53 protein-coding genes are annotated in these 55,974 nt (G+C 73.6%); 11 read left to right on the top strand and 42 right to left on the bottom strand.

Going from position 1 to position 55,974, the window contains the following annotated elements:
• Positions 1-610 precede the first annotated feature (610 nt).
• The 12 genes from MUU72_RS29085 to MUU72_RS29030 form a co-directional block, all read right to left on the bottom strand.
• Positions 611-919: a DUF2469 domain-containing protein gene (locus MUU72_RS29085; RefSeq protein ID WP_003980220.1), complete on the bottom strand. Its 309-nt coding sequence runs from the start codon at positions 917-919 to the stop codon at positions 611-613.
• 38 nt (positions 920-957) lie between these two features.
• The gene (locus MUU72_RS29080) at positions 958-1,482 is read right to left on the bottom strand and encodes an NUDIX hydrolase (RefSeq protein ID WP_248016397.1); all 525 of its coding nucleotides are present in this window, start codon (positions 1,480-1,482) and stop codon (positions 958-960) included.
• Between the two features lie 148 nt (positions 1,483-1,630).
• Positions 1,631-2,380, bottom strand: a complete 750-nt coding sequence (gene lepB, locus MUU72_RS29075; RefSeq protein ID WP_372503270.1) for a signal peptidase I — start codon at positions 2,378-2,380, stop codon at positions 1,631-1,633.
• Positions 2,381-2,434: 54 nt separating this feature from the next.
• The gene (lepB, locus tag MUU72_RS29070) at positions 2,435-3,382 is read right to left on the bottom strand and encodes a signal peptidase I (RefSeq protein WP_248016395.1); all 948 of its coding nucleotides are present in this window, start codon (positions 3,380-3,382) and stop codon (positions 2,435-2,437) included.
• The gene (gene lepB / locus MUU72_RS29065; protein ID WP_248016390.1) at positions 3,324-4,391 is read right to left on the bottom strand and encodes a signal peptidase I; all 1,068 of its coding nucleotides are present in this window, start codon (positions 4,389-4,391) and stop codon (positions 3,324-3,326) included. Before lepB (MUU72_RS29065) ends, lepB (MUU72_RS29070) begins: the two co-directional genes overlap by 59 nt.
• Complete coding sequence (gene lepB / locus MUU72_RS29060; RefSeq protein ID WP_248016389.1) at positions 4,384-5,148, bottom strand: signal peptidase I; 765 nt, start codon at positions 5,146-5,148, stop codon at positions 4,384-4,386. Before lepB (MUU72_RS29060) ends, lepB (MUU72_RS29065) begins: the two co-directional genes overlap by 8 nt.
• A gap of 96 nt (positions 5,149-5,244) precedes the next feature.
• Entirely contained in the window at positions 5,245-5,592 is a 348-nt protein-coding gene (gene rplS / locus MUU72_RS29055) for a 50S ribosomal protein L19 (RefSeq protein WP_248016388.1), read from the bottom strand.
• A 139-nt stretch (positions 5,593-5,731) separates the two neighbouring features.
• Positions 5,732-6,541, bottom strand: a complete 810-nt coding sequence (trmD, locus tag MUU72_RS29050; RefSeq protein WP_248016387.1) for a tRNA (guanosine(37)-N1)-methyltransferase TrmD — start codon at positions 6,539-6,541, stop codon at positions 5,732-5,734.
• Positions 6,541-7,086: a ribosome maturation factor RimM gene (rimM, locus tag MUU72_RS29045; protein WP_248016386.1), complete on the bottom strand. Its 546-nt coding sequence runs from the start codon at positions 7,084-7,086 to the stop codon at positions 6,541-6,543. The genes trmD and rimM overlap by 1 nt, the downstream gene beginning before the upstream one ends.
• An 80-nt stretch (positions 7,087-7,166) precedes the next feature.
• Positions 7,167-7,406 carry an RNA-binding protein gene (locus MUU72_RS29040; protein WP_003980229.1) on the bottom strand — a complete coding sequence of 80 codons (240 nt, stop codon included), beginning with the start codon at positions 7,404-7,406 and terminating at the stop codon, positions 7,167-7,169.
• Between the two features lie 2 nt (positions 7,407-7,408).
• A complete protein-coding gene (gene rpsP, locus MUU72_RS29035; protein ID WP_248016385.1) occupies positions 7,409-7,849 on the bottom strand; it encodes a 30S ribosomal protein S16 in 441 nt (146 codons plus the stop codon).
• A 155-nt stretch (positions 7,850-8,004) separates the two neighbouring features.
• Positions 8,005-8,595 carry a hypothetical protein gene (locus tag MUU72_RS29030; RefSeq protein WP_066978746.1) on the bottom strand — a complete coding sequence of 197 codons (591 nt, stop codon included), beginning with the start codon at positions 8,593-8,595 and terminating at the stop codon, positions 8,005-8,007.
• Between the two features lie 558 nt (positions 8,596-9,153).
• Here MUU72_RS29030 and MUU72_RS29025 point away from each other — a divergent pair.
• On the top strand, positions 9,154-10,011 hold the full coding sequence (locus MUU72_RS29025) for a methyltransferase domain-containing protein (protein WP_248016384.1): 858 nt from the start codon (positions 9,154-9,156) through the stop codon (positions 10,009-10,011).
• 107 nt (positions 10,012-10,118) lie between these two features.
• Here the strand turns inward: MUU72_RS29025 and ffh are convergent, their stop codons facing one another.
• The 5 genes from ffh to nsdA all read right to left on the bottom strand — a co-directional run bounded on the left by ffh (position 10,119) and on the right by nsdA (position 17,695).
• Positions 10,119-11,666, bottom strand: coding sequence for a signal recognition particle protein (gene ffh / locus MUU72_RS29020; RefSeq protein WP_248016383.1), 1,548 nt, complete (start codon positions 11,664-11,666; stop codon positions 10,119-10,121).
• A gap of 87 nt (positions 11,667-11,753) precedes the next feature.
• Complete coding sequence (locus MUU72_RS29015) at positions 11,754-14,267, bottom strand: [protein-PII] uridylyltransferase (RefSeq protein ID WP_248016382.1); 2,514 nt, start codon at positions 14,265-14,267, stop codon at positions 11,754-11,756.
• 58 nt (positions 14,268-14,325) lie between these two features.
• The gene (locus tag MUU72_RS29010) at positions 14,326-14,664 is read right to left on the bottom strand and encodes a P-II family nitrogen regulator (RefSeq protein ID WP_248016381.1); all 339 of its coding nucleotides are present in this window, start codon (positions 14,662-14,664) and stop codon (positions 14,326-14,328) included.
• The gene (locus MUU72_RS29005; RefSeq protein ID WP_248016380.1) at positions 14,661-16,010 is read right to left on the bottom strand and encodes an ammonium transporter; all 1,350 of its coding nucleotides are present in this window, start codon (positions 16,008-16,010) and stop codon (positions 14,661-14,663) included. Before MUU72_RS29005 ends, MUU72_RS29010 begins: the two co-directional genes overlap by 4 nt.
• A gap of 191 nt (positions 16,011-16,201) precedes the next feature.
• Positions 16,202-17,695, bottom strand: a complete 1,494-nt coding sequence (gene nsdA / locus MUU72_RS29000; protein ID WP_248016379.1) for a transcriptional repressor NsdA — start codon at positions 17,693-17,695, stop codon at positions 16,202-16,204.
• A 480-nt stretch (positions 17,696-18,175) separates the two neighbouring features.
• Here nsdA and MUU72_RS28995 point away from each other — a divergent pair, with 480 nt between their 5' ends.
• Positions 18,176-18,886 carry a bifunctional DNA primase/polymerase gene (locus tag MUU72_RS28995; protein WP_248016378.1) on the top strand — a complete coding sequence of 237 codons (711 nt, stop codon included), beginning with the start codon at positions 18,176-18,178 and terminating at the stop codon, positions 18,884-18,886.
• Positions 18,887-19,024: 138 nt separating this feature from the next.
• Here the strand turns inward: MUU72_RS28995 and ftsY are convergent, their stop codons facing one another.
• Together ftsY and MUU72_RS28985 are read right to left on the bottom strand one after the other, a co-directional pair.
• Complete coding sequence (gene ftsY, locus MUU72_RS28990; RefSeq protein WP_248016377.1) at positions 19,025-20,260, bottom strand: signal recognition particle-docking protein FtsY; 1,236 nt, start codon at positions 20,258-20,260, stop codon at positions 19,025-19,027.
• Between the two features lie 111 nt (positions 20,261-20,371).
• The gene (locus MUU72_RS28985; RefSeq protein ID WP_248016376.1) at positions 20,372-20,614 is read right to left on the bottom strand and encodes a hypothetical protein; all 243 of its coding nucleotides are present in this window, start codon (positions 20,612-20,614) and stop codon (positions 20,372-20,374) included.
• A gap of 411 nt (positions 20,615-21,025) precedes the next feature.
• Between MUU72_RS28985 and MUU72_RS28980 the strand changes: the two genes are divergently transcribed.
• The 3 genes from MUU72_RS28980 (at position 21,026) to MUU72_RS28970 (ending at position 25,456) form a co-directional block, all read left to right on the top strand.
• On the top strand, positions 21,026-22,519 hold the full coding sequence (locus MUU72_RS28980) for a purine-cytosine permease family protein (RefSeq protein ID WP_248016375.1): 1,494 nt from the start codon (positions 21,026-21,028) through the stop codon (positions 22,517-22,519).
• Positions 22,520-22,610: 91 nt separating this feature from the next.
• A complete protein-coding gene (locus MUU72_RS28975; RefSeq protein WP_248016374.1) occupies positions 22,611-23,615 on the top strand; it encodes an LLM class flavin-dependent oxidoreductase in 1,005 nt (334 codons plus the stop codon).
• A gap of 71 nt (positions 23,616-23,686) precedes the next feature.
• Positions 23,687-25,456, top strand: coding sequence for an ankyrin repeat domain-containing protein (locus MUU72_RS28970; protein ID WP_248016373.1), 1,770 nt, complete (start codon positions 23,687-23,689; stop codon positions 25,454-25,456).
• 185 nt (positions 25,457-25,641) lie between these two features.
• Here the strand turns inward: MUU72_RS28970 and MUU72_RS28965 are convergent, their stop codons facing one another.
• The 4 genes from MUU72_RS28965 to MUU72_RS28950 all read right to left on the bottom strand — a co-directional run bounded on the left by MUU72_RS28965 (position 25,642) and on the right by MUU72_RS28950 (position 32,362).
• Positions 25,642-27,060, bottom strand: coding sequence for a sugar porter family MFS transporter (locus tag MUU72_RS28965; protein ID WP_248016372.1), 1,419 nt, complete (start codon positions 27,058-27,060; stop codon positions 25,642-25,644).
• 268 nt (positions 27,061-27,328) lie between these two features.
• Positions 27,329-31,093 carry an AAA family ATPase gene (locus tag MUU72_RS28960; RefSeq protein ID WP_248016371.1) on the bottom strand — a complete coding sequence of 1,255 codons (3,765 nt, stop codon included), beginning with the start codon at positions 31,091-31,093 and terminating at the stop codon, positions 27,329-27,331.
• 402 nt (positions 31,094-31,495) lie between these two features.
• Positions 31,496-31,699: a hypothetical protein gene (locus MUU72_RS28955; RefSeq protein ID WP_039632428.1), complete on the bottom strand. Its 204-nt coding sequence runs from the start codon at positions 31,697-31,699 to the stop codon at positions 31,496-31,498.
• 381 nt (positions 31,700-32,080) lie between these two features.
• Positions 32,081-32,362, bottom strand: a complete 282-nt coding sequence (locus tag MUU72_RS28950) for an acylphosphatase (RefSeq protein WP_248016370.1) — start codon at positions 32,360-32,362, stop codon at positions 32,081-32,083.
• Between the two features lie 132 nt (positions 32,363-32,494).
• On the opposite strand from MUU72_RS28950, the gene MUU72_RS28945 reads away from it, so the two are divergent.
• Entirely contained in the window at positions 32,495-33,412 is a 918-nt protein-coding gene (locus MUU72_RS28945) for a CAP domain-containing protein (protein WP_282504843.1), read from the top strand.
• A gap of 22 nt (positions 33,413-33,434) precedes the next feature.
• On the opposite strand, the gene mutM is transcribed toward MUU72_RS28945, so the two are convergent.
• The 9 genes from mutM to MUU72_RS28900 form a co-directional block, all read right to left on the bottom strand.
• Positions 33,435-34,364, bottom strand: coding sequence for a bifunctional DNA-formamidopyrimidine glycosylase/DNA-(apurinic or apyrimidinic site) lyase (gene mutM / locus MUU72_RS28940; protein WP_248016368.1), 930 nt, complete (start codon positions 34,362-34,364; stop codon positions 33,435-33,437).
• A gap of 98 nt (positions 34,365-34,462) precedes the next feature.
• Positions 34,463-35,311, bottom strand: coding sequence for a ribonuclease III (gene rnc, locus MUU72_RS28935; protein ID WP_248016367.1), 849 nt, complete (start codon positions 35,309-35,311; stop codon positions 34,463-34,465).
• A 7-nt stretch (positions 35,312-35,318) separates the two neighbouring features.
• Entirely contained in the window at positions 35,319-35,492 is a 174-nt protein-coding gene (gene rpmF / locus MUU72_RS28930; protein WP_016578620.1) for a 50S ribosomal protein L32, read from the bottom strand.
• 2 nt (positions 35,493-35,494) lie between these two features.
• On the bottom strand, positions 35,495-36,079 hold the full coding sequence (locus tag MUU72_RS28925; protein ID WP_248016366.1) for a YceD family protein: 585 nt from the start codon (positions 36,077-36,079) through the stop codon (positions 35,495-35,497).
• A gap of 203 nt (positions 36,080-36,282) precedes the next feature.
• Positions 36,283-37,383, bottom strand: a complete 1,101-nt coding sequence (locus MUU72_RS28920) for an ATP synthase subunit B family protein (RefSeq protein ID WP_248016365.1) — start codon at positions 37,381-37,383, stop codon at positions 36,283-36,285.
• A gap of 126 nt (positions 37,384-37,509) precedes the next feature.
• Positions 37,510-38,022: a pantetheine-phosphate adenylyltransferase gene (gene coaD, locus MUU72_RS28915; RefSeq protein ID WP_248016364.1), complete on the bottom strand. Its 513-nt coding sequence runs from the start codon at positions 38,020-38,022 to the stop codon at positions 37,510-37,512.
• On the bottom strand, positions 38,019-38,618 hold the full coding sequence (rsmD, locus tag MUU72_RS28910) for a 16S rRNA (guanine(966)-N(2))-methyltransferase RsmD (protein ID WP_248016363.1): 600 nt from the start codon (positions 38,616-38,618) through the stop codon (positions 38,019-38,021). Before rsmD ends, coaD begins: the two co-directional genes overlap by 4 nt.
• 145 nt (positions 38,619-38,763) lie before the next feature.
• Positions 38,764-41,757 carry a helicase-related protein gene (locus MUU72_RS28905; protein WP_248016362.1) on the bottom strand — a complete coding sequence of 998 codons (2,994 nt, stop codon included), beginning with the start codon at positions 41,755-41,757 and terminating at the stop codon, positions 38,764-38,766.
• 121 nt (positions 41,758-41,878) lie between these two features.
• A complete protein-coding gene (locus MUU72_RS28900) occupies positions 41,879-43,531 on the bottom strand; it encodes a DAK2 domain-containing protein (protein WP_248016361.1) in 1,653 nt (550 codons plus the stop codon).
• Positions 43,532-43,765: 234 nt separating this feature from the next.
• Here MUU72_RS28900 and rpmB point away from each other — a divergent pair, with 234 nt between their 5' ends.
• The gene (rpmB, locus tag MUU72_RS28895) at positions 43,766-43,951 is read left to right on the top strand and encodes a 50S ribosomal protein L28 (RefSeq protein WP_043266286.1); all 186 of its coding nucleotides are present in this window, start codon (positions 43,766-43,768) and stop codon (positions 43,949-43,951) included.
• A gap of 112 nt (positions 43,952-44,063) precedes the next feature.
• On the opposite strand, the gene thiD is transcribed toward rpmB, so the two are convergent.
• Both thiD and MUU72_RS28885 read right to left on the bottom strand, forming a co-directional pair.
• Positions 44,064-44,873, bottom strand: a complete 810-nt coding sequence (gene thiD, locus MUU72_RS28890) for a bifunctional hydroxymethylpyrimidine kinase/phosphomethylpyrimidine kinase (RefSeq protein WP_248016360.1) — start codon at positions 44,871-44,873, stop codon at positions 44,064-44,066.
• A 9-nt stretch (positions 44,874-44,882) separates the two neighbouring features.
• Positions 44,883-45,851, bottom strand: a complete 969-nt coding sequence (locus tag MUU72_RS28885; protein WP_248016359.1) for a thiamine-phosphate kinase — start codon at positions 45,849-45,851, stop codon at positions 44,883-44,885.
• 157 nt (positions 45,852-46,008) lie between these two features.
• On the opposite strand from MUU72_RS28885, the gene MUU72_RS28880 reads away from it, so the two are divergent.
• Positions 46,009-46,242, top strand: a complete 234-nt coding sequence (locus MUU72_RS28880; protein WP_248016358.1) for an Lrp/AsnC ligand binding domain-containing protein — start codon at positions 46,009-46,011, stop codon at positions 46,240-46,242.
• A 9-nt stretch (positions 46,243-46,251) separates the two neighbouring features.
• Positions 46,252-46,746, top strand: a complete 495-nt coding sequence (locus MUU72_RS28875) for a DUF3515 domain-containing protein (RefSeq protein ID WP_248016357.1) — start codon at positions 46,252-46,254, stop codon at positions 46,744-46,746.
• A gap of 620 nt (positions 46,747-47,366) precedes the next feature.
• On the opposite strand, the gene MUU72_RS28870 is transcribed toward MUU72_RS28875, so the two are convergent.
• From MUU72_RS28870 to MUU72_RS28860, 3 genes are all read right to left on the bottom strand, one after another.
• Positions 47,367-48,503, bottom strand: a complete 1,137-nt coding sequence (locus tag MUU72_RS28870) for a D-alanine--D-alanine ligase family protein (RefSeq protein WP_248016356.1) — start codon at positions 48,501-48,503, stop codon at positions 47,367-47,369.
• Between the two features lie 105 nt (positions 48,504-48,608).
• Positions 48,609-49,610, bottom strand: a complete 1,002-nt coding sequence (locus MUU72_RS28865) for an NAD(P)H-dependent glycerol-3-phosphate dehydrogenase (protein ID WP_308403887.1) — start codon at positions 49,608-49,610, stop codon at positions 48,609-48,611.
• Positions 49,607-50,473 (bottom strand): lysophospholipid acyltransferase family protein, encoded by an 867-nt coding sequence (locus tag MUU72_RS28860; protein WP_248016355.1) that lies wholly within the window; start codon positions 50,471-50,473, stop codon positions 49,607-49,609. The genes MUU72_RS28865 and MUU72_RS28860 overlap by 4 nt, the downstream gene beginning before the upstream one ends.
• 140 nt (positions 50,474-50,613) lie before the next feature.
• Between MUU72_RS28860 and cofC the strand changes: the two genes are divergently transcribed.
• Positions 50,614-51,336, top strand: a complete 723-nt coding sequence (gene cofC, locus MUU72_RS28855; protein WP_248016354.1) for a 2-phospho-L-lactate guanylyltransferase — start codon at positions 50,614-50,616, stop codon at positions 51,334-51,336.
• Here the strand turns inward: cofC and MUU72_RS28850 are convergent.
• From MUU72_RS28850 to leuC, 5 genes are all read right to left on the bottom strand, one after another.
• Complete coding sequence (locus MUU72_RS28850) at positions 51,317-51,520, bottom strand: hypothetical protein (RefSeq protein WP_248016353.1); 204 nt, start codon at positions 51,518-51,520, stop codon at positions 51,317-51,319. The genes cofC and MUU72_RS28850 overlap by 20 nt on opposite strands.
• A 104-nt stretch (positions 51,521-51,624) precedes the next feature.
• Positions 51,625-52,293: an HU family DNA-binding protein gene (locus tag MUU72_RS28845; RefSeq protein WP_248016352.1), complete on the bottom strand. Its 669-nt coding sequence runs from the start codon at positions 52,291-52,293 to the stop codon at positions 51,625-51,627.
• Positions 52,294-52,418: 125 nt separating this feature from the next.
• Positions 52,419-52,664, bottom strand: a complete 246-nt coding sequence (locus MUU72_RS28840; protein WP_248016351.1) for an SCO5555 family protein — start codon at positions 52,662-52,664, stop codon at positions 52,419-52,421.
• A gap of 136 nt (positions 52,665-52,800) precedes the next feature.
• Positions 52,801-53,394 carry a 3-isopropylmalate dehydratase small subunit gene (gene leuD, locus MUU72_RS28835; RefSeq protein ID WP_248016350.1) on the bottom strand — a complete coding sequence of 198 codons (594 nt, stop codon included), beginning with the start codon at positions 53,392-53,394 and terminating at the stop codon, positions 52,801-52,803.
• Between the two features lie 4 nt (positions 53,395-53,398).
• Positions 53,399-54,829, bottom strand: a complete 1,431-nt coding sequence (gene leuC / locus MUU72_RS28830) for a 3-isopropylmalate dehydratase large subunit (protein WP_248016349.1) — start codon at positions 54,827-54,829, stop codon at positions 53,399-53,401.
• Positions 54,830-55,003: 174 nt separating this feature from the next.
• Between leuC and ndgR the strand changes: the two genes are divergently transcribed.
• Positions 55,004-55,723: an IclR family transcriptional regulator NdgR gene (ndgR, locus tag MUU72_RS28825; protein WP_018541140.1), complete on the top strand. Its 720-nt coding sequence runs from the start codon at positions 55,004-55,006 to the stop codon at positions 55,721-55,723.
• Positions 55,724-55,974: the final 251 nt, after the last annotated feature.

The following is a 55,974-nucleotide window of genomic DNA, read 5'->3' as shown; positions in this document are numbered from 1 at the left end:
GAGGCGCTGCCCGGGGTCGGCCCGACAGGGTCGCTCCCCCGGGCCGGGCTGGCGGGGTCGCTCCCCCGGGCCCGTGCGGGAGACTCCCTCCGGTGGCCGGTCTCCCCCGCCCTTTGCTCCGCGGTCCCAGCGGGTGTGTCCGGGGCCTGCGCAGGTGGCTGTGCCGTACCGGCTGGCGTATCCGCGGTCCCTGCCGCCGGGGGTGCGGCCCCGGCATCTGTGTGCGCGGCCCTTGCGCATGTCTCCGCGGCCTGGCGTCCGCTGTGGTTCGTCGCCCGCGTGACCGGCGCCGGGTGCGCCGTCGCGCGCGTGGTGCGTGCCGCCTGCGTGGTGTGCGTCGTGTGCGTGGCGTTCATGCGGTACCACCTCCGGCACCGACTGTGACGCCTCCGCACAGAACTATTGGATCTTGGTGGATAACTCCTGGACTGTGGACAACTCCGTCACCCACAGGGCTGAAGCACCCCGCCCGCGGCGAAACGATCCCTCTCCGCCGGCCCCTCGATCCGCAGCACGCAGCCGGGTCGGTCCCGGGCGAAAGGAACCGCACCGCACCGCACCGCATCGGGCCAGGCCGGGCCGGGCCGGGCCGGGCCGTCCCAGCCCCTTCTCAGCTCCCCGGAAGGTCCAGATCGCTCTTGTTGAGCTCTTCGATGTTCACGTCCTTGAACGTCAGGACGCGCACCTGCTTGACGAACCGGGCCGGCCGGTACATGTCCCAGACCCAGGCGTCGGCCATCGAGACCTCGAAGAAGACCTCACCCTGGACCGAGTGCACCTGCATCTCGTAATCGTTGGTGAGGTAGAAGCGACGCTCGGTCTCGATCACGTATTTGAACAGTCCGACGACGTCGCGGTACTCCCGGTAGAGCTTCAGCTCCATCTCGGTCTCGTACTTTTCGAGGTCCTCGGCGCTCATGGCAGATCCCCTTCAGCCGTGCGTCCCCCTATTGTGCGTCAGACCCTCTCGGTCTCCAGGAGCACCGGCGCACTCGGGGGGCCTTCGTCGAGCAGTGTGCGCAGCAGCTCGGCGAGTCTGGTCGGATACACCGTCTCATGCGCCACCGACAGTTCCTCAGAGGTCCACCACCTCAGTCCCGAGACGCTGCGTCGCTCCAGGTCCGTGTGGCCGGTGGTGTCGGTGGCGGTCCGGTCGGTCCGAGCCAGGTAGTACCACTCGTCCTGTTCCCAGCGTCGCCCGTCGAACGGGAAGGCGCACCGGCGTTTCCACAGGACGGGGCCGAGGGTGACCTCGGTGATCCCGGTCTCCTCGGCCAGCTCGCGGAGTGCCGCCTGCTCGCGGGTCTCGGTGCCTTCCAGGCCGCCGCCGGGGGTGAACCACCAGGTCTCGGCCGGGCGGGCCGGTTCATGGCCGTGGAGCAGCAGGATCCGGTCGTCCGGGTCGAGGAGCACGACACGCGAGACCCGGCGCACCGCACCCGCCTCGCCGTCCACTCCCGACCCGCCCGGCACCTTGCTCACCCCAGCCCCCTCCGGCGTCTCGACCACACCACCCCCGGCCGTCGCCTCGGCCACCGCCGGACCGCCGGCCGCCACCGCCGGACCGCCGACACCCCCCGGCGCCCCGGCTCCCCGCTCCCGCCGCCGGGCCTCCGTTCCGCGCTCGCGTTCACCCACGTCCCCGTCCCTTCCGTCGTGCGAGCGGTCCGTATGCCGCTCCTCCCAGGATGAGCACGGCGCCGGCGACGATGGCGAGGAGGATCGGCCGGAGCGGTCCGGGCTGCGAGGTGCCGCCGGGGAGCGCGGCGAAGCTCTGCGGGCGCTGCATCATGCCGATGCTGCCGAGCGGCCAGGCGCGGGCGTCGACCCGGGCGGCGACGGCGCTGCGCGGCACCGCGCCGTGGTCGCCGTCGGTGAGGTGGACGCGGGAGTCGAGGGAGTCGTTGCGGTGGTCGCCGAGGAGGAAGAGCTGGCCGGTGGGGACGACGGCGTGGAAGCCGATGGGCGAGGCGGGGCCGTCACCCTGGAGGTAGGGCTCCTGGACCGGGGTGCCGTTGACCGTCAGCAGGCCCTTCTTCGTGCAACAGGCGACGTTGTCACCGCCGACGCCGACGACCCGTTTGACCATCGGGAGGTCGCCCCAGGCGCTGTCCTTGAAGACGACGACGTCGCCGCGGCGTATCTCGGAGCCGCCCACCTTCTCGGCCAGCACCCGGGCGCCGGCGGTGATGGTGGGCGACATGGAGTCGGTCGGCACCGTGTAGGGGCGGTAGACCAGCACGCCCCAGACGAAGCCGCCCAGGAACAGCACACAGCCGACGGCCACGGCCAGACCGGACAGCACACTGCCCGTGGTCCGGCCGCGGCCGTCCGTCATCCCGTCCGCACCGCTGTGCGTTCCGGTGCCCCTGCTGCTCATCCCAGCGCTCCCGCCCCGCGGGACGGGCCCGCGTCGAAGATCCGGGACGGCACCTTACCTGGGGTTACGCTCCCCGGTCAGCCTCCGGCGGCGCCAGATCACCAGCGGTACCGCACCGGCCAGACCCAGTGCGGCCGGAGCCGCGCCCATGGCCTTGTTGATCCCGGGCTGGTCGAAGGTGTCCGGTACGGGGAGGGTGGACCAGCGGTTGATCGGCCAGGCGATGGTGAAGGCGCGGCCGACGACCTCGTCCTCGGAGACGGTGCCGTTGCCGGGGAGGTTCTGGTGGTAGCGGGAGTCGAGGGAGTCGTCGCGGTGGTCGCCCATCACCCAGATCCGGCCCTTGGGGATGTGGATCGGGCCGAACGGGCGGTCGCCGCACGGGGTGGCACCGGGGTAGACGTAGGAGTCTTCCTTCAGGGCCTTGCCGTTGACCTTGACCGGGCCGGTGCCCTGGCATTCGACGGTGTCACCGCCGACCGCGATGACCCGCTTGATCAGGTCCTTCTCCTCGGCCGAGGGCATCAGGCCGATGAAGCTGAGGACCTTCTGGACGGGGTTGGGCTGCGGGGTGGGCGTTTCGTTGAGCCAGCCGCCCGGGTCGTGGAAGACGACGACCTCGCCGCGCTGCGGCTTGGCGCCGAACCACGGCGTCAGCTTGTCCACCAGGACCCGGTCCCCGCGCTGGAGGGTGTCCTGCATGGAGTCGGACGGGATGGAGAACGCCTGCACCAGGAACGTCTTGATCAGCAGGGCGAGGAGCAGGGCGATGCCGATGAGGATCGGCAGCTCCTTCCAGAAGGCGCGCGGCTTCTTGCCTTTGGTCACGCTGCCGCTCGCCTCCTCGTCGGCCGCTGCGTCCGACTGCTCCGGTGGACCGGTGTGCGGCCGGTCCGACTGTGCCTGTGGCTGCTGCGCGGAGTTCGCCGCCCGCGGCGCGGACTCACCGCGTCCCGCCGGCTCTTCGGGCTCTTCGGTTCCGGACCGTGCGCCGACCGCCAAGTCCCCCACATCTGCTCCTTACTCCGCGCTCTCGCCCGCCCGTCAACCGGTGCAGGCCCACCACTCCCATAACGAGCGGGAGTTCCGCAGGGGTCGGGAGTACGGTCAAACTCTCGGAGGACACCCTATGCGCTGCACCCCCCGCCGACGCTTCCGCACCCGGCGCGTCGTGCACCGTGGCGAAGGTGTCGGGCTCCTTCAGGAAGTGCCAGTGGCTGAACGGCCAGGCGATGACCACGGCCCGGCCGACGACGCTGTCCTCCGAGACCGTGCCGCGGTAGGGCTGGTCCAGGTGGTAGCGGGAGTCCGCGGAGTTGGACCGGTGGTCGCCCATCACGAAGATCCGCCCGATGGGGACGGTCACCGTGAACTTCAGCTCCGAGGGCGGGTTGCCGGGGTGCACGTACGGCTCGGTGAGCGGGGTGCCGTTGACCGTGACCCGGCCCTGCTTGTCGCAGCAGCGGACGGTGTCGCCGCCGACCGCGACCACGCGCTTGATGAGGTCCTGTTCGTCGGCGGACGGCAGCAGCCCGATGAAGGTCATGAAGTCCTTGAACGGGCCGGGGTCGCCGGTGGACTGGTTCTGCTCGCCCTTGAGCCAGCCGCCGGGGTCCTTGAAGACCACCACGTCGCCGCGGTGCGGCTTGGCGCCGAACCACGGGGTGAGCTTGTCGACCAGGACCCGGTCGCCGATCCTGATCGTCTGCTCCATGGAGCCGGACGGGATCACGAACGCCTGGACCAGGAACGTCTTCAGGACCAGCGCGATGGCCAGCGCCACCCCGATGAGGATCGGGATCTCCTTGAGGTAGGAGCGGCGCCTGCGGTTCTTGATGCGTTTGGCCTGGCGGCGGCGCTCGGCCCGGCCGCCGGCCGCCGCGCCGGGTGCGGGCGCGCCGTCGGGGCCGGGGGCTGTGCCGGTCTCGCCGTCGTGGTCCGCCCCGTCGGGCCGCGGGTCGGTTTCCGGGGCGCTCCGCTGCCCGTGCCGGGGGCGTCCGCGGTTACCCATGGGGGCCTGCCGGGGCCGGTATACGGGCGAAGGCCCCGGAGGAGCCGAGGGTGGTCCAGCGGCTCAGCGGCCAGGTGATCAGGTCGGCGCGGCCGATGACCTTGTCGACCGGGACGGTGCCGCCGCCCGGTTCGCCGAGGTGGTCGCGGGAGTCGCTGGACCGGGCGCGGTGGTCGCCCATGACCCACAGGCGGCCCGCCGGCACCACGATGTCGAAGGGGACCGCGGAGGGCGCGTCGCCCGGATGGAGATAGCCCTCGGTCACCGGCTCACCGTTCACGTCGATCCGCCCCCGTTTGTCGCAGCAGGTCACATGGTCCCCACCGACGCCGATGACGCGCTTGACGTAGTCGGTGTCGTCGGACCGGGCCAGGCCCAGCGCCGCGCCGGCCTTGCGCAGCAGTCCCGTGACGGGATTCTCCCCCTGCTCCCTGTGAACGAACGATCCGGTGCCGTCGAAGACGATGACGTCGCCGCGGTGCGGGGTGGCGCCGAAGGTGTAGGCGAGCTTGTTCACCAGGATCCGGTCGCCGACCCGCAGGGTGTTCTCCATGGAGGTGCTGGGGATCAGGAACGGCTGGGCGACGAAGGTGCTGAGGACGAAGAGGAACGCCAGGCAGAGGGCGAAGAGGGTGACCGGCCGGTAGCGGAGCTGTCCGACGAGGGCGCGGAAACGCGCGGAGCGCGACCGCCGCTCCGGACCCTCGTCGGGGTCGGGAGTGCGGTCGCGCTCCGTGAGAGTTGCGTCGGTGTCCATCGGGCCCAGAGCCTATCCGGCCGGGCCCGGACGCCTGTCGCGAGCGTGGCCTCGCGGTGCACCGGGGCGGCTCGCGCCGGCCCGGTGCGGCGCGGCTCAGCTCTCGCGCTTCTCCTTGATCTTGGCGGCCTTGCCGCGCAGCTCGCGGAGGTAGTACAGCTTGGCGCGGCGGACGTCACCGCGGGTGACGACCTCGATCTTCTCGACGATCGGGGTGTGCACCGGGAAGGTGCGCTCGACGCCGACGGAGAAGCTGACCTTGCGGACCGTGAAGGTCTCGCGGACGCCGGAACCCTGGCGGCGGATCACCACGCCCTTGAACTGCTGCACACGGGAGCGGTTGCCCTCGATGACGCGCACGTGGACGTTGACGGTGTCACCGGGGCGGAAGGCGGGGACGTCGCTGCGCAGCGAAGCGGAGTCGACGGTGTCGAGAAGGTGCATGACCTACTGCTTTCTTCGCTGATGCCACAGGTCATCAGCGGAATCATCGGAAAAGGTTGATTCGGCTGCCGCTCCGCCGGGCGGGCGTCGTTCCCCCTGTGGCAGGGGCGCACACCGGGCGCGGACGGACAGCAGCGGCTCATTCTTCCACGGTCTGGTTCGTCCGCCCAAATCGGCCGTCCTCGCCCGGTGCCCAGCCCAGGATCGAGAGGGTTTCCCGGTCCTTCTTGTCGAAGGCGGCGGGGTCGGCGCGCTCGATCAGGTCGGGGCGGTTGCGGTCGGTGCGGGCGAACGCCTGGTCGCGGCGCCACCGGGCGATCTTGCCGTGGTGGCCGCTGAGCAGCACCTCCGGGATGGTCCGGCCGCGCCACTGGGGTGGCTTGGTGTAGACGGGGCCCTCCAGGAGGTCGGCCATCGCGCCGGGGGCGAAGGAGTCGTCCTGGTGGGAGGCGGCGTTGCCGAGGACGCCGGGCAGCAGCCGGGCGATCGCCTCGACCATGACCAGGACCGGGGCCTCGCCGCCGGCCAGGACGTAGTCGCCGATGGACACCTCGCGGACGTCGAGGCGGTCGCCGTACTCCTCGATGACGCGGCGGTCGATGCCCTCGTAGCGGGCCGGGGTGAAGACCAGCCAGGGCTTGGCGGAGAGTTCGACGGCGAGCTGCTGGGTGAACGGGACGCCGCTGGGGGTGGGGACGACCAGGACCGGTTCGCCCTCGCCGGAGGCGAGGACGGCATCCAGCGCCTCGCCCCACGGCTCGGGCTTCATGACCATGCCGGGGCCGCCGCCGTAGGGCGTGTCATCGACCGTGTGGTGCTTGTCGTGGGTCCAGTCCCGCAGGTCGTGGATGCGCACGTCGAGCTGTCCGCGGGCCCGGGCCTTGCCGACCAGCGAGACGTTGAGCGGTTCGAGGTACTCGGGGAAGATCGTGACGACGTCGAGCCGCATCAGCTGTCCTCGCGGCCGGAGGCGATCTCGGCCTCGCTCTCGTCCAGGAGACCCGGCGGCGGGACGATGACCGCGCGCTGCTCCGCCAGGTCGATCTCGGGGACGATCTCGCTGACGAACGGGATCAGGACCTCGCCGCCGCCGGGCCGGGCGACGACCAGCAGGTCCTGGTAGGGCAGGTGGGAGATCTCGGCGATCCGGCCCACGGCGGTGCCGTCGCGGGTCACCACGTCGAGGTCGATCAGCTGGTGGTCGTAGAACTCCTCGGGGTCCTCGGGGAGTTCCTCGGGGTCCACCTCGGCGATCAGGAGGGTGTTGCGGAGGGCCTCGGCGGCGGTGCGGTCCGCGACGCCCTCGAAGCGCAGCAGCAGCCGGCCGCTGTGGACCCGCCCGGCGGCGATGGTCAGCGGCCCGGCGGACGGCGGGTCGGTGGCGAGGACGGCGCCCGGGGCGAGCCGGAGCTCCGGCTCGTCGGTGCGCACCTCTACGGTGACCTCGCCCTTGATGCCGTGGGCGCGGCCGATCCGGGCGACTACCAGCTGCACGTGTGCGCTCTCTTTCCTACGGACGCGGGCCGGGGAGGGCCCGAAGGCCCTCCCCGGCCCGAGCCGGTGTTCAACTTGGATCAGCGAACTTGGTCGACGTCGACGAGGTCGACGCGGATGCCCCGGCCGCCGATGGCGCCGACGACGGTCCGCAGGGCGCGGGCGGTGCGGCCGTTGCGGCCGATCACCTTGCCGAGGTCGTCGGGGTGGACCCGGACCTCCAGCACGCGCCCGCGGCGCAGGGTGCGCGAGGCTACCTGCACGTCGTCGGGGTTGTCGACGATGCCCTTGACGAGGTGCTCAAGGGCCTCCTCAAGCACGCTCAGTCCTCGGTGGACTCGGAGGTGGACTCGGCCGCGGCCTCGTCCGCCTTCTTGTCGGCCTTCTTCGCCTTCGGGGTGATGGCCTCACCCTTCGGCTCGTCACCGGAAGCCTTGGCGGCGGCCTCGAAGAGGGCGCGCTTGTCGGCCTTCGGCTCGGCGACCTTCATCGGCGCCGGGGCGGGCAGACCCTTGAACTTCTGCCAGTCGCCGGTGACCTTGAGGATGGCCAGCACCGGCTCGGTCGGCTGCGCGCCGACGCCGAGCCAGTAGGCGACGCGGTCGGCGTCGACCTCGATGCGGGAGGGGTTCTGCACCGGGTGGTACAGGCCGATCTCCTCGATGGCGCGGCCGTCCCGGCGGGTGCGGGAGTCGGCGACGACGATGCGGTAGTGAGGCGAGCGGATCTTGCCCAGACGCTTCAGCTTGATCTTGACTGCCACTGGAGTGGTGTCTCCTGGTCTTGACGTGGTGGGGCACAACGAGATGCCACGTGGGGTTGCGGTACTCGGGGCCCCGATGGACGCGTCAGTCGGAGGAGAGAGGGGTCCTGTGCGACTGTCGAGTACAGCTGGCAATTGTGCCACACGCCCCGGGGTCAGCCGACCGCGGCCACCTCGGGGATGCGGAAGGGCTTGCCGCAGCCGCCGCAGACGATCGGTGCCTGGGCGAGGACGGACGGGACGACCCGGACGTTGCGGCCGCAGTCGCAGACGGCCTTGACGCGGACGCCGCCCCCGGAGGAGCCGTGCCGGGCGGCCGGCCCGCGGAAGCTGCGGGCGGTGTCGGTGGCGGTGGCGGCGCTGTGGGCCTTGAGGGCTCTGGTGAGCCGCTCGATGGTGGGGCGGTAGCGCCTTCTGGCCTCGGGGTTGAGCGTGACCAGCGAGAAGCCGCTGCTGGGGTGCGGCTCCTCGGTGTGGTCCAGGCCCAGTTCCTCGGCGATCGCCAGGAACCGGCGGTTGTGGTAGCGGCCTGCCCGGGAGGTGTCGCGGATGCCGCGGGCGGCGGCGATGCCGTGGACTGCCTCGTGGAGCAGCCGTTCGAAGGAGAGCTCGGCGCCACAGGCGGACGAGGACTCTCCGATCAGGGATTCGGGCGCGGCCAGGTCCGGCAGCTCGGGGTGGTGCCGTTGAATGTCGGCCCACGCGAGCGCCAGCTCGGCGGCGAGAACAGGCGGTGTCGTGCTCACGTCGTGACAACGAGCCGGAGTCGCCCGGTGTTCCGATTCCGGGGCATCCCAAATAATTTGCACGTACCGGTCAGTTTCCGGGCAGGGGGCGTGCGCCGGGCGCGGTGCGTCGATCTGCGGAGAAGGCGCCCGTGGGCGGCAAGCCGGTACGTACCCCCGCGTACGCCGCATGGCGTAATCCCGCCGGAAGGCCCGGAGTGGGCGCGCGGCGATGTTACCGGTGGTAGGGAACGGCTCGGGCACCCGGCCCCGCCCTTCCACCGTAGGGGAACGGCAACCGGCCGGCCTGCACCGGGACCGCGCCGGCCGGGCGGGCGGGGGCGGTCGGCGGCGCGCGCTGCCGTGGCGGGACGGGGCCGGCCGGGGCACCCTGGAACGGCCCTCCGGGAGCACCCGGACCGGCGCACACAGGGGCGCGCGGGAGCCAACCCCGGCGCACCCTCTGGACGGCCGGTCGGATGCGCAGTTGTCTGGTTCGCGGGGGCGCACAACGCTCGGAAACACGGGGGCGGACGGTACTGATCAGCTTCGGGTTCTCGGCGAATAGGGGCGCTATCGATGTCACCCACGCTCGTGCGGCACCAGCTTCCGAACACCGGGGCCCTGCGCGGTGAGGGCCCGGCGGCACCGGCCGGCGCCCGGTCCCGCGCCCGCGACTGGGCGGAGATCCAGGAGCGCATGCTGGTCCCCCTCTACGAGGCCGCGTACGACCGGCTGGGCGTCGGGCCCGGCACCCGCCTGCTGGCGCTGGGCTGCGGATCCGGGCTGGCGCTGCTGCTCGCGGCGGCCCGCGGGGCGCAGGTCAGCGGGGTGGACGCGGACGAGTGCCGGCTGGAGCTGGCGCGCGAGCGGCTCACCCCGGACGGCATGCCGGAGGTCACCCGGCTGGTCAGCGGCGGGCTGGCGGACGCGGCGCCCGAGGACACCCCGTTCACCGTGGTGACCGCGTTCCATCCGGTGGGCTGCGGCGGCGGCCCCGAGGAGCTGGCCGGGTCGCTGACCGCGGCGGCGGCGCTGGCCGAGCGCGGCAGCGCGGTGGTGCTGGGCGGCTGGGGCCCGGTCGAGCGGTGCGCGACGACCGGGGTGCTGCGGGTGGCGCAGCGGCTGGCCGAGCCCGCGGCCGGGTTCGGCGGCGGGTGGCGGCTGGCCGGCCGGGACGATCTGGAGGAGCTGGCGGAGCGGGCGGGGCTGCGGCCCGACGGGTCGGGTCGGGTGTCCTGCCCGTTCGGCTACGCGGACCTGGCGAGCGCGGTGCGCGGGATGCTGTCGACCGGCCTGTTCGACGCGGCGCTGGAGGTGGCCGGGGCGCGGCCGGTGGAGAAGGAGCTGACGGAGGCGCTGCATCCGTACCGGCGGCCGGACGGGACGGTGTGGATGCCGAACGTCTTCCGGTACCTGATCGCGCGGACCCGCTAGCGGGCCGCGGGGCCCGACGGGCGAGCCCCCGGCCACGGGGAGGTGGCCGGGGGCTCGTGGTACCGGAGGCCCTGCGGGCGCCGGTCGGGGCGCCGCGCGCGGCGCGGTCAGCCCATGAACTTCTTGAATTCCTCGGGGAGTTCGAAGTTCTGCGGGTCCTGGCCGTCCTGCGGGAGGCCGAAGGCGTTGCCGGCCGCGGCCTCGCGGCGCGCCGCGGCGGCCTCCTCCTCGGCCTTGCGCTTCATCGGGTTGCCGCTCTTGCGCTTGCCCTTGGCCTGCTTGATCTGCTTCTTCTTGCGGGCTGCGCCGCCGCCCATCCCGGGGATGCCGGGCATCCCGGGCAGGCCGCCGCCCTGCGCCATCCGGGACATCATCTTGCGGGCGTCGAAGAACCGCTCGACGAGGTTCTTGACCATGCTGACGTCGACACCGGAACCGCGGGCGATACGGGCCCGGCGGGAGCCGTTGATGATCGTCGGGTCCTGGCGCTCGGCCGGGGTCATCGACTTGATGATGGCGGCCGTGCGGTCGACCTCGCGCTCGTCGAGGTTGTTGATCTGCTCCTTCATCTGCGCCATGCCGGGCAGCATGCCGAGGAGCTTGGAGATCGACCCCATCTTCCGGACCTGCTCCATCTGGGCCAGGAAGTCGTCGAGGGTGAACTCCTTGGGGCCCTTCGCCAGCTTGGCCGCCATCTTCTCGGCCTCTTGCTGGCTGAAGGTCTGCTCGGCCTTCTCGATGAGCGAGAGCATGTCGCCCATGCCGAGGATGCGGGACGCCATCCGGTCCGGGTGGAACGCGTCGAAGTCGTCCAGCTTCTCGCCGTTGGAGGCGAACATGATCTGCTTGCCGGTGACGTGCGCGATGGAGAGCGCGGCACCACCGCGGGCGTCGCCGTCCAGCTTGGAGAGGACCACGCCGTCGAAGCCGACGCCGTCGCGGAACGCCTCGGCGGTGTTGACCGCGTCCTGGCCGATCATCGCGTCGACGACGAAGAGGACCTCGTCCGGGCCGACCGCGTCGCGGATGTCGGCGGCCTGCTGCATCATCTCGGCGTCGATGCCGAGGCGGCCGGCGGTGTCGACGATCACGACGTCGTACTGCTTGGTGCGCGCGTACTCGACGGAGTCCTTGGCGACCTGGACGGGGTCGCCGACGCCGTTGCCGGGCTCGGGGCCGTAGAAGGCGACGCCGGCGCGCTCGGAGACGACCTGGAGCTGGTTGACGGCGTTGGGGCGCTGGAGGTCGCAGGCGACCAGCAGCGGGGCGTGGCCCTGGCCCTTGAGCCAGCGGCCGAGCTTGCCGGCGAGGGTGGTCTTACCGGCGCCCTGGAGGCCGGCGAGCATGATCACCGTCGGCGGCTGCTTGGCGAAGCGGAGGCGCCGGGTCTCACCGCCGAGGATGCCGATGAGCTCGTCGTTGACGATCTTGATGACCTGCTGGGCCGGGTTCAGCGCCTGGCTGACCTCGGAGCCCAGGGCGCGCTCCTTGACCTGCTTGATGAAGGCCCGGACGACCGGCAGCGCGACATCGGCTTCCAGCAGGGCGATGCGGATCTCGCGCGCGGTGGCGTCGATGTCCGCCTCGCTCAGGCGGCCCTTGCCCCGGAGGTTTTTGAAAGTACTCGCCAAGCGGTCGGAAAGCGTATCGAACACGGCGGTCGTCGATCCTCGGGGTCGGGGGCTTACGGTCCAGTCGGCTTCTAGGGTATCCGCCCGCGCAAGCGGACCGGCCGTGGGCCGCTACCGCAGTGCCGCCTCGATACGTGCGGCGAGCTCCCGGGCGGCCGCTGCCGGCAGGGGCGCGCCGTCCGGGCCGGTGACGTAGAAGGCGTCCACCGCGTGCCCGCCCAGGGTGGAGATGTGGGCGCTGCGGACCCGGACGCCGGCGGCGTCCAGGGCGCGTCCGATGCGGTGCAGCAGGCCGTGCGCGTCCTGGGCGCGGACCTCCAGGACGGTGGCGGTGCGGGAGCCGCCGGCGGCGATCGTGACGCGGGGCGGCGCGGGCGGGGCGGCGCGGGAGCGGCGGGCGTAGGCGCGTTCGCGTTCGGCGAGGCGGGCTTCGACGTCGAGGGTGCGATCGAGGGTGCGGACCAGGTCGGCGCGGAGCCGGCCGGCCTCGGGCAGCGAGCCGTACTCGGCGGCGACCCGCCAGCTCAGCACCAGGACCGGGCCCGCGCCGGGCGCGTCGAGGGTGCGCAGGTCGGCGGAGCGGACGGTCAGGCGGTGCAGGGCGAGGACGCCGGCGGTGGCGGGGAGCACGCCGGGCCGGTCCGGGACGGCGACGAGGAGTTCCACGCCGACGGGTTCCGGGGCGGCGCAGTCCCGGGCGGTGCCGTCGTGGGCGGTGCCGTCCGCCGGAGGGGGGCCGTCCGGGTGCGCGGCGGCGGTCGGGGCGCCGTCGGGGCGGGGGCGGAGGGCCAGGACCGGGCCGCCGGTGCGGGCGGCCTCGGCGGCCAGGCGTTCCTGCGCGGCGGTGGGCGCGCCGGCCTCGCGCGGGTCGGGCGCGGGCTCCCCGGCGAGGCGGTCGGCGACCCGGCGGACCAGGCCGGCGACCAGCCCGGCGCGCCAGGAGCTCCAGGCGGCGGGCCCGGTGGCCAGCGCGTCGGCCTCGGTGAGGGCGTGCAGCAGCTCCAGGGTGCCGGTGGTGCCGACGGCGGCGGCGACCGCGCCGACGGTCTCCGGGTCGTCCAGGTCGCGGCGGGTGGCGGTCTCGACGAGCAGCAGGTGGTGCCGGACGAGGGTGGCGATCACCTCGGTGTCGCCGGGGCCGAAGCCGAGCCGGGCGGCGGTGTGGCGGGCGATGGTCCGGCCGGTCTCGGCGTGGTCGCCGGGCCGGCCCTTGCCGATGTCGTGCAGCAGCGCGGCGATCAGGAGGAGGTCGGGGCGGTGGACGCGGCGGGCCAGTGCGGCGGCCCGGACGGCGGTCTCGACCAGGTGGCGGTCGACGGTCCAGGTGTGGACGGGGTTGCGCTGCGGGCGGCAGCGGACGTGTTCCCAGTCGGGCAGCAGCCGGGTGAGGACGCCCTCGGCCTCCAGGGCCTCCCACACGGGCACCGTGGGCGGGCCGGCGCCCAGGAGGGTGATCAGCGCTTCCCTGGCCTCGGCGGGCCAGGGGACCGGCAGCGGCCGGGCGGTGAGCGCGGCGGCGCAGCGGCGGACGGCGGCGGTGGCGAGCGGCAGCCCGGCCCGGGCGGCGGCGGCCGCGGCGCGCAGGACCAGGGCGGGATCGCGTTCGGGGCGGGCGGTGCGGGCCAGCACCGCCTCGCCGTCGAGTTCGACGACGCCGTCGGCGAGCGGGGAGCGTTCGGCGCGGCCGGCGGTGCGGCCGGGCAGCAGGCCGCGCAGCGCCGGCCGGACGGACCGGGCGCGCAGCACCCGCCCGACCTCGCGCCAGGTGACGTCGGCGGCGTAGGCGATGGTGCGGGCGGATTCGTAGGTGCGGCGGAGCAGGGCGTCCGCGCCGGGCAGGCCGAGGGCGCCGGCGACCTGGTCCTGCTCCTGGAGGGAGAGCCGGTCGGTGGCGCGCCCGGTGGTGAGGTGGAGGGCGTCGCGGGTGTCCAGGAGGGCGGTGCGGGCGGCCTCCAGTCCGCCGCGGGGGGCGTCGGCGAGCCAGGAGGCGGCGACGGCCCGCAGGGCGGTGGCGTCGCGCAGGCCGCCGTGCGCCTCCTTGAGGTCGGGTTCGAGGAGGTGGCGGAGTTCGCCGTGGCGGGCGGCGCGCTCCTGGCACAGGGCGCGGAGTTCGGGCAGCCGCCGGGGGGCGCTCTCCCGCCAGTCGGCGTAGGCGGCGGTGCGGACCCGCTCGGTCAGCGCGGGGTCGCCGGCGAGGTGGCGGGCGTCGAGCAGGCCGAGCTGCACCCTGAGGTCGTCGCGGGCGGCGCGGCGGGCCTCGGCGGGGGTGCGGACGGCGTGGTCGAGGGCCAGGCCGAGGTCCCAGACGGGGTACCAGAGGCGGTCGGCGAGCGCGGCCAGCCCGCCGGGGGCGGCGCGGCCGTCGTGCAGCAGGAGGAGGTCGAGGTCGCTGCGGGGGGAGAGTTCGCCGCGGCCGTAGCCGCCGACGGCGACCAGTGCGGTGCCGCCGGCGGTCCCGGCCGCCTCCGCCAGCAGGGCGGCGAGCCAGTCGTCGGTGAGGCGGGCCAGGGCGGCGCGGCGGCCGGCTCCGGTGAGGTGGGCGTCGTCGAGGAGCCGCTGCCGGGCGGCGGGGTAGCCGCCCGGGGCGGCGGGGTAGCCGCCCGGGGCGGCGGGGTGCTCGGTCAACTCCGGCTCTCCTGGGGTGGTGTCGGGGCCGCCGCGCTCCCCCGCGGCGGCCGGCGGCTCACAGCGCGTCGGGGCCGCGCTCCCCGGTGCGCACCCGTACGGCGTCCTCGACGGGGACGCTCCACACCTTCCCGTCGCCGATCTTGCCGGTGCGGGCGGCCCGGACCACGACGTCGACCAGTTCCTCGGCGTCGGCGTCCTCGACGAGGACCTCGATGCGGATCTTGGGCACCAGGTCGACGGTGTACTCGGCGCCCCGGTAGACCTCGGTGTGGCCGCGCTGCCGTCCGTAGCCGCTGGCCTCGGTGACGGTCAGGCCGTGCACGCCGAACGCCTGGAGGGCCTCCTTCACCTCGTCGAGCCGGTGCGGCTTGATGACTGCCGTGATGAGCTTCACGCGTCCACCTTCCTGGTCAGGGTCTCGCCGTGGGCCGTGGTGCGGCGGGCGGCGGTGCCGCCGCCGGCGCCGGCGAAGTCGTATGCGGTCTCGGCGTGGGCGGCCTGGTCGACGCCGGTGATCTCCTCGTCCTCGCCGATCCGGAAGCCCATCACCAGGTCGATGGCCTTGGCAAGGACGAAGGAGACGGCCAGCGAGTAGAGGAGGACGCAGACCACGCCGACGGCCTGTTTGCCGAGCTGCTCGAAGCCGCCCCCGTAGAAGAGGCCCTTGGCGCGGCTCTGCACACCGCCGGTGGCGAAGAGTCCGATGAGCAGCGAGCCGGCGATCCCGCCGACGAGGTGGACGCCGATGACGTCGAGGGAGTCGTCGTAGCCGAACCGATACTTCAGGCCGACGGCCATGGCGCACAGCACGCCGGCGATCGCGCCGGTGGCGAGGGCGCCCAGCGGGCTGACCGCGCCGCAGGCGGGGGTGATGGCGACGAGGCCGGCGACCGCGCCGGAGGCCGCGCCGAGGGTGGTGAACGAGCCGTGCCGGAGCTTTTCGTAGGCGAGCCAGCCGAGCATCGCGGCGGCGGTGGCGACCTGGGTGTTGACGAACGCGACCGCGGCGACGCCGTCGTCGTTGTTGAGCCAGGAGCCGGCGTTGAAGCCGAACCAGCCGAACCACAGCAGTCCGGCGCCGAGCATCACCAGCGGCAGGCTGTGCGGCCGCATCGGGTCCTTCCTGAAGCCGATCCGCTTGCCGGCGACGAGGAGCACGCCCAGGGCCGCGGCGCCGGCGTTGATGTGGACGGCGGTGCCGCCGGCGAAGTCGATCACGCCCAGTTTGTAGAGCCAGCCGCCGTCGGCCCACACCCAGTGGGCGACGGGGAAGTAGACGGCGGTGACCCACAGGGCGACGAACAGCGCCCAGGCGGTGAATTTCACCCGGTCGGCGAGGGCGCCGCTGATCAGGGCGGGGGTGATCACCGCGAACATCAGCTGGAAGACGGCGAAGACGTAGACGGGGACGGTGGAGGTGCCCCACAGCTGGGTCAGGCCGATGTGGCCGAGGCCGGCGAAGTCGCCGTTCCAGCCGATGACGCCGCCGGTGTCGGTGCCGAAGGCGAGCCCGAAGCCGTAGAGCACCCACAGGACGGTGACGATGCCCAGGCTGATGAAGCTCATCATCAGCATGTTCAGGACGCTCTTGACCCGGACCATGCCGCCGTAGAAGAACGCCAGGCCGGGCGTCATGAGCATCACCAGGGCGGAGCAGATCAGCAGGAACCCGGTGTTGGCGGGGCTGAGGGTGGCCTTCGCCGCGAGGCCGTCTGCGAGCGGAAGGATGCCTGGGGGCATCGGCGTCTCCTCGTCGTCGATGCGGCCCGTGCGGGTGTGGGTGGGCCGGCTTCGCGAAGAGGGTGTCGCGGCGCCGTTTCGGCCAAACCTTGCCGGTGTTTCACCGGGGTGACGAAGCCGTCGCGCGTGTTACGCCCCGGTGAACGGCCGGGGGCGCCGGGCGGCCGGAGCCGCGGCCGCGGCGGGGCCGGTCAGACCGCCGCCACGGTCTCCGGGAGCTGCCGGGACAGCTCGTCGCCGAGCCGGATGACCTCGCTGACCGTGCCGTATTCCCGGACCGCGGTGTCCACCGTCTTGCGCAGCCGGTTGTTGACCCGTTCGGAGCGGACCTGGCGGGCGAACGGGATGGCCTGCCGGGCCATCGCGGCGCACGCCTCGGGGTCCTTCTGGAGGAGGTGGACGGTGGCCATGCCGATGAGGTTGAGGGCGTAGGAGCGCTGGTGCTCGGGGTCCTGGCCGAACAGCTCGACGGCGCGCCGCATGGCCGGTTCGGCGAGCGAGGCGTACGTGGGGCTGCGGCCGGCCACGTAGGCGAGGTCGCGGTAGGAATGGGCGTTCTCGGCGTTGAGCTCGGCCTCGGAGAAGAAGCGGATCCAGTCCGGTTCCGGCTCGCCCGGGGAGATGTCGGAGAAGGTGTCCTCGGCCATCCGGACCGCCCGCTTGACCTTGCTGGGCTGGCCCATCCCGGCGTACGCGCGGGCCTCCATCGCGTACAGCATCGCCTGGGTGCGGGGGGTGGCGGTCTCCCGACTGCCGTACTGGGCGAGGTGGATCAGCTCCAGCGCGTCGTCGGGCCGGCCGAGGTGGATCATCTGCCGGCTCATGCTGGAGAGGATGTACGAGCCGAGCGGGCGGTCGCCGGCCTCCTTGGAGGCGTGCAGGGCGAGCACGAAGTACTTCTGGGCGGTGGGCTGGAGGCCGATGTCGTAGCTCATCCAGCCGGCGAGTTCGGCGAGTTCGGCGGCGACCTTGAACAGCCGCCGGGACACCTCCGGCGGCTGCGGCTCCTGGAGGAGGTCGGTGACCTCGTGGAGCTGGCCGACCACCGCCTTGCGCCGCAGCCCGCCGCCGCACTGCGCGTCCCACTGCCGGAACATCGCGGTGGTCGCCTCCAGCAGCTCCAGCTCGGGGCGGGACAGCCGGGCCGGGCGGCGGGTCCGGTCGGACTGCGCGGGAAGGTCGCCGGACCCGGCCGGCACCGGCACCAGCCAGCGCTGCATCGGCTCGATGAGGGGGGGGCCGGCGGCCAGGGCGAGCGAGGTGCCCAGGAAGCCGCGGCGCGCCAGCATCAGGTCGCTGCGGGTGAACTCGCTGATCAGGCTGACCGTCTGGGGGCCGGCCCAGGGCAGGTCGACGCCGGAGACGGACGGGGACCGGTGGGCGGTGCGCAGGCCCAGCTCCTCGACGCCGACCACGCAGCCGAAGCGTTCGGAGAAGAGCTCGGAGAGGATCCGCGGGATCGGCTCCCGGGGCTGCTCGCCGTCCAGCCAGCGGCGCACGCGGGAGGTGTCGGTGCTGATGTGGTGGGCGCCCATCTGGCGCGCGCGGCGGTTGACCTGCCGGGCCAGCTCGCCCTTGGACCAGCCGCTGCGCAGGAACCACGAGCCCAGCTGCGCGTTGGGGCGCTTGGCGGCTTCGGTGCCGCCCGTGCCGCCCGACCCGGCGGTGCCGCCAGTGCCGCCCACAGGGATGCCCCCATTTCCGATAGCGCGTGTCCGCGAAACACCCACAGGATGCCGCCTGTTGCGGCGCCCGTGCCGCGGTACCTCTACCCGACCGCCGGATCCGGCCACACCTGCGCCGACGCCGTTCACCCGTTGCCCCCGGCATACCCGGGTGCCGGGTGCGTCCCCCGGGGCGGGTGCACCGAAAGTAATCCTACGATCACGCCCGCTGCGAGGCCGATCACGGAAACGCCACCATTCGCCACCCCTGCGCGTGAACTCCCCGGGCAGCTCTCGCGATTGACTTGACAGAGGTCATCCGGGGGCCGGGCGGAGCGGAGCGCGCCAGGGCGTGCGCTCGGTGCCGCACCACCCGGTGTACGACCGCACACCACCGGGACCGCGGACCGCCGACGGAGCGTGCACACCAGAGTGCAGAACCGTCTCCTCGTCAACGCGCCGGTTCGTAACCACGCAGACGCACCACCCGTTGGAGGGGGCATGGGTTTCACGATCGGCGGCATCCGGGACCGGCGTACCGGTCCGCGCCGCCGCCTCCGCTCGGCCGAGGGCACCGCGGTCGCGGAGTACACCGGGCTGTGGGGCTGGGACGTGGTCCCCGGGGCGCGCGCGGTGCGGACCGGCGGCCGTACGGAGTGCTCGTGCGGCGCGGCGGACTGCCCCGCCCCGGGCGCCCATCCGCTCTCCTTCGGCCGGGAGCTGCCGGCCGGCGCGACGCTCCAGGAGGCACTGGCCGCCTGGGCGGAGACCCCGGGCGCCGCGGTACTGCTCCCGGTGGGCCGCTCCTTCGACGTGCTGGACGTGCCGGCGGAGGCCGGCCGGGGCGCGCTGGCGCGCCTGGAGCGGATGGGGCTGCCGCTGGGCCCGGTGGCCGCCACGCCCACCGGGCGCGCGCTGTTCCTGGTCGCCCCCGGGGCGGCGGCCGCGCTGCCCGACCTCCTCTACCGCATGGGCTGGGACGACGCCGATCTGGACCTGCGGCCGCTGGGGCCGGGCGGGTACCTCACCGCGCCGCCCTCCGATCTCGGCGGGCACGGTCCGGTGCGCTGGCTCCGGCCGCCGTCCCTGGAGACCGCCGGCCGCCCGCCCCAGGCCCGCCTGCTGCTGGGCGCGCTGGCGTACGCGTGCAACCGCGCGGCGGCCGGCCGGGCCGCCCCCGACGGGACGGCGTACGGTCCGCGGGCCCGGTGAGCGCACCGCGGCGCCGGGTTGGCCGGATCCGAGCGCTGCGCCCGGTGGCGGCCGGGGGCGTGCGGCGAACGGCGGCGGCCCCCGTCACCCGTCGTGCGCGGGTGGCGGGGGCCGCCGCCGTCAGGCCGTGGGGCCGGGTCAGCTGATCAGCGCGTCCACGAACGCCTCGGGCTCGAACGGTGCCAGGTCGTCCGGGCCCTCGCCCAGGCCGACCAGCTTGACCGGAACGCCCAGTTCGCGCTGGACGGCGATGATGATGCCGCCCTTGGCGGTGCCGTCGAGCTTGGTGAGGACCACGCCGGTGATGTCGACGACCTCGGCGAAGACCCGCGCCTGGACCAGGCCGTTCTGGCCGGTGGTGGCGTCCAGGACGAGCAGCACCTCGCCGACCGGGCCGTGCTTCTCGACGACCCGCTTGACCTTGCCCAGCTCGTCCATCAGGCCGGTCTTGGTGTGCAGCCGGCCCGCGGTGTCGATCAGGACGACATCGGCGGACTCGGCGATGCCCTCCTTCACCGCGTCGTAGGCGACGGACGCCGGGTCGCCGGCCTCCGGGCCGCGGACCGTACGGGCGCCGACCCGCTCGCCCCAGGTCTGGAGCTGGTCGGCGGCGGCCGCGCGGAAGGTGTCGGCGGCGCCGAGGACGACGGACTTGCCGTCGGCGACCAGGACGCGGGCGAGCTTGCCGGTGGTGGTGGTCTTGCCGGTGCCGTTGACGCCGACGACCATCACCACGCCGGGGATCTCGCCGCCGCCGTTGCCGATGCCGTTGGCGGTGTGCACGGTGCGGTCGGCCTCGGTGCCGATGAGGGCGAGCAGCTCCTCGCGGAGCAGCGTGCGCAGGTCCTCGGGGGTGCGGGTGCCGAGCACCTTGACCCGCTCGCGGAGCCGCTCGACCAGTTCCTGGGTGGGGGCGACGCCGACGTCGGCGGTCAGCAGGGTGTCCTCGATCTCCTCCCAGGTCTCCTCGTCGAGGTGTTCGCGCGACAGCAGGGTCAGCAGGCCCTTGCCGAGGGTGTTCTGGGAGCGGGCGAGCCGGGCGCGCAGCCGGACCAGGCGGCCGGCGGTCGGCTCGGGGACCTCGACGGCGGGCGCGGCGGGCGCCTCCGGCTCGGCGGCCGGTGCCTCGGGCGCGGCCGCGGGGGCCTCGGCCGTGGGCAGCTCGACCTCTTCGATGGTGCGGCGTTCTTCGTCGCGGGGGGTTTCGGCCTCCTCGCCGACCTGCGGTTCGGCGGGGGGCGCGGTGACGGAGGGCTGGGGAGCGGCCGGCGGGGGCGGCGGCAGCTGCTTCTTCTTGCGGCCGGTGACGACGAGCCCGCTGATCGCGCCGAGCACGACCACGGCGATGACTACGGCAAGGATGACGGTTTCCATAACCCCTCCAGTATCAGCCACACCCCGCCGCCGACCGCGGCACGCGCCCGGGGATCCGCCCCGGGTGGCGGGGGCTGCCGCCGGCGCCCGCGCGGCCCGCCGGAGGCGTGGTCAGGACTCGCGGTGCTCCTGGGTGCGCCAGCGCTCCAGGGTGGGGTCGCGGTGCGCGTCGTACGTCCCCGAGCCCTGGCAGTGGCGGCACTCGCCGGTCCGCTGGACGGTCTCGCAGGGGCCCCGGAACGGGTCGACCCCGGGGCCGTAGGCCAGGGCCTGGGACACATATCCGGTGCCCTGGCACCACTGACACGTCTTGTCCGGCACATCGGCCTCCCGCGGGTCCGCGCTGTCGTTCATCCGGATCACCTTGCACCAAGGAGGGGCCGCCATGCCCCGGGGGGCGTTTTCCCGCCGCCGGGCGGTCCACGCGCGGCGCGCTCAGACGAGAGATGCGTCTCTCCGACGGGCTCCCGGAACCGCCCGCCCAACCGGAAGGGGGACCTCCGATTCCTCTTCGAGCCCTCCACTGCGTCACGTATGTCCTGATCACGGGGGTGTGACTGGATTCATCGACAGGACGAGGATTCCGTGTCATCGTCAAGGGATCCAAGGGGGCGGACCGGTAGAAGTTGGATCAAAGTACGATGGTGGTCGGCCGCGCAACGCGCGTAGAGTCCTGGCAATCACATCTGGCCGGGCATCACTGCCGCTGCCTGCACCTCCTTCCCGGGGGTGCCCCCAGACCCCCGCACGGAGACAGCTGCACCCATGGGCACCAGCACCACGTCCTCAACCACATCCGCCCCCGCGGCCGAAGGCGCCGTCGAGACCCGGGGCATCGAGCCGGTCCCGGATCACGAGCGCCGGGGACGGGTCCGCGAGCTCTTCCCCACCTGGGTCGCGGCCAACATCAGCGTGCTGCTGCTGACCATGGGCGCCTCCCTGGTGATCAACAACGGCCTGAACTTCTGGCAGGTGCTGGTGGTGGCCGCGATCGCCTCCACCATCTCCTTCGGGATCGTGGGCCTGCTGTCGGTCTCCGGTAAGTGGGGCGGCGCGCCGGGCGCGATGCTCTCCCGGGCCGCCTTCGGCGTGCGCGGCAACTACTTCCCGGGCGCGATCCTGTGGGTCGCCCGCTTCGGCTGGGAGACGATCAACGCGGTCAGCGGCGCCTACGCGATCCTGACCGTGCTCCGCCTGGTGTTCGGCATCAAGACCAACAACGTGCTGGTCGTGGTGACCCTGCTGGGCTTCGTCGCCTGCACCTTCCTGGTGAGCGGCATGGGCCGCAAGGCGCTCAACGTCTGCAACAAGTACTCCACGTACCTCTTCAGCCTGATCAGCCTCGTCGTGCTGGTCTACCTGATCGTCGAGATGCCGTGGGGCGCCATCTTCGCCAAGTCGCCGGGCAGCGGCGCGATGATGATCGCGGGCATCGGCACCATCGCGGCCGGCGGCCTGAGCTGGGTGCCCACCGGTCCGGACTTCGCGCGCTACCTGCCGCACTCCGCCTCCGGCAAGAAGATCGTCGGCACCACCGTCTCCGGTGCGGCCCTGGTCCTCGTCCCGATGGTGGTCATGGGCGGCGTGATGGCCGTGTCCAACCCGTCGCTGGCCAACCAGAACACCGACCCGATGTCCTTCCTCGGCCAGGTGCTGCCGTCCGCCATCGCGATCCCGTACCTGATCACCGCGCTGATCGGCATGATGCTGATCAACAGCCTGTCGATGTACTCCGCGGGCTTCACCGCCCAGACCATGGGCGTCAAGCTGCCGCGCGCCCTGGCGGTCAGCATCAACGCCGCCATCAGCCTCATCGGCGGCCTGTTCATGATGCTGGTGGCCAAGGACTTCGTGGGCCAGTTCATCGCCTTCCTGACGCTGCTCGCGGTCTCGTTCTCCGCCTGGATCGGCGTCTACGGCGTGGACATGTTCCGCCGCCGCACGATGACGGTGCGGTACCACGCGGAGAGCCTGATGACCATCGACCGCACCAGCCGCTACTGGTACCGCGGCGGTTTCTGCTGGCAGGCGCTGACCGCCTGGGGCGTCGCGCTCCTCGCCGGCCTGGCGTTCACCAAGGTGCAGTGGTTCACCGGCCCGCTGGCCGGCACCTGGATCGGCGAGAACGGCCTGGGCTGGGCGGCCACCATCCTGATCGCCGCCGTGGTCTTCGCGGTCCTGCCGGCCGCCCGGGAGACCGAGGCCCCGGCGCCCGCCGCGGCGCCCGGCGGCGAGCGGCAGGCCGTCGAGATCGGCTGATCCCGGCCGGTCCGGCTCCCCTCCCCTGGAAAACTGACGTATCGTCAGCTACGGTCCCCTTCGCCACCTGCTCTGGCGAAGGGGACCTGCCATGTCCGCCGCCCCGTCCGCACCCGTCACGCTCCTGCGCTTCAACCTCGCCGGGCCGCCCGCCGCGCCCGGGGAGCTCACCGCCCGCTACCGGGCCGCGATCGAGATGGCCCGGTACGCCGACACCCACGGCCTGGACATGATCCAGACCGAGGAGCACCACGCCACCGGGAACGGCTGGATGCCCGCGCCGCTGGCCTTCGCGGGCGCCGTCCTGGGCGCCACCCGGCGGATCGGCGTCACCGTTTCCGCCCTGATCACCCCGCTGCACGATCCGCTGCGGCTGGCCGAGGACCTGGCGGTGCTCGACCTGCTGGGCGCCGGCCGGCTGGTGACCGTCGCGGGCCTGGGCTACCGGCCCGAGGAGTACGCCGCGCACGGCAAGGACTGGGACGCCCGCGGCGCCCTCCAGGACGAGGCGCTCGCCACGCTGCTGGCCGCCTGGACCGGGGAGCCGTTCACCTACCGGGGGCGCACCGTGCGGGTCACCCCGCGCCCGCACTCCCGGCCGCATCCGCCGCTGCTCGTCGGCGGCGCCTCGCGGCCCGCGGCCCGGCGGGCGGCCCGCCTGGGCCTGCCGTTCTTCCCCAGCGCGCACCTGCCGGAGCTGGAGCGCTACTACCACGAGAGGTGCGCCGCCCACGGGACCGAGGGCTGGGTGATGCAGCCGCCGCGGCGCACCTGCCTGCTGCACCTGGCCGAGGACCCGGACCGCGGCTGGGCGGAGCACGGCCGGCACCTGCTGTACGAGGCGCGGACGTACGCGTCCTGGCAGGGCGCCGGGGCGCGGTCGGCGGTGCGCTCGGCGGCCGCGGACACCGCGCAGCTGCGCGCGGAGGGCGTCTACCGGATCGTCACCCCGGACGAGTGCCTGCGACTGGCCGGGGAGGAGGGCGGCGGGGGCGCGCTGATCCTGCATCCGCTGTGCGGCGGGATGCCCGTCGAGGAGGGCTGGCGGTCGCTGCGGCTGTTCGCGGAGCGGGTGCTGCCCCGGCTGGCGGGCTGAGGCGGGCGGGCCGGGCGCGGGCGGGCCGGCGGGCACGGCCGATTGTCAGTGGCGGGTGCCACGATCGGTGCATGAGCTTCTTCGACGGACTGACCCCGGCCGGCCCACCGCCCGAAGTACCCGACGAGATCCTGGAGTTGGGCCCTTACGCGCCCGCCGGCGACGAGGAGTTCGCGCCCTCGCAGTGGTTCGTCCCGGCGCAGCTCCCACAGCTCGCCGAGGCCGGTGCCGGTCCCGCGGCGCGGATCGTGCTCACCGGCTGGGACGTCTGGCCCCGGTCGGTGACGATGCGGCTGTCGGTCTTCCTGCGCCGGATCCGCCCCGGCGGCCGGACGTCGCCGTACGGGCGGCCGGGCGGCGGGGGGCTGCGCTGCGGGCTGCTGCTGGCGGACGGGCGGAAGGTCACCACCCTGGACGGCGGTTCCTGGCCGGCGTCCGGGCAGTCCGGGCCGGTGCTGCGGCTCAGCGGCGGCACCGGCGGCGCGTTCCACCACCAACTGGAGCTGCACCTCTCGCAGATGCCGCCGGCCGGCCCCACCCAGCTGGTGGTGGAGTGGCCGGACGAGCAGGTGCCCGATACGGTCACGGTCTTCGACGCCGGGCCGCTGCGGGCGGTGGTCCGGGAGGTGCGGGAGGTCTGGCCGGAGACCGCGCCACCGGGCACCGCACCACCGGCCGGTACGGCGGCGGACGGTCCCCTGGCGGCCGGCCCCTCGGCGGACGGGGAGGCGCGGGGGTTCCTCGTCGCCGGCCTCGGACCGGCGGAGATCCTGGCCCGGCCGCCCGCGGTGTGGTCCCCGCCCGTCCCTGAGCCCGCGGTGTGGACCCCGCCCGCCCCGGACCCCGCCCGCGCCGGCTGGGAGGGCATGGCCGACGCCCACTGGCGCGACACCGCCCTGGTGCTGGAGCGGCTCGCGCACGGCGCCGATCCGGCCGCCCGCGCCCCCGGCTCCCCGGAGGCGCCGCTGCACGCGGCCGCCGCGCACGGCTCGCCGGAGGCGGTCGCCGCCCTGCTGGCCGCGGGCGCGGCCGCGGACGCCCCCGACCACCAGGGCTGCACCCCGTTGTGGCACGCCGTCTGCCACGGCGCCCGGGAGAACGCCGCGCTGCTGCTGCGGGCCGGCGCCGACGCCTGGCGCCCGCAGCTCGGCGGCCGCTCCCCCGGCCGGCTGGCGCTGACCACCCCGCTGGCCCCGCTGTTCGCCGGACTGCCTGGCGCGGTGCCGCTGACGCCCGCGGAGCGCGCCGCCCAGCGGGAGGCGGACGAGCGGGCGGCGGTGTTCGCGGGGGTGCCCACCGAGTCCCTCTCGGCGGCGTTCGTGGCGGGCGTCGGCGAGGAGGAGGCGGTCCGGCGGCTGGGCCGCGACCCCCGCGACTGCCCGGTGCTCCCTCCGGACGCCGCGGCCGAGCCCTGGGAAGGGGACGCCTTCGCCCACGAGGAGGCGCACCGCCAGGTCGGCGTCACCGGGGTGCCCGGCGGCTGCGTCCTTGTCCAGCCGTACTCCTACCTGCTCAGCACCGAGCCCCTGCTGGACGCGCTCTCCCCCGGCGGCGCCGCGTACGGGGTGTACTTCAACCCCAAGGGCGGCACGTTCGGCACGCTCTCGCGGGACGGCCGCACCGAGCGGACCGAGGAGATCGGCCTGCCGCCGTACGGCGACGAGCCCGAGGGGCACTGGCTGTACCGCTTCTGGAGCTGGGACCGGCCGGAGGAGATGTACGGGGCGAGCGAGCTGGCGTACGCCTGCGCCCAGGCCGGTCTGCGGCTGGCGGATCCGCAGCCGCTGTCCGGGGCGCCGCGCCGCTGGGTGCTCATACCCGACGGCAGCCCGCTCCTCTAGGGGGTGTCCGCAAAGTCGCGTCGTTCGCCCGCCAGGGCGGCCGGGTGGTGTCCGGTGCGTGCTCTCGGTGTGAGCGCGGCGCGCCCGGTGCCCCGCAGGTCCGGTCCGCCCCCCGGAACGTACCGCTGCCCCGGCTCGGGTGAACCGGGGCAGCGGCGAGGACTGAGGAGAGGGCGGCGGGGGGGTTAGCCCATCTCCTCCAACGCCTTGCCCTTGGTCTCCTTCACGAACTTGAGCACGAAGGGGATCGAGAGCAGGGCGAAGACCATGTAGATCACGTAGGTGCCGGACAGGTTCCAGTCGGACAGGCTCGGGAAGCTGGCCGTGATCGCCCAGTTGGCGATCCACTGCGCGCAGGCGGCGACGCCCAGCGCGGCGGCACGGATCTTGTTCGGGAACATCTCGCCGAGGAAGACCCAGACCACGACACCCCAGGAGAGGGCGAAGAAGAGCACGAAGCAGTGCGCGGCGATCAGGGCCACGGTGCCCTCGGTGGCCGGCAGGGTGCCGGCCGCGGTCTTGGCGGAGAAGGCCCACGCCTCCAGGGCGAGCGCGACGGCCATACCGGCCGAGCCGATGAGGGCCAGCGGGCGGCGGCCGATCCGGTCGACGAAGATCATCGCGATCACGGTGCCGACGATGTTGATGATCGAGGTGGTGAAGCTGTAGAAGAACGAGCTCTCCGGGTTGATGCCGACCGACTGCCACAGCGTCGAGGAGTAGTAGAAGGCGACGTTGATGCCGACGAGCTGCTGGAAGACCGACAGGCCGATACCGACCCAGACGATCGACAGGAAGCCGCCCTTGCCGCCGAGCAGGTCCTTGAAGGTGGACTTGTGCTCGCGGCGCATCGCGTCCTGGATCTCGGTGACCCGGGCGTCGAGGTCCACCGTGCTGCCCTCGACCTCGGCGAGCACCTCCTTGGCGCGGTCGACCCGGCCGGCGGAGATCAGGAAGCGCGGCGACTCGGGGATCGCGAAGGAGAGCAGCCCGTAGAGGATGGCCGGGACGACCATCACGCCGAGCATCCACTGCCACGCCTCCAGCCCGGCGATCTTGCCGCGCTGCTGGCCGTCGGCGAGGTTGAGGATGCCCCAGTTGACGAGCTGGGAGATGGCGATGCCGATGACGATGGCGGCCTGCTGGAAGGAGCCGAGCCGGCCGCGGTAGGCGGGCGGCGAGACCTCGGCGATGTAGGCCGGGCCGATGACCGAGGCCATACCGATGGCGATACCGCCCAGGATCCGCCACATCGCCAGGTCCCAGAGGGCGAACGGCAGGGCCGAGCCGATGGCGCTGATGGTGAAGAGCACCGCGGCGATCTGCATGACCCGGATGCGGCCGATCCGGTCGGCGATCCGGCCGGCGGTGGCGGCGCCGATGGCGCAGCCGATCAGGGCAATGGCGATCACCTGCGCGAGGACGGCGGACCCGACGTCGTAGCGGCTGCGGATCGCCTCGACGGCGCCGTTGATGACGGAGCTGTCATAACCGAAGAGGAAGCCGCCCATCGCGGCAGCCGCGGTGATGAAGATGACATGGCCGAGGTGGTCCGGCTGGGCCTTGCGGCCTTCCGGGACCGTCGGCTGCGCGGTGCTGGTCAACGTGAACTCCAGTGGCCCGGCTGCGCTGCCGGGCGTAGGGGGCTGGCCCTTACAAGTGGCGCACACGGTGGGGGCACCCACCACTTGAAGGTAAAAGCAACGTTGCAGAGACTATGCCTTTAAGTTTCGAAGTCAATAGGCCGAACCTGACGTCTTTCTCACGCGACTGCGGCAAGCTCCATTCAACTTCTGAATTGATCTTGTATGCCTTCACGGCATGGCGACACACGGTTCCGGAACGGATGCGGACGGTCCCGCCCGCACCGGCTCAGCGCAGCCGCTGACTGATCACCTTCGAGACGCCGTCGCCCTGCATCGAGACGCCGTAGAGCGCGTCGGCGACCTCCATCGTCCGCTTCTGGTGCGTGATCACGATCAGCTGGGAACTCTCCTGGAGCTCCGCCATGATCCCGATCAGCCGCTGGAGGTTGGTGTCGTCCAGCGCCGCCTCGACCTCGTCCATCACGTAGAACGGGCTGGGCCGCGCCTTGAAGATCGACACCAGCAGCGCCACCGCGGTCAGCGACCGCTCACCGCCGGACAGCAGCGAGAGCCGCTTGACCTTCTTCCCCGGCGGCCGGGCCTCCACGTCCACCCCGGTCGCCAGCATGTCGTCCGGGTTCGTCAGCACCAGCCGCCCCTCGCCGCCCGGGAAGAGCCGGGCGAAGACGCCCTCGAACTCCCGCGCGGTGTCGCGGTACGCCTCGGTGAAGACCTGCTCGACCCGTTCGTCGACCTCCTTGACCACCCGCAGCAGGTCGGACCGGGTCTTCTTCAAGTCTTCAAGCTGCTCGCTCAGGAAGCGGTGGCGCTCCTCCAGGGCTGCGAATTCCTCCAGCGCGAGCGGGTTCACCTTCCCGAGCTGCTGGTACGCCCGCTCGGCGGCCCGCAGCCGCTTCTCCTGCTCGGCCCGGACGAAGGGCACCGGCCCCTCCCCCGCCGCCGGGCCGCCGCCGGCCGCCGCGTCCGGCCGCTCCTCGCCGCCGGCCGGCGCGGGCGGCGGCACCGGCTGGTCGGGCCCGTACTCGGCCACCAGCACGGCCGGTTCGACCCCCAGCTCCTCCAGCGCCCGGGCCTCCAACTGCTCGATCCGCAACCGCTTCTCGGCGCCCAGCACCTCCCCGCGGTGCACCGAGTCGGTCAGCTTGTCCAGCTCGGCCGCCAGCTCCCGGCCCTGCTCGCGCGCGGCGGCCAGCGCCCGCTCGCGCTCCGCCTTGGCCCGTTCCACGGCGGCCCGCTCCTCCTCGGCCCGCACCACCGACACCTCGATGTGCGCCAGCAGCTGCGCCGCGCCCGAGGCCACCGCACCGGCCACCGCCGCCTCGTGGCGCAGCCGGGCCCGCCGCCGCTCGGCCCGCGCCCGCGCCTCCCGCTCCGCGCGCGCCGCCCGGTCCAGCGCGTCCGCCCGCCCGGCCAGCGCCTTGACCCGCTCCTCGTGCGTGCGCGCCTGGAGCCGGGCCTCCATCTCCGTCTGCCGGGCGTTGGCCCCGTCGGCGGCCAGCCGGTCGCGGACGGAGGTGTCCGGTTCCTCGTCGGCCGCGGCCGGGTCCTCCTGCGCCGCGACCAGCCGGGCGGCCAGCTCCTCGGCCTCCTCGGTCGCCCGGGCCAGCGCCTCCTCGGCGCGGGCCGCGGCCGCGGCGGACCGCTCGGCCTCCCCGGCGGCGGCCCGCGCCTGCCCGGCCAGCCGCCCCAGGTCCCCGGCGACCTCGGACTTCTTCCGGTCGGCCGCCCGCCGCCGCGCGTCCAGCTCCTCGACGAGCGCGGCGCACGCGGTCCGCCGCTCCTCGGCGTCCCGGCGGGCCCCGGCCAGTTCCGCGCAGCGGGCGGCCAGCCCGGTCAGCTCGGCCGCCGCCTCGTCGACCGACGCCTGCACCTCCAGCAGGCTCGGCGCCCCCGCCGAACCGCCCTGCGCGAAGTGCGCCCCGAGCAGATCGCCCTCCGCGGTGACGGCGGTCAGCTCCGGCCGCGCCGCCACCAGCTCCTCGGCCTCCTCCAGCGTGCCGACCACCACCACGTCCCGCAGCAGCCGGGCCACCGACGCGGTCAACTCCCGCGCTCCGCCCACCAGTTCGTGCGCCGGTACGGGCCCGCCGCCGGCCCCCGGAGCCCCGCCCGGGCCGCTCCCGGACACCCCGGACACCCCGGCCGCACCGGCACCACCGCTCCCGCCTGCCCCCTCCGGCGCCTCGCCCGCGGCCCGCCCGGCGACCTCCGCCGCCACCGCCTGCCGGACCTCCGCGCCCGCCGGGGACGGCACGGCCGGCCCGGCCGCCGGCTGCACCGGCCCGGCCGGCGCCGGCACCCGCACCGGCCGGCCGCCGCCCAGCACCATCGCCGCCCGCCCCGCGTCCTCCTTGCGCAGCAGCCGCAGCGCCTCGGCCGCGGCGGCCGGACCGGTGACCGCCACCGCGTCCGCCGCGGCGCCCAGCGCGGCGGCCACCGGCACCTCGAAGCCCGGCGCCACGGTCAGCAGTTCGGCGGCCGGCCCGAGCAGCCCGCCGAGCCGGTCCCCGGCGGCCAGCAGCGCGCCGGTGCCGTCCTTGCGGCGCAGCCCCAGGGCGAGCGCGTCGTGCCGGGCGGCGGTCGCGGCGCGCTCCCGCTCCGCCCCGGCCAGCTCCTCCCGCACCGCGGCCAGCGCGGACTCCGCCGCCGCCAGCTCCGCCCGCGCCGCCTCGTACCGCCCGGTCAGCTCCGCGTCGTCCGCGTCCAGTCCGCCGACCTCGGCCGCGCGCCGCTCGTACGCCTCCTGGGCCTCGGCCGCCCGGCTCAGGGCCGCGTCCCGGGCCTCGGCCAGCCGGCCGATCTCCGCCTGCGCCGAGGCGGCCCGGCCGCGCGCGGCGGTCACCTGCCCGCTGAGCCGGGCCAGCCCCTCGCGCCGGTCGGCCAGCGCCCGGGCCGCGTCCCGCAGCCGCCGCTCCTCGGCGGCCAACTGCCGTTCCAGCTCCGCCCGGTGGTCGACGGTGTCCGACAGGGCCCGGCTCGCCGCCTCCAGCGCAGCGGTCAACTCCGCCTCCTGCTCGCGGATCCGGGCCGCCTCCCGCTCCAGGTCCTCCGGGTCCCTCCCGCGCCGCTCCTCCGGCGGCGCCGCGGTGGCGCTGCGCACCCGGGCCTTCGCCAGCGACACCGTGCCGCGCACCCGCTCGGCCAGCTGCGAGAGGGCGTACCAGGTCTCCTGGGCCCGCTGGAGCCGCGGGGCGAGGGCCCGCACCTCCTCCTCCAGCGCCGCCTCCCGCTGCCGGGCATCGCGCAGCCGGGCCTCCACCGCGTCCCTGCGCTCCTTCAGCGCCGCCTCGTCGGCGATCTCGGCGGCCAGCGCGCGGCGCAGCGTGACGAGGTCGTCGGCGAGCAGCCGCAGCCGGGCGTCGCGCAGATCGGCCTGGATGACGGCGGCCCGCCGGGCGACCGCGGCCTGCCGCCCCAGCGGCTTGAGCTGCCGCCGGAGCTCGTCGGTGAGGTCCTGGACGCGGGCGAGGTTGGCCTTCATCGCGTCCAGCTTCCGCAGCGCCTTCTCCTTGCGCTTGCGGTGCTTGAGCACCCCGGCGGCCTCCTCGATGAACGCCCGGCGCCCCATCGGGTCGGCGTGCAGCACGGAATCGAGCTGGCCCTGGCCGACGATCACGTGCATCTCCCGGCCGATACCGGAATCCGAGAGCAGCTCCTGGATATCCAGCAGCCGGCAGGTGTCGCCATTGATCTGGTACTCGCTGCCGCCGTTCCGGAACATGATCCGGGTCAGGGTGACTTCGGCGTATTCGATGGGCAGCGCGCCGTCGGAATTGTCGATCGTCAGCGAGACCTCGGCGCGGCCGAGCGGCGGCCGCCCGGTCGTCCCGGCGAAGATGACGTCCTCCATCTTCCCGCCGCGCAGTGATTTCGCGCCCTGCTCCCCCATCACCCACGACAGGGCGTCCACGACGTTGGACTTGCCGGAACCGTTGGGGCCCACGACGCAGGTGATGCCCGGTTCGAACCGGAGCGTCGTGGCGGAGGCGAAGGACTTGAAGCCTCGCAGGGTCAGACTCTTCAGGTGCACGCCATTGGACTCTACCGGCCGCCCCGGCGGCCCCTTCCACGCCATTCCGGCGACCGCCGGAGGCGGCTACGGCCCCCGGGTATCCGCCGCCGTTTCCTTTTCCGGTTTCACCGGGGAAAGGGGAGGGCACATCATGCGGTAAGGATGTCACCGAGGGGCTGGGGAAACGCCGGGGACGGAAGTGACCGGAGAGCACCCAGGTGCCCGGCCGGCGCCGAAAGCGACCACAACGGAAAAGGCGGCACGGGACGGCAAAGGCGGGAAGCACCCGCCCCGAAATCCCGAGGACGGGGAGAACGACGAAGGGACGCCGAAGCGTCCCTTGCAGATCTTGCGGTGCTGACCGTGAAGCGTGCGGTGCCTCATGCGGCTGGCGTGCAGCCCGTCCGACCCCGGTCGGGGTCAGGTGAGCGCGGGCTCCGCCTGGGGTACGTCGATGTCGAGCACCGAGTCGTCGCGACGCGCGGCAGCGGAGAGCATGTCGTTCTCGGCCTGCATCCGAATGAGTTCGGATTCGAGGTCCTGGACGCGCTGCTGAAGCCGTCGCATCTCGGCGAGGACTCGGGGGTCGGAGCCGCCGACGTAACCGAGAAGCGCCTTTGCCATGATGGATGGTCCTCCACAATGAGTGACCGACCGAAGCGGTTGGGTCGTGAGGGATTCGCACCCGCGGTGCTTGCCATTATCCAGCTGTACTCAATGCCAAACAGCTAAGGTGCGCGGGGATTCCAGAGTCTCACCAAACGGATGGAGGGTCAACACGATCACACCCCGTATCCTCGGGCGCCTGAGAGTGCGCGGCCGCCAGGGCATGCCGCCGACTCTCCAGAAAGGGCCCACGGGGCGTGGAGATCATCCGTACAGCGGCAGCCTTCCACGGGTCGGCCGAGTTGGCAACCACCTGGGCTTATCTCCCGTAAGCAGCTCACGAAGCCGCACCGGGGCGCGGGCCGGACGGGGCCGTCCGGGGGGCTCCTCCCGCCCCGGTCAGCGGATCTCGAAGCCGTCGTAGCCGCCCCGCGGCGTGTCCCAAATCTCAGTGACGCCGTCGACGTTCCCGGGCGTGTCCCCGGTGCGCAGCCACTCCAGCAGCGCCTCGCAGCGGTCCTTGGGACCCTCCGCGACGACCTGGACGCGACCGTCGCCGAGATTGACCGCGAAACCGCACAGTCCGCCGATCCGCAGGGCGTTCGCACGGGTGAACCAGCGGAAGCCGACCTCCTGCACCCGGCCGCGCACCCAGGCGGTCATCCGCACCTCGTCTTCCATGTGTGCACGTTAACCGGCCAATTGCTCGGCAAGCACATCCGCCCCTTCCGTCATGGCGTACAGTCCCCCGACAGCGAAGGATCACCCTTTCGGGTGAGTCGTCTTGACGCTGGACGGAAGGAACGACCGCGGATGGGCCGCCATCGACGCTCTGCTCCCCACGCCCCGGAACCCGTACGTACGGGGCCTGCTGACGGACCGGCGGGAACGTCCGCGGCCGGCGGGCGCCGCGGCCACCGGGCGGTCCGGCGGTCCGCACCGGTGCGGACCGGGCTGCTCGGCGCGTCGGCCGCGGTGGCGATGGGCGCGGTGGCGGTGGCGTCCGGACTCGTACCCGGCGGCGGCCGGTTCGAGGTGGCCGGCGGCGACCGCACCGACCCGGTCCGGGCCGGCACGCTGCCCGACGCCCAGCCGCAGGAGAGCCGGACCGCCCCGGCGCCGGGGACCGCGGGCCCGGTGGGCCGCGACGGCGGGCACACCTCCTCCCGGGGCACGGACCGGACCGCCGCCCCGGCCTCCCCCACCGCCTCCCCGTCCGCGCCCCGGGCGACCGCGTCCCCGTCCCGGGCGCCCGGCGGCCGGCCCACCGCGCGGCCCACGGGCGGGTCGGCCACCGCCGCGCCGCGGCCGACCGCGACCGCGACCGCCGGCCCGGCGACCGGCGGCGGCGCCGAGTCCGCGGCCGAGGCCGAGGTGGTCGCGCTGGTCAATCAGGAGCGCGCCCAGGCGGGCTGCTCGCCGGTGGCCGCCAGCGGTGAACTGGCCGGTCTGGCCCAGCACTTCAGCGACGACATGGCGCGGCGCGGCTTCTTCGGCCACACCGACCCGGACGGCCGCACGCCCTGGGACCGGGCCCGCGCCGCGGGGACAGCCGACCTCGGCGGGGAGAACATCGCCCGCGGCCAGGCGGATGCCCGGTCGGTGATGGCCTCGTGGATGAACAGCCCCGGCCACCGCGCCAACATCCTCAACTGCGAGTACCGCACCCTCGGCGTCGGCGCCCACTTCGGCCCGGGCGGCCCGTGGTGGACGCAGGACTTCGGCTTCTGACCCGGCCGGGGCGGGGCCCGGGTCAGTTCGGCCGGGGCGGGCGCTGGCAGCGGGGGCAGAAGTAGCTGGAGCGGTTCATCCAGGGGCGGCGGCGGATCGGGGTACCGCAGCGGCGGCAGGGTTCGTCCTCGCGCCCGTAGGCGTCCAGGGAGCGCTCGAAGTAGCCGGACTCGCCGTTGACGTTGACGTAGAGGCTGTCGAAGCTGGTGCCGCCGACGGCGAGCGCGGCGGTCATCACGTCCCGGACGTGGCCGAGCAGCTCGGCGGTGCGGGGGCGGGTGAAGGTGGCGGTCGGCCGGTCGTAGTGGAGCCGGGAGCGCCACAGCGCCTCGTCGGCGTAGATGTTGCCGACGCCGCTGATCAGGGTCTGGTCCAGCAGCGCCCGCTTGATCGTGGTGCGGCGGCGGCGCAGCGCGTCGTGGAAGGCGGCGTCGTCGAAGGCGGGGTCGAGCGGGTCGCGGGCGATGTGCGCGATCACGTCGGGCAGCAGGTCCGGGTCGCCGGGCACGGTGTCGTGCAGCGAGAGGCCGCCGAAGGTGCGCTGGTCGACGAAGCGCAGCTCGGTGCCGTCGGAGTCGGCGAAGCGGATCCGGATCCGCAGGTGCTTCTCGTCCGGTGCGTCCTGCGGCTGGACCAGGAGCTGGCCGCTCATGCCGAGGTGGGCCAGGACCGCGAGGCCGTGGGTGACGTCGGGGGTGATCACCGGGGCGATGCCCTCGGCGGCGCTCTGCGCGGCCGGGCCGCCGCCGGTCACCGGCAGCCACAGGTACTTCCCGCGCCGGCGGGCCGGGCCGATGCGCAGCCCGGTGAGGCGGGCGGCGAAGTCCTCGGCGCCGGCGGTGTGCCGCCGGATGGCGCGCGGATGGCGGACCTCGACGGTGTCGACGGTGCGGCCGCTGACCCAGCGCGCCAGGCCCCGGCGGACGACCTCGACCTCGGGCAGCTCGGGCACGGGCGCTCCTTGCGTTCCTCGGGGAGGGGGGTCGGAAAACGCCTCTGACCCCGCCCGGAGCGGCGGCCGGCCGTCCGGAAGGGGTCAGAAGCGGTGATTCAGTGTGCCGGCGACGGAGTGCCGCCGGAAGCCTGAGCCGGGTCGCCGCCCTCGGGCGCCTTCCCCGCCGCCTCGTCCGCCGCGGCGCGGATCGCGCGCCACGCGGATTCGGCCGCCTGCTGCTCGGCTTCCTTCTTGCTGCGGCCGGTGCCGGTGCCGTACGAGACACCACCGACGCGGGCGGCAGCAGTAAAGGTCTTCTCGTGGTCCGGACCGGTCTCGGTGACCAGGTACTCCGGTACCCCGAGGCCCTCGGTCGCGGTGAGCTCCTGGAGGCTGGTCTTCCAGTCCAGGCCGGCGCCCAGGCTGGAGGACTTCTCGATGAGCGGGTCGAAGAGCCGGTGCACCAGCTCGCCGGCCGCGTCGAGGCCCTGGTCGAGATAGACCGCGCCGATCACCGCTTCCAGGGTGTCGGCGAGGATGCTGGCCTTGTCCCGGCCGCCCGTGCCCTCTTCGCCCCGTCCGAGGCGGATGAAAGCGCCGAGGTCGAGGCCGCGGCCCACCTCGGCGAGCGCCCGTGAGTTGACCACCGCGGCCCGCAGCTTGGCCAGCTGGCCTTCCGGCAGGTCGGGGTGGATGCGGTACAGCGTGTCGGTGACCACCAGGCCGAGCACCGAATCCCCGAGGAATTCGAGCCGCTCGTTGGTGGGCAGACCGCCGTTCTCGTAGGCGTACGAGCGATGCGTCAGCGCACGCACCAGAAGGGCGGACTCAAGTGTGTACCCGAGCCGCCCTTCCAGAAGCGAGAGGGACGAGGCCGTGTCCGCCGGTGCCGCTCCGTCTCCGCGCCTGCGCGGTGACGAGGGGCCGTCTTCTGCCTTCTTCGGGCTAGACACAGTGCCTGTCACCAGCCGCTCAGACCGCGATGACCTGGCGCTTGTTGTAGGTGCCGCAGCTCGGGCACGCGATGTGCTGCTGCTTCGGCTCCTGGCAGCGCTCGCACGCAACCAGGGTGGGGACCGCAGCCTTCCACTGCGACCGGCGGTGGCGCGTGTTGCTGCGCGACATCTTCCGCTTCGGAACAGCCACGGCTACTTCTCCTGAGGTTCGTCCCCGCCGTCGCGGGGTTCGTTGTCCATCTCGCGGTCCTGGTTGGACCCGGCGAGTTCCTGCAATGCCGCCCAGCGCATGTCGACGGCGTCGTGGTGGTGGTCCGGGTCGTCCGCCAGCCGCGCCCCGCACTCGGAGCACAGACCGGGGCAGTCCTCCCGGCACACCGGCTGCAGCGGCAGTGCGAGCACCACCGCGTCACGCAGCACGGGTTCGAGGTCGATCAGATCGTCCTCGATGTAGAGGGTGTCCTCCTCGTCCTCGGCGTCGTCGCCGGACTCGGTCCGGGCGTCGGCGTCGGGGTAGGCGAACATCTCCTGGAAGTCCGCTTCGAGCTCTCGCTCCAGCGGCTCCAGACACCTTACGCACTCCCCCTTCACGGCCGCACGGGCGGTACCTGTGACAAGCACCCCGTCCATGACCGCTTCGAGGCGGAGGTCGAGCTCGACCGGCACGCCCTCGGGCACGCCGATGACCTCGTTGCCGAGGTCCGCGGGGGCCTCGACGGTGCGGGAGAGCCGCTTGAGCGCGCCGGGACGACGGCCCAGCTCGCGTGTGTCGAACACGAGCGGGGAACGGTGGTCGAGGCGGGCGCCCAAGGCTTTCCTGCTTTCTGTACTGCGGTATCGGCCGCCTGCGGCCGGGAGTCCGGCGTGCGGGCAGCGGTGATCGCGGACATACACGCGACCGAAGAGCCAGGATACTGGACGGCTTCCGATAGGCCCAATCCGGTCCGCCCCCTGCGCCCGCGGGCCCGGCGGGCCGCCGCTCAGTGGCGGCCCTCCTCGTACTGGCGGAGCTGGTCGAGGTTGATCAGGCTGGTGTCGAAGAGGCTGGTCTCGTCCAGGGCGCCGGGCTGGGGGGCCGGGGCGTGCGCGGGCTGCGGGGGCACTCCCTGGGCGGGGTAGCCGACCGCCTCGTAGCCCTGGTGCGGGAGCTGGGCGGCGGGCTGCTGGGGCTGCGGGGTCTGCTGCCAGCCGTAGCCGTACGGGTCCTGGTGCTGGGTGTACGGGACCTGCTCGGGCTGCTGGTAGGAGTAGCCGTCCGGCTGCTGGTAGGCGGCGACCTGGCCGGCGTAGTAGTCCGGCTGGGGCTCGGGGGCCGGGGCCGGCGCGGCGGCGGGGACGGCGGCGGGCACGGCCGTGGCGCCCGCCAGGCCGGCCAGGTACTCGGCGTCGGCCTGGAGCGGGGCACCGGTCTGCGGGTCGCTCTGGGCGGCGAGGTGGGCGGCGAGCTCGTCGATCGGGCGGGCGCCCTGGAGCTTGTCCCGGCCGCGGCCGACCGCCTCCAGGGTCTTGGTGAGGACGGCCTGGAAGGCGCCGAACTTGGCGTCCACGTACGCGTCGGCGCGGCGCCGCAGGGTCTCGGGGTCGGCGCTGCGCTCGGGGGCCTCGGTGTCCTCGTAGCCCTGCTCGTCCAGGCCGGGGCCGCGGCCGAGCAGCTTCTCGCGGCCGCGGTCGACCGAGCCGATGGTCTTGGTGAGCACGACCTCGAAGTTGGCGAGCTTGCTGTCGACGTAGTCGTCGGCCTGGACGCGGATCTCCTCGGCCTCCCGGCGGGCCTCCTCCAGGATCCGGTCCGCCTCCTCCTGCGCCTGCCGGACCACCTCGGTGTCGGAGATCAGCGAACCGCGCTGGCTGTGCGCGGACTCGATGATCCGCTCGGCCTCGGCGCGCGCCTCCTCCACCATCTGCTCGCGGCCGCCGAGGAGTTCCTGGGCCTGGGCCAGCGATCCGGGCAGGGCGGTGCGCACTTCCTCCAGCATGGCGAGCAGCTCGGCGCGGTTGACCACGCACGAGGCCGACATGGGCACGGACCGGGCGCTGCCGACGGCTGCGACGATGTCGTCGAGCTTCTTCTGGACGTCCACCTTGGACTCGCCACTCTCTGGGGTTGGAGGGAGGGAACGGGACGACTGTACGGCCAGGAACCCCCGCCCCGACACCTGCTGACGACCCGTCAGATCAGTGCCGGTCCCACCGCACCGCGGACCCGGTCAGGGCTTGTCGCGGAGCCGCTCGGTCAGTGCGTCCAGGACGAACGGCGGGACCAGGTGGGAGACGTCACCGCCCCAGGCCGCGACCTCCTTGACCAGGCTGGAGGAGAGGAAGCTGTAGGTGGGGTTGGTGGGGACGAAGAGGGTCTCCACGCCGGAGAGGCCGTTGTTCATCTGGGCCATCTGGAGTTCGTAGTCGAAGTCGCTGACCGCGCGCAGGCCCTTGACGATGGCGGGGATGTCGCGCTGCTTGCAGAAGTCGACGAGCAGGCCGTGGAAGGACTCGACCTCGACGTTGCCGTACTCGGCGGTGGCCCGGCGGATCAGGTCGATCCGCTCGTCGACCGTGAACAGGCCCTGCTTGGACTTGTTGATCATGACGGCGACATGGACGACGTCGTACAGCTTGGAGGCCCGGGCGATGATGTCCAGGTGCCCGTTGGTGATGGGGTCGAAGGACCCCGGACAGACGGCGCGGCGCAACTTCGTCTCCTCGCTCTCCGGTCCGTTCATGACACGGTGGCTGACGTCGGTTCGGCGGACGCCGAAGCTGCGCGACCGTACCAAAGCGTCCCCTCGCCGTAGCGACGGGCCTTGATCGCTTCGAAACCGTCCGGCCAGGCGAACGCGCCGCCCCGGGTGCTCCGCTCCACGGTGACGAGTGCCTGCGCGGCAAGCCACCCCTGACCACGGAGTGTGAGCAGGATCTCGCGCAGTTCGTCGTCGCCGACGGCGTACGGGGGGTCCAGGAAGACGAGGTCGTAGGGGTCGCCGGGGGGCGGGGCGGCCGCGGTCTGCTCGGCCTTGCCGGGGCGGACCTCGGCGCCGGGCAGGCCGACCGTGCGGACGTTCTCCCGGATGGTGCGGACGGCGCGGGCGTCGGCCTCGACCAGCAGGACGTGCGCGGCGCCGCGGGAGAGCGCCTCCAGGCCGACCGCGCCGGAACCGCCGTAGAGGTCCAGGACCCGGGCGCCGGTGAGCGGGCCGTCCAGCGCCTCCCAGGTGGAGAACATGCCCTCGCGCGCCCGGTCGGACGTGGGGCGGGTGCCGTTGCCCGGGGGTACGGCGAGGCGGCGGCCGCCGGCCGTGCCGGCGATCACGCGGGTCATGGGCCCGTCCTTACGTCGATCGGGGTCGGGGTGGGGCGGCCGCCCCGGCGGGCTCCGCTCTCCCACGATATGTCCGTCCCCCGGGGAGCGGCTCCCGCCCTCGGGCCGGCCGGCCGTGATCGTTCTCACTCGGGGCCGGATGCCGTCAGCCCTTGTCCAGATACTGCTCCCGGTCCTCGTCGAGCAGGGCGGCGAGCGCGGTCCGCAGCTCGGGGCAGCCGGTCAGGGCGGGGTCGGCGGCGACCAGGGCGGTGGCCTCTTCGCGGGCCGCCGCGATGACCTCCTCGTCCTCGATGACCGCGAGCATCCGCAGCGAGGAGCGGACACCGGACTGGGCCTGGCCCAGGACGTCGCCCTCGCGGCGCTGTTCGAGGTCGATGCGGGAGAGTTCGAAGCCGTCGAGGGTGGCGGCGACCGCGGCGAGCCGGGCGCGGGCCGGGCTGGCCTCGGGCATCTCGCTGACCAGCAGGCACAGGCCGGGCGCCGAGCCGCGGCCGACCCGGCCGCGGAGCTGGTGCAGCTGGGAGACGCCGAAGCGGTCCGCGTCCATGATCACCATGACGGTGGCGTTGGGGACGTTGACGCCGACCTCGATGACGGTGGTGGCGACCAGCACGTCCAGCTCGCCGGCGGCGAACCGGCGCATCACCTCGTCCTTGTCGTCCGGGGGCATCCGGCCGTGCAGCACCGCGACCCGCAGCCCGGCCAGCGGGCCCGTCCGCAGCTGCTCGGCGATCTCCAGCACCGCCAGCGGCGGGCGCTTCTCCTCGGCGTCCTCCGGCGAACCGGGCGGCGCGGCGGTGCCCTTGGCCTTGTTGCCCTTGGCGCCCTTGGCCTCGGGGGTGTCCTCGTCGTCGCCGATCCGCGGGCAGACCACGTACGCCTGGTGGCCGGCGGCGACCTCCTCGCGGACCCGCTCCCAGGCGCGGGCGAGGAAGTGCGGCTTGTCCTTGGCGGGCACCACATGGCTGGCGATCGGGGAGCGGCCGGCCGGGAGCTGGTCCAGGACGGAGGTCTCCAGATCGCCGAAGACGGTCATGGCGACCGTGCGCGGGATCGGTGTGGCGGTCATCACCAGCAGGTGCGGGGGCTGTTTGCCCTTGGAGCGCAGGGCGTCGCGCTGCTCGACGCCGAAGCGGTGCTGTTCGTCGACGACGACCAGGCCGAGGTCGTGGAACTGCACCACGTCCTCGATCAGGGCGTGCGTGCCGATGACGATGCCGGCCTCGCCGGTGACCAGGTCCAGCAGCGCCCGGCGGCGGGCGGCGGCGCCCATCGAGCCGGTCAGCAGCACCACTTTGGTGCCCTGCTCGGCGCCGCCGAGCAGACCGCCCTCGGCCAGATCGCCCATCATGCCGGTGATCGAGCGGTGGTGCTGCTGGGCCAGCACCTCGGTGGGGGCGAGCATCGCCGCCTGGCCGCCGCTGTCGACCACGCCGAGCATGGCGCGCAGCGCGACCATGGTGTTGTGGGTGACCGTGAAGTGGTCGGTGACGTAGGCGCGGGAGGGGTGCGCGACGCTGATGCACTGGACGGGGCGGCGGCCGGCGGGCTCGATCGCCGTGACGGTGCGCCGGAACGCGGCACCGCCGTCCCCGGCGCCGTCCGCGCCGGGGAGCGCGACGGTGACCTCGTGGCCGCCGCCGGGGAGGGGTGCCGTGCGGGCGGTGCCGCCCAGGGAGCGCGCCAGCCAGGCGGCGTCGGCGGCCAGCGGGGCGTGGTCGGTGCGCAGGACGCCGGGCCGTCCGGCGGGCCCGCCGGACGCCAGGAGTCCGCGCAGCAGGGCGCGGCGGTCCTTGACCGGGGCGTTGCGGTAGGCGGCGGGGACGGTGCGGCCGGCCGGGCCGGTGCCGCCGGCGCCGAGCGTGCGGCCCAGTGCGGCGGCGTCCACCGGCCGCGGGCCGCCGTCGTCGAGGTCCACCGGGACGGCCGGGGCGATCGACCAGCGCGGCCGGCCGGCCTCGTCCAGCAGGCCGGTCCGCAGCTCCCGGGTGGTCAGGACCCGTTCGCCGGTGGCGCGGGAGGAGACGATCCACAGGTGCTCGTCGTCGCACTCGACGGTGCTGCCGTCGGAGAGGACCAGCCGCCACACCTCCCGCTCGCCCTGCGGGAAGACGCCGTCCACCGGGGCGGTGGCGCCGCTGGGCACCACCACCTCGGTGCCCACCGCCATCTCGCCCATGGGGCGGAAGCCGCGCGGGGTGAGGACCAGGGCGTCCAGCGGCTGGGCCTTGCCGGAGCCGACCTCGCCCTGGAGGAGGCGGTGCATGGGGTGTTCGGTCGCCAGGTCGTCGAAGATCTCCTGGCTGACCTTGCGCTGGCCCTCGGTGAGGGTGAAGGGCAGCCGGGCGTCGAACGCGTCGAGGATCCCGCCCCTGGCCACCTTCCGCGGCACGGCGGGGAGTTGGGTCTCGGCGAAGCGGCGGCGGGCCAGCGCGACCTGGAGGACGAACGCCTCGTCCCACTTCAGGCGGGCCCGCGCGTCGGCGATGTCGGCCTTGGTGGCGGGCCGGTGGATCTTCAGCAGCGCCTCGGTGAGCGGGACCAGGCCGCGGCCCGCGCGCAGCGCCTCGGGCAGCGGGTCCACGGCGTCCTGGGCGCGGGGCAGTACCGCGTCGACGGCCTTGGCGATCTTCCAGGACGGCATCTGCTGGCAGGCCGGGTAGAGCGGCAGGAGCTTGCCGGCGAAGGCGTCGACCGCGCCGCTGTCGGCGTCCTGGTCCAGGAGCTGGTATTCGGGGTGGGCGAGCTGGAGCCGGCGGTTGAAGACCGAGACCTTGCCGGCGAACAGGGCGCTGCGGCCGGGCAGCAGGTCCTTGTGGGGCTTGTGGACACCCTTGCCGAAGAACACCAGCTGGAGCCGGCCGCTGCCGTCGGTGAGGGTCACCTCCAGCCGCTTGCCGCGGCCTTGGTTGAACGTCAGCACGCGGGCGTCGGCGACCCGCGCGACGACCGTGACGTGCTCGTCCAGCGGCAGGTCGGCGAGGCGGGTCAGCTCACCGCGCTCGGCGTAGCGGCGCGGGTAGTGGTGCAGCAGATCGCCGACCGTTTCCAGGCCGAGGTGCTCGCCGAGCACCTTCGCGGTGGTGCCGCCGAGGATCTTCTTCAGGGGTTCGTCGAGCGCTGCCACGCGTTCCATTGCACACCACGGCACTGACAACGAGCCACCGGCGCCGCTTCCGCCCCGGGAATTCCGCCCGGCGGCGGCCGCGGCACACGCCCTCCGGCGGCGGCCCGGGCGTCCGCTCCCCGGCGGTGCGCTATTCCACGCCGATCAGCAGCGGCGCCGCGTTGTCGCCGCCCTCGTAGACGACGGTGTCCACGGCGAGGTGGTGTTCCCGGACGTGGGCGGTGAGCCGGTCGCCGAGGGCGGCGGGCGCGTCCGGGCCGAGGACCAGGGTGACCAGTTCGCCGCCCGCGGAGAGCATCCGGTCCAGCACCGCGGCCGCGGTGCGGGCCAGGTCCGGGCCGATCACCGCGACGTCGCCCTCGATCAGGCCGAGCACGTCGCCGGCCTGGCAGACCCCGGCCATCGTCCAGGACCGGTGCTCGGCGACGGCGAGTTCGGCGTAGCGGGTGGCGCCGGCCGCCGCGGTCATCGCGACCATGTCCTCGTCGAAGCTGCGGTCCGGCTCGTGCACCGCCAGCGCCGCCAGGCCCTGGACGGCGGAGCGGGTGGGGATCAGGGCGACCCGAACACCCTCGGCACGGGCCTGTTCGGCGGCGGCCGCCGCGGTGTGCCGCAGCTCCGGGTCGTTGGGCAGCAGCATCACCTCCCGGGCGTGCGCCTGCCGGATCGCCTGCACCAGTTCGCCGCTGGCGGGCGGCTCGCCGGGGCGGACGGCCACCGGGACCGCGCCGGCCCGGGCGCACAGCCCGGCGAGCCCGGTGCCGGGCACCACCGCGACCACGGCCCGGGCGGCCGGCGCGGGCTCCTTGGCGCGCGGGGCGGCGCCGAAGTGGGTGATCCGGATCCGGTACGGCCGGCCGGCCTCGATCCCGGCCTCCACCGCGGCCCCGGCGTCGTCGGCGTGGACGTGGACGTTCCACAGCCCGTCGCCGCCGACCACCACCAGCGAGTCCCCGAGCCGGTCGAGCCGGTCCCGCAGCCGGGCCACCTCGGCGTCCCCGGCCTCCAGCAGGTAGATCACCTCGAAGTCCGGCCCGCCGGCGTGCGGCCCGCCGCCGTCCGCCAACCCGGGCGCCCCCGGGCAGCCCGCCGCCTCCGGGAGCGGCCCGCCGGCCCGTACGGCGACGGGGGCGGCGGTGACCTCCCCGGTCAGCGCGTCGGCGAGCGCCCCGAGCAGGGCGACCAGGCCGCAGCCCCCGGCGTCCACCACCCCGGCCCGCCGCAGGACCGCGAGCTGCTCCGGGGTGGCCGCCAGCGCCTCCCGCGCGCCGCGGTGGGCGGCCCGGGCGACCTCGGCGGCCTCCGCCGCGGCCGCCGTCTCGGCGGCCCCGGCCGCGGCGGTCGCCACGCTCAGCACGGTGCCCTCGACCGGGTGCGCGACCGCCTCGTACGCGGCGGTGGCGGCCCGCCGCAGTGCGGTGCGGAGCGCGTCCGCGGCGCCGCTGCCGCCGGCCGGGGCGCCCGCCAGCACCTGGGCCATCCCGCGCAGCAGCTGGGCCAGGATGGTGCCGGAGTTGCCGCGCGCCCCGATGAGGGCGCCGTGGGCCAGGGCGCCGACGGCGTCGGCGAGGGCGGGCGCCGTTCCGGCCGAGGCGTGGCCGTCGAAGGCCGCCTCGACGGCGCGGGCGGCCGATTCCCAGGTCAGGTAGAGGTTGGTGCCGGTGTCCCCGTCGGCGACCGGGTAGACGTTGATCGCGTCGATCCGCTCGCGTTCCCGTCCGAGCGCCTCCAGGGCCAGGCCGCACCAGGTGCGGACGGCGGTGGCGTCGAGCGGGTAGGGCACATCGTCCTCCTGGGTCGCGGGGGTGCACCGCACAGTAGCCGCGGCCGGGCGGGGAGGCCGGGGCGGGGGGCCGGGGGTGCGTGATAGTTTCGTTCTGCGGGAGTGGCCGTTGTATGCTGCTCCGGTTGCCCGATGAGAATCGGGCCATTCCTCTCCTGTCGGCGCCGGCACGGCCATGCACTCGGCCCGAACAGGTTCTCACCGTAAGTGCATCTGAAGTCTTTGGAGTGACCCGTGGCTGCCAACTGCGACGTCTGCGGCAAGGGGCCGGGCTTCGGCAAGAGTGTCTCGCACTCGCACCGCCGCACCAACCGTCGTTGGAACCCCAACATCCAGACGGTGCGTGCAGTGGTCGGGCGCACGCCGAAGAAGCTGAACGCCTGCACCTCGTGCATCAAGGCCGGCAAGGTCTCGCGCTGACGCCTTAAGCCGTAGCGCAGCCCCGCCGGTTGCCAGGAAGCCGGTCCACCCCCGTGGTGGACCGGCTTCTGTCATTGCCGCCGCGGCCCCGGCGACGGGGCCCGGCCCGCCGTCAGCGGGCGCCGCGCAGCCGCCACCCGTGGTCGACCGGCCCGATGCCCGCGCCCAGCCGGAAGCCGGCCGCGATCGCGCCGGTGACGTACTCCTTCGCGGCCGCGGCGGCCTGCGGGACGGTGTCCCCGTGGGCGAGGCGGGCGGCCAGTGCGGCGGCGAGGGTGCAGCCGGTGCCGTGGGTGTGCCGGTTGTCGTGGCGGGGGGCGCGCAGCCAGTGCCGAGCGTCGCCGTCGGTGAGCAGGTCGACGGCGTCGCCGGCGGGCAGGTGGCCGCCCTTGACCAGCACCCAGCGCGGGCCGAACGCCAGGATCGCCTCGGCGGCCTTCGGCATCTCCTCCGCCGCCGCCACCCGTACGCCGGTGAGCTGGGCGACCTCGTCGAGGTTGGGGGTGGCCACCGTCGCGGTGGGCAGCAGCGCGGTGCGCACCGCGTCCAGCGCGGAGGCGGCGAGCAGGGTGTCCCCGTGCTTGGAGACGCCGACCGGGTCGACGACGACCGGGACGCCGGCGGCGGCCGGGCCGGCCAGCAGCTCCGCGACGGTCCGGACGAGTTCCGCGGAGGCCAGCATGCCGGTCTTCACCGCCTGGACGCCGATGTCGTCGGCGACGCTGCGGAACTGGGCGCGGACCGCCTCGGCGGGCAGCTCCCAGGCGCCCTGGACGCCCAGGGAGTTCTGCGCGGTGACCGCGGTGAGCACGCTCATGCCGTGGGTGCCCAGCGCCAGCATCGTCTTCAGGTCGGCCTGGATGCCGGCGCCGCCGCCGGAGTCGGAGCCGGCGACGGTCAGCACGCGGGGAGGTGTCTGCATGCCGCGAATCTACTCGGCGTCCCCGTTGTCGCCGAAGTGGTCCCAGCCGGCCTTGGCCCAGGGGGCGCCGTCCACCGTCACCTGCGGCAGCGCCGAGGGGTTGAGGACCTCGCCGATCACCTTCCAGCGGGCGGGCAGCTTCACGTCGGGCGGGAAGGTGGCGACGATGGCGTGGTCCTCGCCGCCGTTGAGCACCCACTGCATCGGGTCCACGCCGACCGCGGTGCCGATGTCCGACATCTGCGAGGGGATGTCGATGCTCGCCGACCGCAGGTCGATCCGGACCTTGCTGGCCTCGGCGATGTGGCCGAGGTCGGCGACGAGGCCGTCGCTGACGTCGGTCATGGCGGTGGCGCCGAGCCCCGCGGCGGCCGGGCCCGCGTGGTACGGGGGTTCGGGCCGGCGGTGCGCCTCCACGAAGGCGCGCGGCGAGCGGAAGCCGCGGGAGAGCACCGCGTGGCCGGCCGCGGACCAGCCGAGCCAGCCGGTGACCGCGACCACGTCGCCGGGCTGCGCGCCGGCCCGGGTGACCGGCTCCTGGTTGCGCAGGTCGCCGAGGGCGGTGATGGCGACGGTGATGGTGTCGCCGCGGACGACGTCGCCGCCGACCACCGCGGCGCCCGCCACCTGGCACTCGTCGCGCAGCCCGTCCATCAGCTCGGTCGGCCAGGTCGCCGGGAGCTCGGCGGGGACGACCAGGCCCAGCAGGATCGCGGTGGGCACCGCGCCCATCGCCGCGATGTCGGCGAGGTTCTGCGCGGCGGCCTTGCGGCCCACGTCGTAGGCGGTGGACCAGTCGCGGCGGAAGTGCCGCCCTTCGAGGAGAATGTCGGTACTGGCGACGACCCTGCGGTCCGGCGCGGTGACCACCGCGGCGTCGTCCCCCGGTCCGATCCGGACGGCGGGAGTGGAGGTGAGCCGGGCGGTGAGCTCTCTGATAAGCCCGAACTCCCCCAGCTCGCCCACGGTGCCCTTCATGCTGTTGCCCTTCCCATGTGTACGGACGGTCCGTACGTGGCTGACGACTGCGCCGCACTTGCCGTGTTCACCGCGCGGGTCTCCCCGCTCCGCTCGGTGACGCGGTACCGTGGCGTCCCTTCTTCCCACATGATCCTCGTAGCCGCCTGGAGGTTCCGTGGTACAGGCTTACATCCTGATCCAGACCGAGGTCGGCAGAGCCTCGGCGGTGGCCGATGTGATCGCGAAGATCGCCGGTGTCCTGACGGCCGAGGACGTGACCGGCCCCTATGACGTCATCGTGCGCGCACAGGCCGACACCGTCGACGAGCTGGGCCGCATGGTGGTCGCGAAGGTCCAGCAAGTGGAAGGCATCACGCGGACGCTCACCTGCCCGGTGGTCCATCTCTAGCTCCCCCGTATGCTCGGCCGGGTGAGACGCGCTCGACGCCGGTTCCCGGCCGCCCTGACCCTGCTCGCCGCGGTGTCCGCGACCGCGGGCTGCTCGTCCGCCCCGCAGGTCCCGGTGCCCTCGCCCACGGGCGAGGCCGCGCGCCAGTGCCGGGCGCTCCACCGGGACCTGCCGAGGACCGTGGACGGGCTCACGCGGGGTACCGCCGAGCCGGTCTCGGACTTCACTGCCATATGGGGCGATCCTGCCGTGGAGCTGCGCTGCGGGGTGCCCAAGCCGGAGGTGCTCAGGCACGGGAGTGAACATTACAACCCCAACCCCGACTCGGCGGAAGTCAACGGCGTCCAGTGGCTCTTCGAGAAGCAGGACGACGGCTACCGCTTCACGACGGTGCTGCGGAAGGTCTACGTCGAGGTGACCGTCCCGGGGAAGTACGCCCCGGAGGTCAACGTCCTCCCCGACCTCGCCCCCGCCGTCCGCTCCACCATCCCGGCGGGGGTCTGAGCGGAGCCCCGGGGCGGGGTGAGCGGACGGTCAGGCCGGGCCGGACGACTGCGGCCCCCACGAACCGTCGGAGGGTGCGGCCCGTTGCGGGGTACGGCCCGTTGCGGTGCGCGCCTGCCGCGGGGGCGACGCCTCGCCACCGGGGTGGGACCTGGGGCGGACCTGGGGTTTCCGGCCCCGGGCCACTGCCGGGACTCCGGCCCGAAGGCCGGTCCTCCGGCCCTCGCTTCCAACCCTCGCTCCGCCTTTCCGCCGCCCGGTCCCCGGGCAGCCCCTGAAGCTCGGTGCGGACCCGATTCCCGGCAGCCCTCTGAAGGCTGGTTCGATCCCGGTTCCCAGCCCTCGTCTGAAACCCGGGCCCGGCCCGGTTGCCAACCGTCCTCTGCCGCCCGGTCCCCGCCCGGTACCGAGCGCGTTTCCCGGCCATCCCCTGAAGCCTGGCTCCAGCCCGGTTCGCAACCGTCCCGGAAGCCTCGCCACCGCCCTGTCCCCCAGCCGTCCGGCCAAGGCACCCGGTCACGGGGCCGCCGGCGGAATACCGCCCGCCCCGGCCGCGTTGGGGCCCGCAAGGGGTGCGCGGGCCCCCTAGGGGATCCGTCCGCCCGCCCCCCAAGGGCCGCTCAGCGCAGGCCCGTGGAGCGGCGCAGGGCGGCCTGGATGAGCCGGTCGACCAGTTCGGGGTAGCTGACGCCGCTCTCCTGCCACATCCGCGGGTACATGGAGATCGGCGTGAAGCCGGGCAGCGTATTGATCTCGTTGATCACGAACTCGCCGTTGTCCTGGAGGAAGAAGTCCGCGCGGACCAGGCCCTCGCAGGACGCCGCGTCGAAGGCCGCCACCGCCAGTTCCTGGACCTTCGCGGTCTGCTCCGCGGTCAGCGGCGCCGGCACGATGCCCGCGGCCGAGTCGATGTACTTGGCCTCGAAGTCGTAGAAGTCGTGCGCGGTGACCGGCGGGATCTCGGCCGGCACGCTGGCCCGCGGGCCGTCCTCGAACTCCAGCACCCCGCACTCGATCTCGCGGCCGCGCAGCAGCGCCTCCACGATGATCTTCGGGTCGTGGCGCCGGGCCTCCTCGACCGCCTCGTCCAGCCCGGCCAGCCCGTCGACCTTGCTGATGCCCACGGACGAACCGGCCCGGGCGGGCTTCACGAACAGCGGCCAGCCGTGCTCACCGGCGAAGTCCACGATCTTCTTGCGGGCCGCCGCGGGGTCCTGCTCCCACTCGCGGGGGCGGATGACCTCGTACGGGCCGACCGGCAGCCCGAAGGAGGCGAACACCCGCTTCATGTAGTCCTTGTCCTGGCCGACGGCCGAGGCGAGCACGCCGGAGCCGACGTAGGGGACGCCGGAGAGCTCCAGCAGCCCCTGGAGGGTGCCGTCCTCGCCGTACGGACCGTGCAGGACGGGGAAGACGACGTCCACCTCGCCGAGCGCCTTGGGGACCGCCCCTGGCTCGCTGTAGACGACCTCGCGGCTGGTGGGGTCGGCGGAGAGCACCACGGCGCCCTCGCCGCCCTCGGTGAGGTCGGTGACGCTGGGCAGCTTCCGGTCCGTGATCGCCATCCGCCCGGGGTCGTCGGCGGTCAGCGCCCAGCGGCCGTCGGTCGTGATGCCGATGGGCAGCACGTCGTACTTGTCGCGGTCGATGGCGGCCAGCACGGCTCCGGCGGTGACCACGGAGATGGCGTGCTCGGAGCTGCGTCCGCCGAACACGACGGCGACGCGGGGCTTGTGGGAGGAGGTCTCGCTGCTCATATCGGGACGAGGGTACCTGCTGGTAGGGGCTGCGTCAGCGCTGCGGCAGCCGTTGGCGGCGTGGCGGCGCCGCCGGGGCGGCGCCGGTGCCGGGTCGGTGCCGGGTCAGTGCCGTTCGGGCTTGGCGGTGCGCGACATCAGCTCCTTGAGGGCCACCAGCGGCGGCTTGCCCTCGTGGACGATCTCCACGACGGTCTCGGTGAGCGGCATGTCGACGCCGTGCCGGCGGGCCAGTTCCCGTACCGACTCGCAGGACTTGACGCCCTCGGCGGTCTGCTTGGTGACCGCGATGGTCTCGGCCAGCGACATGCCCCGGCCGAGGTTGGTGCCGAAGGTGTTGTTGCGGGACAGCGGCGAGGAGCAGGTGGCGACGAGGTCGCCCATGCCGGCCAGGCCCGCGAAGGTGTGCGCGTCGGCGCCCATGGCCAGCCCGAGCCGGGTGGTCTCGGCGAGTCCGCGGGTGATCAGGGACGCCTTGGCGTTGTCGCCCAGGCCCATGCCGGTGGCGATGCCGACGGCGAGCGCGATGACGTTCTTGACCGCGCCGCCCAGTTCGCAGCCGACCACGTCGGTGTTGGTGTACGGGCGGAAGTACGCGGTGTGGCAGGCGGTCTGGAGGCGCCGGGCGACGGCCTCGTCCGCGCAGGCCACGACGGCGGCGGCGGGCTGCCGGGCGGCGACCTCCTTGGCGAGGTTGGGGCCGGTCAGCACCGCGACGCGCTCCGCGGGGACCTTGGCGACCTCCTCGATGACCTCGCTCATGCGCTTGGCGGTGCCCAGTTCGACGCCCTTCATCAGGGAGACCAGGACGGTGTCGGAGGGCAGCAGCGGCGCCCATTCGGCGAGGTTGGCGCGCAGCGTCTGGGACGGCACGGCGAGCACGGTGAAGTCCGCGCCGCGGGCGGCCTCCGCCGGGTCGGTGGTGGCGCGCACGCCGTCGGGCAGCTCGACGCCCGGCAGGTAGTCGGGGTTGGTGCGGCCGGTGTTGATGGCGTCGACCAGGGCGGCTCTGCGCCCCCACAGGGTCACCTCGCAGCCCGCGTCGGCGAGCACCATCGCGAATGCGGTACCCCAGGACCCCGTGCCGAAGACGGCGCAGCGCGTCACTTGCCTTCATCCTCCTGTGCCTGCGGGTTGCTTCGGGCCTGCTGCGCGGGGGCGGCCGGGGCGGTGGGCTCGGCCGGGGCCAGGGCCGGGCCGGCGGCCTCGGCGGCCGCGGCGGCGCGGGCGGCCTCGCGGGCGGCCCGGCGCTCCCGGGCGATTTCCTTGCGGTAGTCGAACGGTTCGGCCGGCGCGCTCTGGCCGCGGATGCCGGCCAGCTCGGCGGTGATGGCCGCCATGATCTTCTCGGTGACCGCGCGCAGCACCTCGGCGGTGGGCTCCTGGCCGTAGAACTCGCTGAGGTCGACCGGCGGTCCGGCCTTCACCCGCAGCGTCTTGCGCGGCAGGAGCCGGAGCTTCTTCTCCTTGGCGTACGGCGGCATCGCCTCGTGGGCGCCCCACTGGGCGACGGGGATGACCGGCGCCTTGGTGAGCAGGGCGACCCGGGCGGCACCGGTCTTGCCCTGCATGGGCCACAGCTCCGGGTCGCGGGTCAGGGTGCCCTCGGGGTAGAAGGCGACGCATTCGCCCTTCTCGATGGCGGTGACGGCGGCGCGGAACGCGGTGGCGGCGTCGGTGGTTTCCCGGTACACCGGGATCTGTCCCGTTCCGCGCATCACCATGCCGACAAAGCCGCTCTTGAAGAGGCCCGCCTTGGCGAGGAATCGGGGGACCCGCCCGGTGTTGTACTGATAGTGCGCATAGGAGAGCGGATCGAGATACGAGTTGTGGTTGACCGCGGTGATAAAACCGCCGTCGACCGGAATGTGCTCCATTCCCTGCCAGTCCCGCTTGAACAGAACCAGGAGCGGCGGTTTGCAGATGACCGCGGCCAAGCGGTACCAGAAGCCGATTCTGCGGCGGGACACTGGGACACCCTCCTTGTGGGACCTGCGAAGCTGCTGCGAGCCGGCAGCCGCACAAGTGTCGCCCCGGGTACCCGCTATGTCGAGAACACCGTAACCCCGCCACTCCGGAAAGACTCCGGCGGCAGGTGAGAATGATCCCGATGCGAAGAGACGGAGCGGATGTGGGCTGGAGCCTCGTAGTCCCGCTGAAACCGCTGGTGCGGGCCAAGAGCAGGCTCTCCGCGGGCGTCGGTGAGGAGTTCCGGCCGCGGTTGGCGCTGGCATTCGCGCTGGACACCGTGGCGGCCGCGCTGGCCTGCGCGGACGTGCGGGATGTGGCGGTTGTCACGGACGATCCGGTGGCCGGGGAGCATCTCGCGGCGCTGGGGGCGCGCATTGTGCCGGACGCTCCGGCCAACGGACTGAATGCCGCACTCGCCCATGGCGCGGCCGTGGTGCGGGCGCACCGCCCCGGTGCGCCGGTGGCCGCGCTGAACGCCGATCTGCCGGCGCTCCGCCCGGCCGAGCTGGCCGCGGTGCTCCATTCCGCGTCGCTATTTCCCCGCGCATTTCTCGCGGATGCGGCGTATATCGGGACAACACTTCTGTCCGCGACTTCCGGGACGGAATTGGACCCGGCTTTCGGCGGCGCGTCGCGGGCCCGGCACCTGGCGTCGGGGGCGTGCGAGATCGCCGCGCCCGGGGTGGTGTCGGTGCGCCGGGACGTGGACACCGGCGCGGATCTGCGGGCCGCGCTGGCGCTGGGCGTGGGCCCGTACACGGCGGGGCAGGCCCGGGTGCTGCCGGGCTGGCGGGAGCGGGCCGGCGTGTCCGGCGGGCCGGGCGGCGGGGCGCCGCCGCAGGTCAGAGCGTCTGGAGCGTGACGAGGGTGATCCGGCGGGCGTCGCCCTCGCCGGCCACCTCGATGCGGACCCGCTGCCCGGGTCGCAGCAGGAGCAGGCCGCCGGCGTCGAAGGCCGCCGCGTCGAAGGGCAGCGGCGTCCCGTCGTCCAGCAGCACGCTGCCGGCGCGGGTCGTCTCGTCGTAGGTGTACGCGGTGGCCTGCATGGGGCCAGCCTAGACGGGGCCCCGGGCGGGAACGCACCGCGGGCCGGGCTCCCCGGAGGGAGACCGGCCCGGCGCCTGGTGTTGCGTTGTTCGCCGCCGCGGACCTACCGCTTGCGGGCGGTGGTCTTCTTGGCGGTGGTCTTGCGCGCCGTGGCCTTCTTGGCGGGAGCCTTCTTCGCCGTGGTCTTCTTGGCGGGGGCGGTCTTCTTCGCCGTGGTCTTCTTCGCGGTGGTGGTCTTCTTCGCGGGTGCGGCCTTCTTGGCGGTGGCCTTGGCCGTGGTCTTCTTCGCGGCGGTGGTCTTCTTCGCCGCCGCGGCGGCGGTCTTCTTCGCCGGGGTGGCCTTCTTCGCCGTGGTCTTCTTGGCGGGCGCGGCCTTCTTCGCGGCGGCCTTCTTGGCGGTGGCCTTCTTGGCGGCGGCCTTCTTGATGGCGGTGCCGCCGGTCAGGCTGCCCTTGGGGGCCTTCTTGACGGCGACCTCGCCGCCCTTGGGGAGCTTCTTCGAACCGCTCACCAGGTCCTTGAAGCCCTGGCCGGCGCGGAAACGGGGCACCGAGGTCTTCTTGACCCGCACCCGCTCACCCGTCTGCGGGTTGCGGGCGTAGCGGGCCGGGCGGTCCACCTTCTCGAACGAGCCGAATCCGGTGACCGAAACCCGGTCACCGGCGACAACTGCACGGACGACCGCGTCCAGTACGGCGTCCACCGCGTCCGCGGCGTTCTGGCGGCCGCCGAGCTTGTCGGCAATGGCTTCTACGAGCTGCGCCTTGTTCACGTCTTCCCCTTCGGAGACATTGCTGGAACGAAAGTTTCCAAGCTTTTTCGCACGTTAGGCAGATATATACCGCAAATCAAACACGAAACGGGCTAATCACCCTTGTGCCGCAACGGACTCGACCTTCACGGACTTCCGTCGGCATGCACATCTTCGGGATAACGACCTTCGTCAAGGTCGTGCATGAACCACTCCAGGCGCCTTGCCGCGCCTGCAAGATCGTGTTTAGCCGCGGCCGTGATGACGAGCAGCTTCCGGGTCAGCGCCATCCGTACGCCCTCCGGGACTTGCAGTGTCCGCACTCTTGCGTGTGCGTCCTTGAGTCGGTCGGCGACGGAACCGTAGAGCTCGAGTTGGTCGTCGCGTCCCATGCGCTAATTGTGCCATCTGCGGCGAGTTGTCGCTTCACGGGGCCTCAACACCGGCCTCGACACGGCGATGCGCCCCCTGCCAACTGCACAGGGGGCGCATCGTACGCAATAAGCCTTTGAGCCATAAAACCCGAGGTCAGACCTCGATGGTACGCGGTTTGAACGAGGGCCTGTTCGCCTCGTAGGCGGCGATGGCGGACTCCTCCCGAAGGGTGAGGCTGATGTCGTCCAGCCCCTCCAGCAGGCGCCAACGGGCGTTCTCGTCCAGCTCGAAGCCGGCGGTGACACCCTGCGCGCGGACCTCCCTGGCGACCAGGTCCACCGTCACCTCGGCGGTGGGGTCGGCCTCGGCGAGCTCCTGCAGCCGGTCCACGGTCTCCTGCGGCAGGACCACCGTCAGCAGGCCGTTCTTGAGGGAGTTGCCGCGGAAGATGTCGGCGAACCGCGAGGAGATGACGGCCTTGAAGCCGTAGTTCTGCAACGCCCAGACGGCGTGTTCGCGGGAGGATCCGGTGCCGAAGTCGGGGCCGGCCACCAGGACCGTCGCGCCCTGGTACGCCTCCTGGTTGAGGACGAACTCCGGGTCCTTGCGCCACGCCTCGAACAGGCCGTCCTCGAAGCCGTCGCGGGTGACCTTCTTCAGCCAGTGGGCCGGGATGATCTGGTCGGTGTCGACGTTGCTGCGGCGCAGCGGAACGGCCCGGCCGGTGTGGGTGGTGAAAGCTTCCATGGTTTCAGACTCCCGCGGGCTGAGCGGTGGCGACGTCGGACAGGTCGGCCGGTGAGGCCAGATGGCCGAGAACCGCCGTTGCGGCGGCGACCTGGGGCGAGACCAGGTGGGTCCGGCCCCCCTTGCCCTGCCGGCCCTCGAAGTTGCGGTTGGAGGTGGACGCGGAGCGCTCACCGGGCGCCAGCTGGTCGGGGTTCATGCCCAGGCACATCGAGCAGCCCGCGTGCCGCCATTCGGCGCCGGCCGCGGTGAAGACCTTGTCCAGTCCCTCCTCGACGGCCTGCAACGCGACCCGGACCGACCCGGGGACGATCAGCATCCGCACCCCGTCGGCGACCTTGCGGCCCTGGAGGATCGAGGCCGCCGAGCGCAGGTCCTCGATCCGGCCGTTGGTGCACGAACCTACGAAGACGGTGTCCACGGAGATCTCGCGCAGCGGCTGACCCGCCGTCAACCCCATGTATTCCAGGGCCTTTTCGGCGGCGAACCGCTCCGAGGGGTCCTCGTACGAAGCCGGGTCGGGGACGTTGGCCGAAAGGGGCGCGCCCTGGCCGGGGTTGGTGCCCCAGGTGACGAACGGTGCCAGTTCGGCGGCGTCGATGACGACCTCGGCGTCGAAGACCGCGTCGTCGTCGGTGCGCAGCGTCCGCCAGTACGCCACCGCGGCGTCCCAGTCCGCGCCCTTCGGGGCGTGCTCGCGGCCCTGGAGGTAGTCGAAGGTGGTCCGGTCCGGGGCGATCATGCCGGCCCGGGCGCCCGCCTCGATCGACATGTTGCAGATGGTCATCCGGGCTTCCATCGACAGCTTCTCGATGGCCGGGCCGCGGTACTCGATGACGTAGCCCTGGCCGCCGCCGGTGCCGATCTTCGCGATGATCGCCAGGATCAGGTCCTTGGCGGTGACGCCCTCGGGCAGCTCGCCCTCGACGGTGATCGCCATGGTCTTGAACGGCGCCATCGGCAGCGTCTGGGTCGCCAGGACGTGCTCGACCTGGCTGGTGCCGATGCCGAACGCCAGCGCGCCGAACGCGCCGTGGGTGGAGGTGTGGCTGTCACCACAGACCACGGTGGTGCCCGGCTGGGTCAGCCCCAGCTGCGGTCCCACGACGTGGACGACACCCTGCTCGACGTCGCCCAGCGGGTGCAGCCGGACGCCGAACTCCGCGCAGTTCTTGCGCAGGGTCTCCAGCTGCGTGCGGGAGACCGGGTCGGCGATCGGCTTGTCGATGTCGAGGGTGGGGGTGTTGTGGTCCTCGGTGGCGATGGTCAGATCCGTGCGCCGCACCCGCCGGCCGGCCTTGCGCAGGCCGTCGAACGCCTGCGGGCTGGTGACCTCGTGCAGCAGGTGCAGATCGATGAAGAGGAGGTCGGGCTCGCCTTCTGCGCGCCGGACGACATGGTCGTCCCAGACCTTCTCCGCAAGTGTCCGTCCCATCGCATTCCCTCCGGCCGGCCGCTGTGCCGGCCTTGCTCGTCCGTGCGCGGTGAGCCGCGCATATCCCCTGGCGGGTCTGACGCCGGGCCCTGGTCGAGGGCCGCAACTACAGAGTGACGACTTCGCTGGAAAATTGAACTTGCGTTTCACAGTGTGAGACGCGAGTATCGTTGCATGGACAACTCTAGCGGCGTCGGCGTTCTCGACAAGGCGGCTCTGGTTCTGAGCGCTCTGGAGTCCGGTCCGGCCACCCTCGCCGGGCTGGTCGCGGCGACCGGGCTCGCACGACCCACGGCCCACCGGCTGGCCGTGGCACTGGAACACCACCGGATGGTGGCGAGGGACATGCAGGGCCGGTTCATCCTCGGCCCGCGGCTCTCCGAGCTGGCCGCGGCGGCCGGCGAGGACCGCCTCCTGGCGACGGCCGGACCGGTACTCACGCACCTGCGCGATGTGACGGGCGAGAGCGCCCAGCTCTATCGCCGGCAGGGCGACATGCGGATCTGCGTGGCGGCGGCGGAACGGCTGTCCGGACTGCGGGACACCGTCCCGGTGGGCTCCACGCTGACCATGAAGGCGGGCTCCTCCGCCCAGATCCTGATGGCCTGGGAGGAGCCGGAGCGGCTGCACCGCGGCCTCCAGGGCGCCCGCTTCACCGCCACCGCCCTCTCCGGCGTACGGCGCCGCGGCTGGGCCCAGTCGATCGGCGAGCGGGAGCCCGGCGTGGCGTCGGTCTCCGCGCCCGTCCGCGGCCCCTCCAACCGCGTGGTGGCCGCCGTCTCGGTCTCCGGGCCGATCGAGCGCCTGACCCGCCACCCGGGCCGGATGCACGCCCAGGCCGTCATCGACGCCGCCGCCCGCCTCTCCGAGGGCCTGCGCCGCAACGGCGGCTGAGCCCTGCCGGCCGGCCCCGCTCCCCCGCGGCGGCCGGCCGGCCCGCACCCCGCCGCCCGCGCCCAACTCCCCGCCCGCACCGGGCCGGTACCCGGCACACCGCACCAACCCCCGCCGCCCGCAGGGGACTTGGCGCCGCAGGTCCGTGAACACAGCGAAAAGGCCCTCCGCTGCATGCGGAGGGCCTTTCCTTGACGTACCCCCGACCGGATTCGAACCGGCGCTACCGCCTTGAGAGGGCGGCGTGCTAG

This window comes from Streptomyces rhizoryzae (assembly GCF_023155275.1).
In the GTDB taxonomy this organism is placed as follows: domain Bacteria; phylum Actinomycetota; class Actinomycetes; order Streptomycetales; family Streptomycetaceae; genus Streptomyces; species Streptomyces rhizoryzae.
Note: the sequence above shows the minus strand (reverse complement) of the source record. Positions and strands in the feature narration are given on the sequence as shown.

Bases quoted from the DNA above. Each gene is read 5' to 3' on its own strand.
- MUU72_RS29085 (WP_003980220.1), bottom strand. From the start codon at position 919: ATGAGCGCCGAGGACCTCGAAAAGTACGAGACCGAGATGGAGCTGAAG.
- lepB (WP_372503270.1), bottom strand. From the start codon at position 2,380: ATGAGCAGCAGGGGCACCGGAACGCACAGCGGTGCGGACGGGATGACG.
- lepB (WP_248016390.1), bottom strand. From the start codon at position 4,391: ATGGGTAACCGCGGACGCCCCCGGCACGGGCAGCGGAGCGCCCCGGAA.
- lepB (WP_248016389.1), bottom strand. From the start codon at position 5,148: ATGGACACCGACGCAACTCTCACGGAGCGCGACCGCACTCCCGACCCC.
- rplS (WP_248016388.1), bottom strand. From the start codon at position 5,592: ATGCACCTTCTCGACACCGTCGACTCCGCTTCGCTGCGCAGCGACGTC.
- trmD (WP_248016387.1), bottom strand. From the start codon at position 6,541: ATGCGGCTCGACGTCGTCACGATCTTCCCCGAGTACCTCGAACCGCTC.
- MUU72_RS29025 (WP_248016384.1), top strand. From the start codon at position 9,154: ATGTCACCCACGCTCGTGCGGCACCAGCTTCCGAACACCGGGGCCCTG.
- MUU72_RS29005 (WP_248016380.1), bottom strand. From the start codon at position 16,010: ATGCCCCCAGGCATCCTTCCGCTCGCAGACGGCCTCGCGGCGAAGGCC.
- MUU72_RS28995 (WP_248016378.1), top strand. From the start codon at position 18,176: ATGGGTTTCACGATCGGCGGCATCCGGGACCGGCGTACCGGTCCGCGC.
- ftsY (WP_248016377.1), bottom strand. From the start codon at position 20,260: ATGGAAACCGTCATCCTTGCCGTAGTCATCGCCGTGGTCGTGCTCGGC.
- MUU72_RS28985 (WP_248016376.1), bottom strand. From the start codon at position 20,614: ATGAACGACAGCGCGGACCCGCGGGAGGCCGATGTGCCGGACAAGACG.
- MUU72_RS28980 (WP_248016375.1), top strand. From the start codon at position 21,026: ATGGGCACCAGCACCACGTCCTCAACCACATCCGCCCCCGCGGCCGAA.
- MUU72_RS28975 (WP_248016374.1), top strand. From the start codon at position 22,611: ATGTCCGCCGCCCCGTCCGCACCCGTCACGCTCCTGCGCTTCAACCTC.
- MUU72_RS28970 (WP_248016373.1), top strand. From the start codon at position 23,687: ATGAGCTTCTTCGACGGACTGACCCCGGCCGGCCCACCGCCCGAAGTA.
- MUU72_RS28955 (WP_039632428.1), bottom strand. From the start codon at position 31,699: ATGGCAAAGGCGCTTCTCGGTTACGTCGGCGGCTCCGACCCCCGAGTC.
- MUU72_RS28950 (WP_248016370.1), bottom strand. From the start codon at position 32,362: ATGGAAGACGAGGTGCGGATGACCGCCTGGGTGCGCGGCCGGGTGCAG.
- MUU72_RS28945 (WP_282504843.1), top strand. From the start codon at position 32,495: ATGGGCCGCCATCGACGCTCTGCTCCCCACGCCCCGGAACCCGTACGT.
- coaD (WP_248016364.1), bottom strand. From the start codon at position 38,022: ATGAACGGACCGGAGAGCGAGGAGACGAAGTTGCGCCGCGCCGTCTGT.
- rsmD (WP_248016363.1), bottom strand. From the start codon at position 38,618: ATGACCCGCGTGATCGCCGGCACGGCCGGCGGCCGCCGCCTCGCCGTA.
- MUU72_RS28905 (WP_248016362.1), bottom strand. From the start codon at position 41,757: ATGGAACGCGTGGCAGCGCTCGACGAACCCCTGAAGAAGATCCTCGGC.
- thiD (WP_248016360.1), bottom strand. From the start codon at position 44,873: ATGCAGACACCTCCCCGCGTGCTGACCGTCGCCGGCTCCGACTCCGGC.
- MUU72_RS28885 (WP_248016359.1), bottom strand. From the start codon at position 45,851: ATGAAGGGCACCGTGGGCGAGCTGGGGGAGTTCGGGCTTATCAGAGAG.
- MUU72_RS28875 (WP_248016357.1), top strand. From the start codon at position 46,252: ATGCTCGGCCGGGTGAGACGCGCTCGACGCCGGTTCCCGGCCGCCCTG.
- MUU72_RS28870 (WP_248016356.1), bottom strand. From the start codon at position 48,503: ATGAGCAGCGAGACCTCCTCCCACAAGCCCCGCGTCGCCGTCGTGTTC.
- cofC (WP_248016354.1), top strand. From the start codon at position 50,614: ATGCGAAGAGACGGAGCGGATGTGGGCTGGAGCCTCGTAGTCCCGCTG.
- MUU72_RS28850 (WP_248016353.1), bottom strand. From the start codon at position 51,520: ATGCAGGCCACCGCGTACACCTACGACGAGACGACCCGCGCCGGCAGC.
- MUU72_RS28840 (WP_248016351.1), bottom strand. From the start codon at position 52,664: ATGGGACGCGACGACCAACTCGAGCTCTACGGTTCCGTCGCCGACCGA.
- leuD (WP_248016350.1), bottom strand. From the start codon at position 53,394: ATGGAAGCTTTCACCACCCACACCGGCCGGGCCGTTCCGCTGCGCCGC.
- leuC (WP_248016349.1), bottom strand. From the start codon at position 54,829: ATGGGACGGACACTTGCGGAGAAGGTCTGGGACGACCATGTCGTCCGG.
- ndgR (WP_018541140.1), top strand. From the start codon at position 55,004: ATGGACAACTCTAGCGGCGTCGGCGTTCTCGACAAGGCGGCTCTGGTT.